Origin of the sequence: Amycolatopsis sp. NPDC059027, from assembly GCF_042739735.1 — a bacterium.
Classification (GTDB): Bacteria; Actinomycetota; Actinomycetes; order Mycobacteriales; family Pseudonocardiaceae; genus Amycolatopsis.
On sequence record NZ_JBHYIK010000037.1, the window covers coordinates 9,662 to 62,386 of the forward strand.

Annotated in this window: 48 protein-coding genes and 1 pseudogene; 23 read left to right on the top strand and 26 right to left on the bottom strand. The window is 69.6% G+C overall.

Features of this window, described 5'->3' with window-relative positions; genetic code table 11:
• Positions 1-97: 97 nt before the first annotated feature.
• Positions 98-1,660, bottom strand: a complete 1,563-nt coding sequence (locus ACFWY9_RS24915) for an alkaline phosphatase D family protein (RefSeq protein WP_378340047.1) — start codon at positions 1,658-1,660, stop codon at positions 98-100.
• Positions 1,661-1,808: 148 nt separating this feature from the next.
• Between ACFWY9_RS24915 and ACFWY9_RS24920 the strand changes: the two genes are divergently transcribed.
• Positions 1,809-4,181 carry a penicillin acylase family protein gene (locus ACFWY9_RS24920; protein ID WP_378340048.1) on the top strand — a complete coding sequence of 791 codons (2,373 nt, stop codon included), beginning with the start codon at positions 1,809-1,811 and terminating at the stop codon, positions 4,179-4,181.
• Positions 4,182-4,193: 12 nt separating this feature from the next.
• On the opposite strand, the gene ACFWY9_RS24925 is transcribed toward ACFWY9_RS24920, so the two are convergent.
• A complete protein-coding gene (locus ACFWY9_RS24925) occupies positions 4,194-4,949 on the bottom strand; it encodes an SDR family NAD(P)-dependent oxidoreductase (protein ID WP_378331663.1) in 756 nt (251 codons plus the stop codon).
• A 34-nt stretch (positions 4,950-4,983) separates the two neighbouring features.
• The gene (locus tag ACFWY9_RS24930) at positions 4,984-5,727 is read right to left on the bottom strand and encodes an SDR family NAD(P)-dependent oxidoreductase (RefSeq protein WP_378340049.1); all 744 of its coding nucleotides are present in this window, start codon (positions 5,725-5,727) and stop codon (positions 4,984-4,986) included.
• 144 nt (positions 5,728-5,871) lie between these two features.
• Here ACFWY9_RS24930 and ACFWY9_RS24935 point away from each other — a divergent pair, with 144 nt between their 5' ends.
• Positions 5,872-6,702, top strand: a complete 831-nt coding sequence (locus tag ACFWY9_RS24935) for a helix-turn-helix transcriptional regulator (protein ID WP_378340050.1) — start codon at positions 5,872-5,874, stop codon at positions 6,700-6,702.
• Between the two features lie 26 nt (positions 6,703-6,728).
• Here ACFWY9_RS24935 and ACFWY9_RS24940 read toward each other — a convergent pair whose 3' ends face one another.
• On the bottom strand, positions 6,729-7,139 hold the full coding sequence (locus ACFWY9_RS24940) for a DUF4233 domain-containing protein (protein ID WP_378340051.1): 411 nt from the start codon (positions 7,137-7,139) through the stop codon (positions 6,729-6,731).
• A complete protein-coding gene (locus ACFWY9_RS24945; RefSeq protein ID WP_378340052.1) occupies positions 7,136-8,830 on the bottom strand; it encodes a bifunctional folylpolyglutamate synthase/dihydrofolate synthase in 1,695 nt (564 codons plus the stop codon). The genes ACFWY9_RS24940 and ACFWY9_RS24945 overlap by 4 nt, the downstream gene beginning before the upstream one ends.
• A gap of 71 nt (positions 8,831-8,901) precedes the next feature.
• On the opposite strand from ACFWY9_RS24945, the gene ACFWY9_RS24950 reads away from it, so the two are divergent.
• Together ACFWY9_RS24950 and ACFWY9_RS24955 are read left to right on the top strand one after the other, a co-directional pair.
• On the top strand, positions 8,902-9,531 hold the full coding sequence (locus ACFWY9_RS24950) for a class I SAM-dependent methyltransferase (protein ID WP_378340053.1): 630 nt from the start codon (positions 8,902-8,904) through the stop codon (positions 9,529-9,531).
• 82 nt (positions 9,532-9,613) lie between these two features.
• A complete protein-coding gene (locus ACFWY9_RS24955) occupies positions 9,614-10,498 on the top strand; it encodes an SGNH/GDSL hydrolase family protein (protein ID WP_378331666.1) in 885 nt (294 codons plus the stop codon).
• Between the two features lie 79 nt (positions 10,499-10,577).
• On the opposite strand, the gene ACFWY9_RS24960 is transcribed toward ACFWY9_RS24955, so the two are convergent.
• Complete coding sequence (locus tag ACFWY9_RS24960; RefSeq protein WP_378331025.1) at positions 10,578-13,211, bottom strand: valine--tRNA ligase; 2,634 nt, start codon at positions 13,209-13,211, stop codon at positions 10,578-10,580.
• Positions 13,212-13,321: 110 nt separating this feature from the next.
• Between ACFWY9_RS24960 and ACFWY9_RS24965 the strand changes: the two genes are divergently transcribed.
• The 5 genes from ACFWY9_RS24965 to ACFWY9_RS24985 all read left to right on the top strand — a co-directional run bounded on the left by ACFWY9_RS24965 (position 13,322) and on the right by ACFWY9_RS24985 (position 19,323).
• Positions 13,322-13,657 (top strand): hypothetical protein, encoded by a 336-nt coding sequence (locus ACFWY9_RS24965; protein WP_378331026.1) that lies wholly within the window; start codon positions 13,322-13,324, stop codon positions 13,655-13,657.
• Positions 13,658-14,111: 454 nt separating this feature from the next.
• Entirely contained in the window at positions 14,112-14,549 is a 438-nt protein-coding gene (locus tag ACFWY9_RS24970; protein ID WP_378331027.1) for a MarR family winged helix-turn-helix transcriptional regulator, read from the top strand.
• Positions 14,550-14,623: 74 nt separating this feature from the next.
• Entirely contained in the window at positions 14,624-15,952 is a 1,329-nt protein-coding gene (locus ACFWY9_RS24975; protein ID WP_378331054.1) for an MFS transporter, read from the top strand.
• 44 nt (positions 15,953-15,996) lie between these two features.
• The gene (locus ACFWY9_RS24980) at positions 15,997-18,306 is read left to right on the top strand and encodes an FdhF/YdeP family oxidoreductase (protein WP_378340054.1); all 2,310 of its coding nucleotides are present in this window, start codon (positions 15,997-15,999) and stop codon (positions 18,304-18,306) included.
• A gap of 123 nt (positions 18,307-18,429) precedes the next feature.
• On the top strand, positions 18,430-19,323 hold the full coding sequence (locus ACFWY9_RS24985; RefSeq protein ID WP_378340055.1) for a hypothetical protein: 894 nt from the start codon (positions 18,430-18,432) through the stop codon (positions 19,321-19,323).
• Between the two features lies 1 nt (position 19,324).
• Here ACFWY9_RS24985 and ACFWY9_RS24990 read toward each other — a convergent pair whose 3' ends face one another.
• From ACFWY9_RS24990 to ACFWY9_RS25000, 3 genes are read right to left on the bottom strand one after another with little or no spacing between them, the layout of a single operon-like run.
• A complete protein-coding gene (locus tag ACFWY9_RS24990) occupies positions 19,325-20,746 on the bottom strand; it encodes an LCP family protein (protein WP_378340056.1) in 1,422 nt (473 codons plus the stop codon).
• Positions 20,747-20,802: 56 nt separating this feature from the next.
• Entirely contained in the window at positions 20,803-21,564 is a 762-nt protein-coding gene (locus ACFWY9_RS24995; protein WP_378340057.1) for an SDR family NAD(P)-dependent oxidoreductase, read from the bottom strand.
• Positions 21,561-21,983, bottom strand: coding sequence for a VOC family protein (locus tag ACFWY9_RS25000; protein ID WP_378331032.1), 423 nt, complete (start codon positions 21,981-21,983; stop codon positions 21,561-21,563). Before ACFWY9_RS25000 ends, ACFWY9_RS24995 begins: the two co-directional genes overlap by 4 nt.
• A 65-nt stretch (positions 21,984-22,048) precedes the next feature.
• Here ACFWY9_RS25000 and ACFWY9_RS25005 point away from each other — a divergent pair, with 65 nt between their 5' ends.
• Entirely contained in the window at positions 22,049-22,720 is a 672-nt protein-coding gene (locus tag ACFWY9_RS25005) for a GntR family transcriptional regulator (protein WP_378331033.1), read from the top strand.
• 69 nt (positions 22,721-22,789) lie between these two features.
• Here ACFWY9_RS25005 and ACFWY9_RS25010 read toward each other — a convergent pair whose 3' ends face one another.
• The 3 genes from ACFWY9_RS25010 to ACFWY9_RS25020 form a co-directional block, all read right to left on the bottom strand.
• Complete coding sequence (locus tag ACFWY9_RS25010) at positions 22,790-24,028, bottom strand: MFS transporter (protein ID WP_378340058.1); 1,239 nt, start codon at positions 24,026-24,028, stop codon at positions 22,790-22,792.
• On the bottom strand, positions 24,025-24,567 hold the full coding sequence (locus tag ACFWY9_RS25015; RefSeq protein ID WP_378340059.1) for an ArsR/SmtB family transcription factor: 543 nt from the start codon (positions 24,565-24,567) through the stop codon (positions 24,025-24,027). Before ACFWY9_RS25015 ends, ACFWY9_RS25010 begins: the two co-directional genes overlap by 4 nt.
• Before the next feature lie 157 nt (positions 24,568-24,724).
• A complete protein-coding gene (locus tag ACFWY9_RS25020; RefSeq protein WP_378340060.1) occupies positions 24,725-26,095 on the bottom strand; it encodes an OFA family MFS transporter in 1,371 nt (456 codons plus the stop codon).
• 110 nt (positions 26,096-26,205) lie between these two features.
• Between ACFWY9_RS25020 and fdhD the strand changes: the two genes are divergently transcribed.
• A complete protein-coding gene (gene fdhD, locus ACFWY9_RS25025) occupies positions 26,206-27,030 on the top strand; it encodes a formate dehydrogenase accessory sulfurtransferase FdhD (RefSeq protein WP_378331037.1) in 825 nt (274 codons plus the stop codon).
• Between the two features lie 57 nt (positions 27,031-27,087).
• On the opposite strand, the gene ACFWY9_RS25030 is transcribed toward fdhD, so the two are convergent.
• Positions 27,088-27,534, bottom strand: coding sequence for a nuclear transport factor 2 family protein (locus tag ACFWY9_RS25030; RefSeq protein WP_378331038.1), 447 nt, complete (start codon positions 27,532-27,534; stop codon positions 27,088-27,090).
• A gap of 165 nt (positions 27,535-27,699) precedes the next feature.
• On the opposite strand from ACFWY9_RS25030, the gene ACFWY9_RS25035 reads away from it, so the two are divergent.
• On the top strand, positions 27,700-28,095 hold the full coding sequence (locus ACFWY9_RS25035) for an NUDIX domain-containing protein (protein ID WP_378340082.1): 396 nt from the start codon (positions 27,700-27,702) through the stop codon (positions 28,093-28,095).
• Here the strand turns inward: ACFWY9_RS25035 and ACFWY9_RS25040 are convergent.
• Entirely contained in the window at positions 28,085-29,527 is a 1,443-nt protein-coding gene (locus ACFWY9_RS25040) for a carotenoid oxygenase family protein (RefSeq protein ID WP_378331039.1), read from the bottom strand. The two genes, ACFWY9_RS25035 and ACFWY9_RS25040, sit on opposite strands and share 11 nt — an antisense overlap.
• 74 nt (positions 29,528-29,601) lie before the next feature.
• Here ACFWY9_RS25040 and ACFWY9_RS25045 point away from each other — a divergent pair, with 74 nt between their 5' ends.
• Complete coding sequence (locus ACFWY9_RS25045) at positions 29,602-30,342, top strand: TetR/AcrR family transcriptional regulator (RefSeq protein ID WP_378331040.1); 741 nt, start codon at positions 29,602-29,604, stop codon at positions 30,340-30,342.
• Between the two features lie 105 nt (positions 30,343-30,447).
• Complete coding sequence (locus tag ACFWY9_RS25050; RefSeq protein ID WP_378331056.1) at positions 30,448-31,311, top strand: alpha/beta hydrolase-fold protein; 864 nt, start codon at positions 30,448-30,450, stop codon at positions 31,309-31,311.
• Positions 31,312-31,329: 18 nt separating this feature from the next.
• On the opposite strand, the gene ACFWY9_RS25055 is transcribed toward ACFWY9_RS25050, so the two are convergent.
• The 5 genes from ACFWY9_RS25055 to tig form a co-directional block, all read right to left on the bottom strand.
• Positions 31,330-31,752 (bottom strand): hypothetical protein, encoded by a 423-nt coding sequence (locus tag ACFWY9_RS25055; protein ID WP_378331041.1) that lies wholly within the window; start codon positions 31,750-31,752, stop codon positions 31,330-31,332.
• Between the two features lie 40 nt (positions 31,753-31,792).
• On the bottom strand, positions 31,793-33,088 hold the full coding sequence (gene clpX, locus ACFWY9_RS25060) for an ATP-dependent Clp protease ATP-binding subunit ClpX (protein WP_378331042.1): 1,296 nt from the start codon (positions 33,086-33,088) through the stop codon (positions 31,793-31,795).
• 223 nt (positions 33,089-33,311) lie between these two features.
• Entirely contained in the window at positions 33,312-33,965 is a 654-nt protein-coding gene (locus ACFWY9_RS25065) for an ATP-dependent Clp protease proteolytic subunit (RefSeq protein ID WP_378331043.1), read from the bottom strand.
• A 26-nt stretch (positions 33,966-33,991) separates the two neighbouring features.
• Complete coding sequence (locus ACFWY9_RS25070) at positions 33,992-34,597, bottom strand: ClpP family protease (protein WP_378331044.1); 606 nt, start codon at positions 34,595-34,597, stop codon at positions 33,992-33,994.
• Positions 34,598-34,748: 151 nt separating this feature from the next.
• On the bottom strand, positions 34,749-36,143 hold the full coding sequence (gene tig, locus ACFWY9_RS25075) for a trigger factor (protein WP_378331045.1): 1,395 nt from the start codon (positions 36,141-36,143) through the stop codon (positions 34,749-34,751).
• A 259-nt stretch (positions 36,144-36,402) separates the two neighbouring features.
• Between tig and ACFWY9_RS25080 the strand changes: the two genes are divergently transcribed.
• On the top strand, positions 36,403-37,938 hold the full coding sequence (locus ACFWY9_RS25080; protein ID WP_378331046.1) for a molybdopterin-dependent oxidoreductase: 1,536 nt from the start codon (positions 36,403-36,405) through the stop codon (positions 37,936-37,938).
• 78 nt (positions 37,939-38,016) lie between these two features.
• Positions 38,017-39,525 carry a sensor histidine kinase gene (locus ACFWY9_RS25085; RefSeq protein WP_378331047.1) on the top strand — a complete coding sequence of 503 codons (1,509 nt, stop codon included), beginning with the start codon at positions 38,017-38,019 and terminating at the stop codon, positions 39,523-39,525.
• Here the strand turns inward: ACFWY9_RS25085 and ACFWY9_RS25090 are convergent.
• Positions 39,513-40,106, bottom strand: coding sequence for a hypothetical protein (locus tag ACFWY9_RS25090; RefSeq protein ID WP_378331048.1), 594 nt, complete (start codon positions 40,104-40,106; stop codon positions 39,513-39,515). The genes ACFWY9_RS25085 and ACFWY9_RS25090 overlap by 13 nt on opposite strands.
• 287 nt (positions 40,107-40,393) lie before the next feature.
• On the opposite strand from ACFWY9_RS25090, the gene ACFWY9_RS25095 reads away from it, so the two are divergent.
• On the top strand, positions 40,394-41,131 hold the full coding sequence (locus tag ACFWY9_RS25095; protein WP_378331049.1) for a PP2C family protein-serine/threonine phosphatase: 738 nt from the start codon (positions 40,394-40,396) through the stop codon (positions 41,129-41,131).
• 23 nt (positions 41,132-41,154) lie between these two features.
• Here the strand turns inward: ACFWY9_RS25095 and ACFWY9_RS25100 are convergent, their stop codons facing one another.
• On the bottom strand, positions 41,155-41,646 hold the full coding sequence (locus ACFWY9_RS25100; RefSeq protein WP_378331050.1) for a DUF2127 domain-containing protein: 492 nt from the start codon (positions 41,644-41,646) through the stop codon (positions 41,155-41,157).
• Positions 41,647-41,879: 233 nt separating this feature from the next.
• A pseudogene (locus tag ACFWY9_RS25105) lies at positions 41,880-42,050 on the bottom strand (zinc finger protein); the annotation flags it as partial.
• Between ACFWY9_RS25105 and ACFWY9_RS25110 the strand changes: the two are divergent.
• The 4 genes from ACFWY9_RS25110 to ACFWY9_RS25125 all read left to right on the top strand — a co-directional run bounded on the left by ACFWY9_RS25110 (position 41,995) and on the right by ACFWY9_RS25125 (position 43,729).
• Entirely contained in the window at positions 41,995-42,216 is a 222-nt protein-coding gene (locus tag ACFWY9_RS25110; RefSeq protein WP_378340083.1) for a Scr1 family TA system antitoxin-like transcriptional regulator, read from the top strand. The pseudogene ACFWY9_RS25105 and the gene ACFWY9_RS25110 overlap by 56 nt on opposite strands.
• Positions 42,216-42,335: a DUF397 domain-containing protein gene (locus ACFWY9_RS25115; RefSeq protein ID WP_378331051.1), complete on the top strand. Its 120-nt coding sequence runs from the start codon at positions 42,216-42,218 to the stop codon at positions 42,333-42,335. Before ACFWY9_RS25110 ends, ACFWY9_RS25115 begins: the two co-directional genes overlap by 1 nt.
• Positions 42,328-42,858 (top strand): GNAT family N-acetyltransferase, encoded by a 531-nt coding sequence (locus ACFWY9_RS25120; RefSeq protein ID WP_378340061.1) that lies wholly within the window; start codon positions 42,328-42,330, stop codon positions 42,856-42,858. The genes ACFWY9_RS25115 and ACFWY9_RS25120 overlap by 8 nt, the downstream gene beginning before the upstream one ends.
• A gap of 163 nt (positions 42,859-43,021) precedes the next feature.
• A complete protein-coding gene (locus ACFWY9_RS25125) occupies positions 43,022-43,729 on the top strand; it encodes an RraA family protein (protein WP_378340062.1) in 708 nt (235 codons plus the stop codon).
• Between the two features lie 60 nt (positions 43,730-43,789).
• Here the strand turns inward: ACFWY9_RS25125 and ACFWY9_RS25130 are convergent, their stop codons facing one another.
• Positions 43,790-46,153: a GH92 family glycosyl hydrolase gene (locus tag ACFWY9_RS25130; RefSeq protein WP_378340063.1), complete on the bottom strand. Its 2,364-nt coding sequence runs from the start codon at positions 46,151-46,153 to the stop codon at positions 43,790-43,792.
• Between the two features lie 114 nt (positions 46,154-46,267).
• Here ACFWY9_RS25130 and ACFWY9_RS25135 point away from each other — a divergent pair, with 114 nt between their 5' ends.
• Positions 46,268-47,785, top strand: a complete 1,518-nt coding sequence (locus tag ACFWY9_RS25135) for a pentapeptide repeat-containing protein (RefSeq protein ID WP_378340064.1) — start codon at positions 46,268-46,270, stop codon at positions 47,783-47,785.
• Here the strand turns inward: ACFWY9_RS25135 and ACFWY9_RS25140 are convergent.
• Positions 47,775-49,232: an amidohydrolase gene (locus tag ACFWY9_RS25140; RefSeq protein WP_378340065.1), complete on the bottom strand. Its 1,458-nt coding sequence runs from the start codon at positions 49,230-49,232 to the stop codon at positions 47,775-47,777. The genes ACFWY9_RS25135 and ACFWY9_RS25140 overlap by 11 nt on opposite strands.
• A gap of 329 nt (positions 49,233-49,561) precedes the next feature.
• A complete protein-coding gene (locus ACFWY9_RS25145; protein ID WP_378330693.1) occupies positions 49,562-50,722 on the bottom strand; it encodes an ROK family protein in 1,161 nt (386 codons plus the stop codon).
• A gap of 99 nt (positions 50,723-50,821) precedes the next feature.
• Between ACFWY9_RS25145 and xylA the strand changes: the two genes are divergently transcribed.
• On the top strand, positions 50,822-51,970 hold the full coding sequence (xylA, locus tag ACFWY9_RS25150; RefSeq protein WP_378330692.1) for a xylose isomerase: 1,149 nt from the start codon (positions 50,822-50,824) through the stop codon (positions 51,968-51,970).
• A 9-nt stretch (positions 51,971-51,979) separates the two neighbouring features.
• Here the strand turns inward: xylA and ACFWY9_RS25155 are convergent, their stop codons facing one another.
• Positions 51,980-52,288, bottom strand: a complete 309-nt coding sequence (locus ACFWY9_RS25155) for an NIPSNAP family protein (RefSeq protein ID WP_378330691.1) — start codon at positions 52,286-52,288, stop codon at positions 51,980-51,982.
• Positions 52,289-52,725 lie beyond the last annotated feature (437 nt).

Consider the following 52,725-nt stretch of genomic DNA (forward strand, 5'->3'; position numbering starts at 1 on the left):
CCCCGCGCTGGCGCCATCCGCGGCGCCCCGACAACGCAGGGCCGGAGTATCCCACCCCGCGGGACTCGGTGGCCCTCGATGTGGCATTCACGGAGCGTCAGTGTCGTTGGGGTTGCAGGGTTTTCGACCAGAGGGACGTGCCGGTGGCGTCGCGCAGGTCGACGGTCAAAGCGCCCGAAGCGCCGTCGATGTTCAGCTCGCCGAAGTGCTGGTAGCCGTCGGCGGGTGAGGTGTTCGCCGCGAGCGGGGCGTGCACGAACACCGCCTCCGGGCCGAACGTCGGGTCGAGCTTGTTCGGCCCGAACGCGCCCGCGTTGAGCGGCCCGGAGACGAACTCCCAGAACGGCTCGAAGTCCCCGACCGTCGCGCGGTCCGGCGAGTAGTGGTGGGCCGCGGTGTAGTGCACGTCCGCGGTCAGCCACACGACGTTGCGGACGCGGCGGCGCGCGATTTCGCGCAGCACCCAGTGCAGTTCCGTCTCGCGTCCGCCGGGCGCGCCGGGCAGGCCGTTCGCCACCGCCTCGATCCCGCCGGGGCTGTCGGGCACGACCAGCCCGATCGGCATGTCCGCTTGGACGAGCTTCCACGTCGCGGTACTGCGGCCGAGCGCGTCGACGAGCCAGCGTGCCTGCTTGTCACCGAGGATGTGACCGGGTTTCGTCTGGTCCGAGGTGTTCGCGTCGCGGTAGGTCCGCATGTCGAGCACGAAGATCTCGGCGCGGCTGCCGTACCGGAAGTTGCGGTACACCCGCCCGTCGACGGCCTGGCGCGCGTCGATCGGATGCCATTCGTGGAACGCCTGGAACGCGCGGGGCGCCAGGACGTCGACGCGCTTTTCGGTGTATTCGGGGCGGTCGTTGAGAATCTCGCCCGGGTACCAGTTGTTGACGACCTCGTGGTCGTCCCACTGTGCATAGACCGGAACTTCGGCGGCGAAGCGGCGGAAATGCTCGTCGAGCCGGTTGTAGGCGTGCTGGCCGCGATACTCGTCGAGCGTCTCGGCCACCTTCGCCTTCTCGGGCGTCATGACGTTGCGCCAGGTGCGACCGCCGGGCAGCGTCACGGTCTCGGTCAGCGGCCCGTCGGCGTACACCGTGTCGCCGCTGTGCAGGAAGAGATCCGGCCGCCGGTCGGCCATCGCGGCGAAGATCCTCATACCGCCCCGCGAGGTGTCGATCCCCCAGTTCTGGCCGACGACGTCGCCGCTCCAGACGATCCGGGTGTCCCGGCGCCCGACCGGCGCGGTGGCGAACCGGCCGGTCAGCGGCTCGCTGCACGTCCGGCCGTCGAGCGCCTCCGCGGTGACGCGGTAGTGGATCTCGGTACCCGGCGGCAGCCCCGCGACGCGCACCTTGCCGGTGCCGCCGGTATCGGGCGAGACCACCGGGCCGACGACGCGGCGCGTGTGCCGGAACGACTCGTCCCGCGCGATCTCGACGAGCAGTCGCGACGGACGGTCCGCGCGCGACCAGACGATGCCGGAGCCGGTGGTGACGTCGCCGGACTGGACGCCGTGGGTGAGGATCGGGCGGTCGCGGCGGACGAGCGCGGGCGCGGCGCCCGCGACGTCGGGCAGGAGCAGGCCGGCGGCGAGCGCGCCCGCGCCGGTGAGCCCGGCCTTGAACAGGACACGGCGGGAGGGTGGGGACAGTTCGGTCATGCGCGGTTTCTATCCCGCGTTCCGGGCGGGCGGGCCAACTGCGCATGTCCCGGTGATGAACGGACACCGGTGTGGTCCGTTCGCCCATTGTCCCGTCGCGCGGCGCCTGGCTAGCTTGATCACGAAATTCCACGACACGGGAGTGACCATGCGCCGCTTACTGGCGTTCCTGACCGTCTTACTGTCGGCGTCCGCGCTGCTCACCCCGGCCGCCACGGCGGCGGAGACCGGGCACGCGGTGATCCGCTACACCGAGCACGGCATACCGCACATCCTCGCGAAGGACTTCGACGGGCTCGGCTACGGCTATGGTTTCGCCGCCGCGCGGGACAACATCTGCGAACTGGCGAACACCTATCTGACCGTCGAGGCGCGGCGCTCGGCGTTCCTCGGGCCGGGCGGCTCGGGCGACGCCGCGCTGAGCAGTGCGCGGACGAACCTGGAAAGCGATCTCCATTTCCAGGCGATCAACGACTCCGGGGTGGTGGAACGGCTCGCCGGGGCGCCCGCGCCGCAGGGCCCGCGCCCCGAGGTGCGCGAGATCATCGCCGGCTACGCCCACGGTTTCAACGCCTATCTGGCGAAAACCGGCCGTGCCGGGATCACCGACCCGGCCTGCCACGACGCCCCGTGGCTGCGCCCGATCACCGAACTCGACGTCTACCGCCACCTCTACGCCATCACGACGATCGCGGGTGGCGGCGCGCTGGTAAGCGGGACGGTGAACGCCGAACAGCCGTCGGCCGCGGCGGCTCCCGCCGCGCCGGCGCCGGACGCCGCGCCGCGGATCGCCGCCGCGGTCCGGACGGCGCTGGGCAGTGGCGAGCTCGGCAGCAACGGGATCGCCGTCGGCAAGGACGGCACCGCATCCGGATCGAGCGTGCTGCTGGGGAATCCGCACTATCCGTGGCAGGGCGGGCGCCGGTTCTGGCAGGCACAGCTGACGATCCCGGGCCGTTTCGACGTCTCTGGCGGGAGCATGCTCGGGATCCCGCTGATCCAGATCGGGCACACCGCCGACGCCGCGTGGACGCACACGGTCGCGACACCGATCACGTTCGGCCTCTTCGAGCTCCCGCTGACGCCCGGCGATCCGACGAGTTACGTCGTGGACGGCAAGGCGGAGAAGATGTCGGCGCGGACGGTGCGCGTCGAGGTCCGGGAGGCGGACGGCACCCGCCACCAGGTGGAGCGCACGATCCACGGCACACGCTACGGCCCGGTCATCACCTCGGTCGGCGGCACTTCGCTGCCGTGGACGGCCAAGTCGGTGTACGCGCTGCGCGACGCCAACGCCACCAACCTGCGCGCGCTGAACACGTGGTTCGAGCTCGACCAGGCCCGCAGCACCGGCGCCATCGTCGACGCGCTTTCGCGCACCCAGGGCGTCCCGTGGGTCAACACCGTCGCGACCGACCGCGCGGGCAACGCGCTGTACGCGGACATCCAGGTCGTGCCGCATGTCACCGACCAGCAGGCCGCCGACTGCGGGACCCCGCTGGGACGCCTGTTGTTCCCCGCCTCTGGAGTGTCCATTCTGGACGGTTCACGATCCTCGTGCGGCTGGGGATCCGACCCCGGCGCCATCGAGCCCGGCCTGTTCGCCCCGTCCCGGCTGCCGCAGTTGCAGCGCCGCGACTACGCGCTCAACACCAACGACAGCGCCTGGCTCGCCAACGCGCACGCCCCGATCACCGGCTACCCGCGCATTGTCGGTGACCTCGGCACCCAGCGGTCCGATCGGACGCGAGAGGCGCTGATCACCACCGAGGAAACCTTGGCACACGGCGGTTTCACCACCGAGTCGATGCGGGCGACGCTGTTCGCCGACCGCAGCCGCACCGCCGAGCTGGCCGCCGCGGACACCGCGAAGATGTGCGCGGCCTTCCCCGGCGGGCAGGCGCCGTCCTCGCAGGGCCCGGTGCCGGTCGGCCCGGCCTGCGCGGCGCTCGCGAACTGGGACCACCATTACACGCTGGACTCTCGTGGTTCCCTGCTGTTCCAGCGATTCGCGCAGCGGCTGGGCGGCCCGGCCGGGTCGCCGTGGCGGGTCCCGTTCGACCCGGCGCACCCGCTCACCACCCCGAACACCCTGGACACCGCCAGTGCCGCGGTCCAGCAGGCGTTCGGCGACGCGGTGGCCGAGCTGCGTGCCGCGGGCATCCCGGCGGACGCGCCGCTGGGCGAGCACCAGGGCGTCACGCGCGACGGCGAGCGCATCCCGCTCCACGGCGCGCTGGGGACGGTGGGCGTGCTCAACGTGCTCACCCCCGTGTGGCAGGGGGCGGCGGGCAACGCCGAGGTCGTGCACGGGTCGAGCTTCATCCAGGTCGTCGGGTTCGGGCCGGGGCCGTGCCCGGACGCCTCGACGCTGCTGACCTACTCACAGTCCCAGGATCCGACCTCGCCGTACTTCTCGGACCAGACCAAGCTGTTCTCGAAGGGACAGTGGGTGCGGGAGCGCTTCTGCACGGCCGACATCCTGAGTTCCCCCGCGCTGCGGACCGTCATCCTGCGTTAGGTGCGGGGGACGTCAGTACGCCGTGAGCCCGCCGTCGACCACGAACTCCGCGCCGGTGACGAACGAGGATTCGTCACTCGCCAGGAACAGCATCACCGGCGCGACCTCGGCCGCCCTGCCCGCACGGCGCATCGGGGTGCGCGCGATGTCCGGCTGCCGGTCCCCCTGCTCGTCGAGCAGGTCCTGGATCATCGGGGTCGCGATGACCCCGGGGTGCACCGAATTGACCCGGACACCCCGGGTGGCGTACTCCACCGCGGCGGTCTTGGTCAGCAGGCGCACCGCGCCCTTGGACGCCTGGTACGCGGCCGCCGCCCCGCTGCCGACGAGCCCGAGGACCGACGACGTGTTGATCACCGAGGCGCCGCCGGACGCGCGCAGCATCGGCATCGCGGCCTTCATGCCCAGCCAGGTGCCGGTCTGGTTGACCGCGATGACCCGGTCCCACGCCTCCTGGCCGGTCTCCTCGATGCCGGGCCAGTCCACGATCCCGGCGACGTTGACCAGGATGTCCAGCCTGCCGAAACGCCGTCGCACCAGGTCGATGACCGCATTCCAGCGCTGGGACGACGAGACATCGAGCGGTGCGGCGAGGACTTCGGCGCCGCCGCCTGCCAGCCGTGCCGCGAGGGCTTCCACGTCGTCACCGGCGATGTCGGTGACGACGAGCTGGGCCCCTTCACGAGCGAACAGCTCCGCGGTGGCCTGACCGATGCCACCGGTCGCCCCGGTGATCAGTGCGACCTTGCCGGTCAGTCTTCCTGTCATGGTTCTTTCCTCTTCTCCGTGAACTTGAGCGTGCTCAGGCGGCCGTGTAGCCGCCGTCGGCCGCGACGACGGCACCGGTGACGAAGCCGGCGCGCGGGGAGGCGAGGAAGCCGATCACTTCGGCGATCTCCTCGGGGCTCGCGACCCGTTTCAGCGGGTGTGCTTCGCCGAACGAGCGCAGGTATTCCCTGCTGTCAGGGCGGAAGCTGTCGAGCAGGTCGGTCTCGATGACGCCGGGCGCCACGACGTTGGCGCGGATCCCGTGCGGACCGCCTTCCAGCGCGAGCACCTTGGTCAGCTGGGCCAGCGCTCCCTTGGACGCGCTGTAGGCCGAGCCCCCGGTGAAACCGACGCTGCAGGCGAACGATCCCACGGTGACGATCGCCCCGCCGCCACGCTCCCGCATGACCCGGAAGGCTTCCCGGGAGTGCAGGAACGCCGCACGGGCGTTGACGGCCAGCAAGGTGTCCCAGTCGTCCGCCGTGGTTTCGGTGATCGGCTTGTTCACCGACCGGCCCGCGTTGCTGACCAGGATGTCGAGACCGCCGAACCGCTCTACCGCGGTGGCCACGGACCGTATCGCCGTCTCCTCGTCCGCCACGTCACCGACCAGTGCCGTCACACCGTCGAGCCCGGCCGTCCACTCGTGGACGCTCGGCCGGATGTCGGTGGCGACCACCTGCGCGCCCCTGGCGTGCAGCCAGGCGACGGTCGCCGCACCGACGCCGCGCGCCGCACCGGTGACGAGCGCGACCTTGCCGTCCAGTTCGCCTGCCATTGTCATGTCTCCTTCGCGGTTGTCCCGCCACCGAGTCTGGGACGCGGCGACGGCCGGTGGGAGGGCACGCTTTGCCTGGGTCCGGCAGACCCAGGCAAAGCCCCTTGGTCCGGCCTAGCCTGGAGTCATGAGCGAGTCGAGCGCATGAGCGGCGGAGCACTGGGTGAGTTCCTGCGCGCGCACCGCGCGCGGCGATCCCCGGAGGAGGCAGGCCTGCCCTACTCCGGGCGGCGGAAGGTGCCGGGGCTGCGGCGGGAGGAGGTCGCCGTGCTCGCCGGGGTCAACGCCGACTACTACACGCGCCTCGAACAGGGCCGCGAAACCCATCCCTCGCCGCAGGTGCTCGACGCGCTGTGCCGGGCACTCGATCTCGGCCCGGACGCCCGCGAGCACCTGCACCGGCTGGCGGGGACGGTGCCGGGCACCGGTCCGGAACCCGTGCGGCGGACCGTGAGCCCGCAGTTACGCGGGCTGATGGACGGCTACCGCGACACCCCGGCGTTCGTCCTCGACCGCACGCTGGACGTGCTGGCCACCAACGCGCTGGCCGACGCGTTGTTCTCGCCGTTCCGCGTGACGGACAACCTCGCCCGCATGACGTTCCTCGATCCCGCCGGACGGCATTTCTACGCGCAGTGGAACCGGACGGCGCAGGCCACCGTGGCGAACCTGCGGCTGGCCACGGGATTCGACCCAGCGGACCCCGCCCTGCTGCGCCTGGTGGCCGAACTCGGCGACGGCAGCGAGGAGTTCCGCGCCCTGTGGGACTCCCATCAGGTGCGCGGCAAGACCCTCGAACCCAAGCAGCTGGTCCATCCCGGCGTCGGCCCGCTGACCCTGACCTACCAGGCCTTCGACGTGCGCGACGCACCCGGCCAGCAGCTGGTCGTCTACCACGCGGAACCGGCGACGCCCAGTGCCCGTGCGCTGGCGCTGCTGGGCAGCCTGCACGCCACCATGCGCAGCGCGACCTGACAGTCCATTGTGGACCAAACGGTCCGTCAGGACTGCGGCTGCTGCTGGCTGGGCAGGGTGCCCGCGGCCATCCGGCGCGCGACGTCGCGGCGCAGCAACAGCACCCACAGCCAGAAGGCGAGGAAGATCACGCCGAGGATCGCGACCGCGGGCAGCAGGAACGCCATCGCGATCAGCACCACCTGCAGCGCCAGCACCACCGGGACGGCCCACGGGCGCTTGAGCACGCCGCAGCACAGCAGCAGTACGACCGCGATGGCGATCACGGCCCAGCCGGTGCCGGTGCCCACCCCGCCGCCGAGCTTCGCGACCACCGGGATCGCGAGCGCGACGGTGATGGCCTCCATGATCAGCGAACCCGCCATGACCCCGCGGAAGCTCTTCATCGGGTCCTTCGCGGGTTTCGGGACGCTCCCCGCGGCGTTCTCCTCGCTCATGCGGGCTCCTTCCCGAACAGCGTGCGTGCCTCGCCCACCGTGACGACCGACCCGGTGACCAGCACTCCGCCACCGGCGAGGGGTTCCTCCGGGTCGTCACTCTGCTCCACGAGGCCGATCGCGGTCTCGATCGCCGTCTCCAGGCTCGGTTCGGCCACGACCCGTTCCTCGCCGAAGATCGAGATCGCCAGCTCGTTCAGCTCCTCCAGCGGCATCGACCGCGGCGACGAGTTCCGGGTGACCACGACGTCGGACACCACGGGTTCGAGCGCGTCGAGGATGCCCCGCGCGTCCTTCTCCGCCATCACCGCGACCACGGCGGCGAGCCTGCGGAACGCGAACTCCCCCGACACGGCGGTGGCGAGCGCACGGGCGCCCATCGGATTGTGCGCGGCGTCGAGCAGCACGGTCGGGGCCGCGCGGACACGCTCCAGCCGTCCGGGGTTCTCGACCTCGGCGAACGCTTCGCGCACGGCTTCGAGCACGAGCTGCTTGTCCTTGCCCGCGCCGAAGAACGCCTCGACGGCGGCCAGCGCGAGCGCGGCGTTCGCGGCCTGGTGTTCCCCGTGCAGCGGAAGGAAGATCTCGTCGTAGACGCCGCCGAGGCCCTGCAGCTTCAGCAGCTGGCCGCCGACCGCGACCTCGCGTTCGAGCACCCCGAACTCGCTGCCCGCGCGCGCCACCGCGGCGTCCACCTCAATGGCGCGCTCCAGCAGGACCTTGAGCACGTCCTCGGACTGCTCGGCGATGACCGCGACCGAGCCGGGCTTGATGATCCCGGCCTTCTCCTTCGCCGCCGAAACCGGCTCGGGGCCGAGGTATTCGACGTGGTCGAGGCCGATCGGGGTGAGCACCGCGACGTCGGCGTCGGCGACGTTGGTCGCGTCCCACGCGCCGCCCATGCCCGCCTCGATCACCGCGGCCTCGACCGGCGCGTCGGCGAAGGCGGCGAACGCCATCCCGGTGAGGATCTCGAACTTGCTCATCGCGACGCCGTCCGGATCGGCACCGTCCACCATGGACACATAGGGCGCGACGTCGCGGAAGAGGTCGACGTACTTCGCGGCCGGGATCGGGCGCCCGTCGAGCGCGATCCGCTCGGTGACCAGCTGCAGGTGCGGGCTGGTGTAGCGGCCGACGCGCAGGCCCATCCTGGTCAGCAGCGCGTCGATCATGCGGCTCACCGAGCCCTTGCCGTTGGTCCCGGCCACGTGCAGCACCGGGTAGCCCTTGTTCGGCTCGCCGAGCAGCGTCATCAGCGCGGAGATGCGGGCGAGCGAGGGCTCGAGCTTAGTCTCCGGCCAGCGCTGGTTCAGCTCGGCCTCGACGGCCAACAGCTCGCGACGTGCCTGCGGACCATCCGGATCGCCGTGTTCGGCCTGCTCGCCCTCGTCGTCGAGCTCGTGCGGCGGCTCGTCGCCGGTGTGCGTGAGGTCGGGCACCGGGCCGAGCGCGAGGTTGTCGCCGAGCTGCCCGACGCCGCCGATGCCCGCGCGCGAACCACCGCCCGCGGCGAACGCCTCGTCGGGGCCGTCCAGCTCGGGATCGTGATCGTCGGTGCCCTCGTGTGCCCGCGCGCCCAGCTCGTCGACCCCGGCGAAGCTGTCCGGATCGGCCAGCTCCGGCCTGCGAGGCTCACGCTGCGCGGACTCTGAAGACTCCTCGAACGGTTCGTCCGCCTCTCGCGGCACTGACAACTCCCTAGACCCTGTGTCACCTGTCCAGACGAGTCTACGTGCGGCCGTCCTGGCACTCTCGACGCATGCCGTTCAACCACAACGACCACTACCACCCGTTGCTGCTCGGCCTGCTGCCGCCCGGTCCGGGTACCGCACTCGACGTCGGCTGCGGGACCGGCCGGTTCGCGCGGCGGCTGGCCGCGGCGGGGATGACCGTGGACGCGCTGGACACCTCGGGGCCGATGATCGAGAAGGCCGAGGCGCTGGGCTCGCCGGGTCCCGGCAAGATCGCCTACCGGCACGCGGACGTCACCACCGAATCGCTGCCGGAGGGGCACTACGACTTCATCTCGTGCCTTGCGTCGCTGCATCACGTCCCGTTCGAGACGGTGACCGCGCTGCGCCGCGCGCTGGCGCCCGGCGGCGTCCTGGCCGTACTGGGGCTGGGCAGTCCGAGTGCGGCGGTGGACTGGGGGATGTGGGTGACGGCCGCGCCGGTCAACGTGCTCGCCCGGCTCGTCGTGGCCGCCGGTGAACGACTCAACGGCGGCACCGATTTCGTGCCGCCACCACCGATCAAGGACGAGACGCCGTCGATGACGAAAATCCGGCGCGAGTCGGCCCGGCTGTTGCCCGGGAGCACGGTCCGGACGCTGCTGTTCTGGCGTTATCTGCTCACCTACCGTGAACCGGGTGGGGTTCACCCGATCTGACACCACGGCCGGGTGAACCCTGGCCTCGACCACCCGATTGGCGGCAGGCAGCGGGATCGGCGCTGATTAGACGTGAATCATGATGCGCATCGCTCGGATTCTGCTCACCGCCGCCGCTTCAGCCGTGCTCCTCACGACGTCGGCCGCCGCCGTTTCCGCCACTCCCCGGGAAGCCGGTGTTCACCATTACGTCGCGCTCGGCGACTCGTACACGTCCGGCCCGCTGATTCCCGCGCAACGCTGGGATCCGCTCGGCTGCGGGAGATCGACGAACAACTATCCGTCCTTCGTGGCCAGGGCGCTGCACCCGGACCGCTTCACCGACGTCAGCTGCGGCGGCGCCAAGACCACGCACATGGTGACGCCGCAGGCGGTCCAGTTCGGCGGGGTGAACCCGCCGCAGTTCTCCGCGCTGCGGGAGAGCACGGATCTGGTCACCCTCGGCATCGGCGGCAACGACTCCGACGTGTTCGGCACTCTCATCGGCACCTGCCCCGGGCTGCGGGCCACCGATCCGCACGGGAACCCGTGCCAGCGGCGGTTCTCCCCCGGCGGCGCCGACACGATGAAGGCCGCCGTCGCACGGACCGGCCAGGACGTCGTCACCGTGCTCAAGGGCATCCACCAGCGCTCGCCGCACGCGAAGGTGCTCGTGGTCGGGTACCCGCGCATCGCACCGCCCAGCGGGACCTGCCCGGCGATACTGCCCTTCGCCGACGGTGACTACCGGTGGCTCGACAGCGTCGAACAGGCCCTGAACACCGCGCTCGCGAAGGCGGTCGCTGCCGACGGCAAGGCGGTTTACGTCGACACCTACGGCCCGTCGCTCGGCCACGACGCGTGCGCGCGTGGCGGTGCGGCGTGGATCAACGGCCAGTACACGCAGCTGTTCGCCGCGCTGTCCTACCACCCGTTCCGCAGCGGCATGCTCGGCGTCGCGAACGTCGTCCTTGAGCACCTGACGTAGCGCGGCCGAGCGCCCCAATGTGGCATTGGGTGCGTTGGACGCACCGAACGCCACATTGGGGCGCATGAGCCCCGCTGGGTCAGGCCGACGGCAGGGCGGCGAGGCGGGCGGTGATGCGGTCGATGTCGGCGACCGCGGTTTCCTTGCGCGCCTTGATCTTCTCGATCACGTGCTCGGGCGCCTTGGCGATGAAAGCCTCGTTGGCGAGCTTGCCCTCGGTCTGCGCGAGTTCCTTCTGCGCGGCGCCGAGGTCCTTCTGCAGCCGCTTGCGCTCGGCCGCGACGTCGACCGTGCCGGACAGGTCCAGCTCGACCGTGACGGTCCCGCCGGTGATCGCGACCTCGAGCGACGCGCTCGCGGAGAACCCGTCCTCCGGCGCGGTGAGCCGGACCAGCGAACGGATCGCGTCCTCGTGCCCGGCGACGTCGCCGAACCCGGCACCCGCGAGCCGCGAGGAGACCTTCTGGCCCGGTTTGAGTCCCTGGTCGGCCCGGAACCGGCGGATCTCGGTGACGAGCTTCTGGACGTCGGCGATGCGCGTGTCGGCCTGCGCGTCGGCGTAGCCGGAGGCTGGCGACGGCCAGGACGCGATCACCAGCGATTCGCCACCGGTCAGCGCCTTCCACAGCTTCTCGGTGATGAACGGGATGAACGGGTGCAGCAGCCGGAGCACGGTGTCGAGCACGTGCCCGAGCACCGCGCGGGTCGCCTCGACCCTGGCGGAATCGCCTTGGTACAGCTGGACCTTCGCCAGTTCCAGGTACCAGTCGCACAGCTCGTTCCAGGTGAACTGATAAAGCGCGCTGGAGACCTTGGCGAACTGGAAGTCCTCGAACAGACCGTCCACTTCGGACACGAGCGCTTCGAGCCTGCCGAGGATCCAGCGGTCGGACTCGGTCAGCTCCGAAGCCGCCGGGAGCGAACCCGCCGCGGTGGCGCCGTTCATCATCGCGAACTTGCTGGCGTTCCACAGCTTCGTGCAGAAGTTGCGGGAGCCGGCCGCCCACTCGTCGGCGAGTGCCATGTCCGCGCCGGGGTTGGCGCCGCGGGCGAGGGTGAAGCGGGTGGCGTCGGCGCCGTAGGCGTCCATCCACTCCAGCGGGTCGATGACGTTGCCGCGCGACTTCGACATCTTCTTGCCCTGCGCGTCGCGGATCAGGCCGTGCAGGTAGACGTGGTCGAACGGCTGGGCGCCGGCCATCTCGTGGACGCCGATCATCATCATCCGCACGACCCAGAAGAACAGGATGTCGTAACCGGTGGACAGCACGCTGGTCGGATAGAACTTCGCCAGGTCCGCGGTCTGCTCCGGCCAGCCCATGGTCGACATCGGCCACAGGCCGGAGGAGAACCAGGTGTCGAGGACGTCCGGGTCCTGCGTCCAGCCCTCGCCGCTCGGCGGCTGCTCGTCGGGCCCGACGCAGACGACCTCGCCGTCGGGGCCGTACCAGACCGGGATCCGGTGGCCCCACCACAGCTGGCGCGAAATCGTCCAGTCGTGCATGTTGTCGACCCAGTCGAAGTAGCGCTTCGCCAGCTCCGGCGGGTGAATCTCGGTGCGGCCGTCGCGCACCGCCTCACCCGCCTTACGGGCCAGCTCCTCGACCTTGACCCACCACTGCAGCGAAAGCCGCGGCTCGACCACGGTGTCGCACCGGGAACAGTGCCCGACGGCGTGCACGTACGGGCGCTTCTCGGCGACGATCCGGCCCGCCTCGCGCAGCGCGGCGACGACCGCGGGCCGCGCCTCGAACCGGTCCAGGCCCTCGAACGGCCCGGCCGCGGTGATCTCGGCGCGCTCGTTCATGATCGTGAGCATCGGCAGGTCGTGGCGGCGGCCGATCTCGAAGTCGTTGGGGTCATGCGCCGGGGTCACCTTGACCGCGCCGGTGCCGAACTCGGGGTCGACGTGCTTGTCGGCCACGATCGGGATGCGGCGGCCGGTGAGCGGCAGCTCGACCTCGGTGCCGACCAGGTGGGCGTAGCGCTCGTCGTCCGGGTGGACGGCGACCGCGGTGTCGCCGAGCATCGTCTCGGCGCGGGTCGTGGCCACGACGATGGCGTCGTCACCGTCGCCGTAGCGGATCGAGACGAGCTCGCCGTCGTCGTCACTGTGGTCGACCTCGATGTCCGACAGCGCCGTCTGGCAACGCGGGCACCAGTTGATGATCCGCTCGGCGCGGTAGATCAGACCGGCCTCGAAGAAGTTCTTGAACACCGTCTGGACGGCCTTGGACAGGTTCTCGTCCATGGTGAACCGCTCGCGGCTCCAGTCGACGCCGTCGCCGAGGCGGCGCATCTGGTCGAGGATCTTGCCGCCGTACTCGGCCTTCCACTCCCACACGCGCTCGACGAACTTCTCACGGCCGAGGTCGTGCCGCGAGAGACCTTCCCCGGCCAGCTGGCGCTCGACGACGTTCTGCGTGGCGATGCCGGCGTGGTCCATGCCCGGCAGCCACAGCACCTCGTAGCCCTGCATGCGGCGGCGACGGCTCATCGCGTCCATCAGGGTGTGGTTGAGGGCGTGGCCCATGTGCAGGCTGCCGGTGACGTTCGGCGGCGGAAGTACGATCGAGAACGGCGGCTTGCCCGACCCGGCGTCGGCGGTGAAGTACCCGGCGGCTACCCAGCCCTCGTACAGGGGGGCTTCTTCGGCGGCCGGGTTCCAGGCACCCGGGAGGTCGGTCTGCTGCTGCGGAGCGTTCTCGGTCACAATGGACCAGTCTACGAACCCGCCGCGGCGGGTTTCACTCGCCTTGCTCACCGGCCGTGACGATCATGAGGTAGGCGCCGGTGAGCGGCGCGTGCGAGAGAGGGGAAGCCGTGGAGGAGCCGGAAGACCGGCGCATCGAGACGCATCCGGACCTGGTCGACCCGGAATGGCGCAAGCACGCCGAACTGGACGCCTGGCTGGGTGCGAAGAAGGAACTCAAGAAGCGCCGCAAGCGGGAACGCCGCGCGCAGGGTTTCGGCGGCTACGGCAGCACCAGCCGGTGGCCGGGGGTCGTCGCGATCACGCTCCTGATCGCGCTGGTGGCGACGACGGTAATCCTGCGCCAGGCCAACGGCCCCGGCGTGAACGACCCCGCGCGCCTGACCGACATCCTGTACGGCGCGGCCGCCGCCCCGGTCCGGCCCGATCTCCCCATCGCGCGCTGACCTCCTCCCCGCCGAGCCGAAAGGCGCCTTCGGTGCGTCCAGTGAGCTGAAGGCGCCCTTCAGCTCACCCAACGCACTGAAAGCGCCCTTCAGCACCCCGCCGCCCCGCCGTACCCCCGTTTCGTCGTCCCCTCCGGCTACCGTGTCGGGTAGGGGGCCTCGGGGTGTCCTGAATCTTCCGTTCATTCCTTCGGCGAGTCCGTGAATGCCACATTCACGGACTCTGAGTCCCTCGATGTGACATTCACGGACCCGCTCGACCCGCGTACGAGCCCCGGTGCGACGAGAGCGTCCCTGAGTGCGCTGGATGCACCGGGGGCGTCCCTCGGCGCGCCCAACGCACTGAAAGCGTCCTTCAGCACAAGGGCGTCCCTCGGTACACCGACCGACCGCGCCCAGCCAGGTACCATCGGTAATACCCACAGGCCAAACTGCACAGGCTAGGCTGTGCACTATGGCTACCGTTCCCGCTCATGTCGCCGAGTCGGCGGGCTGGATCCGCGGCGTCGTCGGGCAGCTGCACCGCAGGCTGCGTCAGGTCGACAACGCCGAGATCCTCACGCCTTCGCAGTCCGCCGTGCTCAACCGGCTCTACCGCGAAGGCCCGGCCACCCAGGGGGAACTGGCCGCGGCGGAGCACGTCCGCCAGCAGTCGATGGCCGCGACGCTCGGCGTCCTCGACGGCCTCGATTACCTGACCCGCACGCCCGATCCCGCCGACGGCAGGCGCACCGTGATCGACCTGTCCGACCTCGGCCGCAAGACCGTCCGCGGTGTCTTCCAGCACCGCGACGAGTGGCTGGCGCAGGCGCTCGCGAACGAGCTGACCGCAGAGGAACTCGAAACCGTCACCCGCGCGCTGCCCCTGCTGCAGCGCGTCGCGCAACTGTGAAGGAGCACGCCACGACCACGCAGAGCGCAGCCGCGAAGACCGCCCGATTCGGCCCGAAACTGGTCACCCCACTGGTGGCCGGGGCGGTGCTCAACCCGATCAACTCGACCCTCATCGCCGTCGCGCTCGTCCCGATCGGACAGGCCTTCGGCGCCGGGCCCGGCCAGACGGCCTGGCTCATCTCCGCGCTCTACCTCGCGACCGCCGTCGGACAGCCGGTGGTCGGTCTCCTCGTGGACCGTTACGGAGCCCGCCGCGTGCTCATCGGCGGCGCGGCCGTGGTCATCGTCGCCGGCGTCGCCGGGATGCTCCCGATCTCGGTCGGCTGGCTGACCGGCGTCCGCGCGCTGCTCGGCGTCGGCACCTGTGCCGGTTTCCCCGCCGCGATGGCGGTCCTGCGCCAACGCGCCGAGGCGTCCGGGCAGGGAGTCCCGGCGCGGGTGCTGTCGGTGCTGGCCATGTCCTCGCAGACGATCATGGTGATCGGCCCGACGCTGGGTGGCGTGCTGATCGCCCTGTTCGGCTGGCCCGCGATCTTCGCGGTCAACATCCCGCTCGCCGGCGCCTCGCTGCTGCTCGCGCTGTTCTGGGTGCCGAAGGACGACCTTCGCGACAAGGGCGAGCAGCGGGCGCCGATCGACGTCACCGGGATCGTGCTGTTCGCCGCGACCCTGCTCGCGCTGCTGTTGTACCTGATGGACCCCGGCGTCGACGACCTCTACCTGCTGGCCGCCGCGGTGGCCGCGGGGGCGATGCTGGTCTTCGTCGAACTCCGTGCCCAGCAGCCGTTTCTGGACCTGCGGATGCTCGCCGCGAACCGCGCCATCCTGCGCACCTACCTGCGGCAGGGCCTGAGCTTCCTGGCCATCTACGCGATCATGTTCGGCTACGCGCAGTGGCTGGAGACCGCGCGGCACCTGAGCGAGGAGGCCGCCGGGGCGATGCTGCTGCCGATGTCGGGGGTCGCGGTCGGCGCGGCCGCGTTCTCCGGGCGCGCCACCGGTGTCCGGGCCCGGCTCGTCATTACCGTCGTCGCGCTGACCGCCGGGTCGGTCCTGCTGCTGTTCGTGGGCGAGCACACCTGGCTCGGGGTGCTGCTGGCGCTGACCGCGATGTTCGGCCTCGCCCAGGGGCTGACCAGCGTGGCCAACCAGAACCGGCTCTACCGCGAGGCACCCGCCGACCAGATGGGCACCGCGAGCGGGCTGTTCCGCTCGGCGCAGTACCTCGGCGCGATCGTGGCGTCGACACTCATCGCCCAGTGCTTCGGCGCGCACGCCGGGGACGAGGGCCTGCACCGGCTGGCGATCGCGCTCGTCGTCGTCAGCGTGATCCTGCTCGCGGTGACCGTCTTCGACCGGGGCCTGCGCGAGCGCGGCCGAACCGGTGACCACCGGGAATAGGACCCCCGGTTTACCGCCGGGCGGTGAAGGCGCACGATGAGCGGGTGACGCGTGAAGCACCGACCGACGACATCGACGAAGCCCGGCTCGAAACCGGCAAGCCCAAGGGATACGCGGCGGGGATACCCGGCGTGGCCGTTTCGCTTGTCCGCGGTGTCGAGCAGATGGGTGCCGGACGGACGGTCCGCACCCTGCGCCTGCTGAACCAGCGCGAGGGCTTCGACTGCCCAGGCTGCGCGTGGCCCGAGCCGCGCGAGGCCGACGGCGAACACCGCAAGCTGGCCGAGTTCTGCGAGAACGGCGCGAAGGCCGTCGCGGAGGAAGCCACGAAGCGGCGCGTCGGGCGGGAGTTCTTCGCGACGCACTCGGTCGAGGAACTGAACACCCGGACCGATTTCTGGCTCGGCCAACAGGGACGGCTCACCGAACCGTTCGTGTTGCGCGAAGGCGCGACGCACTACGAGCCGATCTCCTGGGACGACGCGTTCACGCTCGTCGCGGACAAGCTGCGCGAGCTGCACGACCCGAACGAGGCGGTCTTCTACACCTCCGGCCGCACCAGCAACGAGGCCGCGTTTCTCTATCAGCTGCTAGTGCGGTCCTACGGGACGAACAACCTGCCGGACTGCTCGAACATGTGTCACGAGTCCTCCGGCGCGGCGCTGTCGGCGGCCATCGGCATCGGCAAGGGATCGGTGACGCTGGCCGACGTGCACCACGCGGACCTGATCGTGGTGGTCGGCCAGAACCCGGGCACGAACCACCCGCGGATGCTCTCGGCACTGGAGACGGCGAAGGGGCACGGCGCCAAGGTCATCGCCGTCAACCCGCTGCCCGAGGCCGGGCTGATGCGGTTCAAGAACCCGCAGAACGTCCGGGGCATGATCGGCAAGGGCACCGCGCTCGCCGACGAGTTCGCGCAGATCCGGCTCGGCGGTGACCTCGCGTTGTTCCAGGCGATCGGGCATCTGCTGCTGGCGTGGGAGGAGGAGGCGCCCGGCTCGATCGTCGACCACGCCTTCGTCACGGACACGACCACCGGGTTCGACGACTACGCGAAGCACCTGCGCGAGATCGACTGGGCAGACGTCGAAACCGCGACCGGCCTGGAGCGCGAGCAGATCGAGCGGATCGCCAGGATGATCGCGACGTCCGAGCGCACGATCTACTGCTGGGCGATGGGGCTCACCCAGCACAAGCACGCCGTGCCGACGATCTCCGAGGTCACGAACCTGGCGCTGCTGCGCGGGATGATCGGCAAGCCCGGCGCCGGGCTGTGCCCGGTCCGCGGGCACTCGAACGTCCAGGGCGACCGCACGATGGGTGTCTGGGAGAAGATGCCGGACGCCTTCATGGACGCGCTGGACGCCGAGTTCGGCATCCACGTACCCCGCGAGCACGGCTGGGACGTCGTCGACTCGATCCGCGCGATGCGCGACGGCCGGGGCAAGGTGTTCTTCGCGATGGGCGGCAATTTCGCCGCCGCCACCCCGGATTCGGAGCGGACCGAGCAGGCACTGCGGTCCTGCGCGCTGACCGTCCAGGTGTCGACGAAGCTCAACCGTTCGCACGTGGTGCCCGGCAAGACCGCGCTCATCCTGCCGACACTCGGGCGCACCGAACGGGACGTGCAGGCCGTGGGCGAGCAGTTCGTCACGGTCGAGGACTCGATGTCGCAGGTGCACATGTCGCGCGGCAGGCTGGCGCCGGCGGACAAGGAGCTGCGCTCGGAGGTCGCGATCATCTGCGGTGTCGCGGAGAAACTGCTCGGCACCGGGCACGCGGTGCCGTGGCGGGACTTCGTCGGCGACTACGACCTGATCCGGGACCGGATCAGCCGAGTCGTGCCCGGCTGCGAGGACTACAACAGGCGGGTCCGCGAGCCGGACGGCTTCGTCCTGCCGCATCCGCCGCGCGATTCGCGGCAGTTCACCGGAACGTCCACCGGTAAGGGCAATTTCACCGTGTCGGAGCTGGAATTCCCGCAGGTGCCCGCCGGACGGCTGCTGTTGCAGACCATGCGCAGCCACGACCAGTACAACACCACGATCTACGGTCTGTCCGACCGCTATCGTGGCGTCGAGAACGCGCGCCGCGTGGTCCTGGTCAACCCGGACGACCTCGCCGCGCTCGACGTCGCCGACGGGTCGATGGTCGACCTGGTGTCGGAGTGGAATGACGGCGACCGTCGCGCGCCGCGCTTCCGCGTGGTGGCCTACCCGACCGCGCGCGGCTGCGCGGCGGCGTACTTCCCCGAGGCGAACGCGTTGGTACCGCTGGATTCCGTGGCCGAGAAGTCGAACACGCCGGTGTCGAAGGCGATCGTGATCCGGCTGGAGCCCGCGCTCGCGTGACCCCTTGGGGCCGCCGATCGGGCGGCCTCGGGGGCATACCTCCGCTTGGCGGTGGTGGCAGGGCCTCACCGGGGTGACGGTGAAAGCGTTCCGCTTTTCCCGGACAAACCGGAAGGCCTTGCCATGTCACGAAGATCGGCCCCGCGCGCGTTCGCCGCCACAGCCGCCGCGCTCCTGTTCGCCGTCCTGCCGGGGCTCGGGCCGACGGCCACCGCCGCCGTCCCTGCCCCGCCGCCGCTCCCGTTCGTCTCCCAGCTCGATCTCTTCTGCCAGGCCACGGACCCCTACACCCCGCCACCGGTTTCGGTGTCGTTCAAGCGCCTCAACCCGGTGCTGGCGAACCTGGGCGGGGACACGGTCCGGCTCGGCACCCGCGACCAGCTCTGCGTGCCGGTCGCGAAGAACGGCAACATCCCGCCCGCGGGCATCGTCGACTTCGTACGGTGGGTCGACCTTTCGTGCTACCGGGTCCAGGGCCGGACCGTCGAATTCCCGCTCCGGTTGAGCCAGCTCAACCCCGTGGTCCGGAAACTCGGCGCACGGGACACCGAGGGCGTCATCGGCACGCCGGAGCAGTTGTGTGTCCCCGTCGCGAAGAACGGCAAGATCCCACCGCCGGACGTCCTGCGCTTCGTCCAGCACATCGACCTCGTCTGCTATTCGCTGAAGCCGCAGGATCCCCTGGGGATTCCGTTGACACTGAGCCATCTCAACCCGCTGCTGGCGGGCCTGCCGAAGTTCGACGTCCGGGTGACCGAGGCCCGTGACCTCTGCGTCCCGGTGCTCAAGAGCGGCGACGAGGTACCCGGCGACGTCCTGAACACCGTGCGCTGGGTGGATCTGGAGAAGTTCGACGTCGTCGGCGGCCCGAACCCCGGCCCCGCCGTGCTGACGCTGAAACTGACGCACCTGAACCCGGTGCTGGCCAAGCTCCCTGTCGAAACCGCGAAGGTCGCCGGACGAGGACAGCTGGCGCTGCCGGTCGCCAAGAACGGCCTTGTGCCACCGGAGAAGTGAGTCAGTCCACGCAGACCACGCCGCCGGAGGTGATCGGCGCGTCGGGGTCGGGCGCGCCCGGCGCTCCACCGCCGCCGTTCACCCCCGGCCCGGAGTAGACCTGCCCGAGCACGACCTCGATGTGCCCCGCCGTGACCGAAGTGGACTGTTCCGTCGCCAAGCCGCCGAGCTGGTTCGCGATGTCCATGGCGCGGTCGGCCAACCCTGCCGGGAACCGCACCACCGACGTCTTCCGCGCCGGCGCGTTACTGGTCTCGCCCGGCTTGAAACCCTTGTCCCGCAACACATCCGCGACACGCCCGGCGAGCCCGGCCTTGCCTCCGGCGTTCGCGACGTCGACGGTCGGGCCGGTGGGCGTCTGCGAGGACGGCGGTGCGCCGCCCGGCTTCGCGATGAGCCCGGCCGCGAAAGCCTTGACCTGTGCGGGATCCACCTGCACCGCGGTCCACGAAGGATGCTGCGGGTTGTAGCGGTAGTCCGGGTTCACCACCGGAACCGTGCCGAACTGGATACCACCGCCGGTGACCCCGCGCATCTGGGCCACGAAGTCGAGCAGGTTCCACCCCTCGTCGAGTACCACCGACCGCTTCACCGCGTCGATGAGGTCGGACAGTTTGACAGGATTCGCCAGCGTGCCACCGGAAAGCACTTTCTTGGCGAGCGAGGCGAGGAAGACCTGCTGGCGGCGCACGCGGTCCAGGTCGCTGCGCGGCAGGTTTTCCCGCTGCCGCACGAAGGCGAGCGCGTCGGCGCCGGAGATCGTCTGCTCGCCCTTGCGGAAGTTCGCGCCGGAGTTCTCGTCCTTGGTGGCCTTGTTCAGGCAGACGTCGACGCCGCCGATCGCCTTGCTGATCTCGTAGAAGCTCAGCAGGTTGACCTCGGCGAAATGGTCGATCTTGACGCCGGTGAGGTCCTCGACCACCTGCCGCGTCGCCCGGCGGCCCGCGGTCAGCGCGGCCTGGGCGGCCTTCGCCTTGTCGGTTTCCCCGGCCCGCTGCTGCCGCTCGGCCTCGGCGAGTTTCGCGGTCCCGAACGCCGAGTTGATCTTGTCCTTGCCACCCGGCATCGAGACATAGCTGTCACGCGGGATCGAGAACGCGTGGACGTCGTGTGTGCCGTTCGGGATGCGCAGCACGATGAGCGTGTCGGTCAGGTCGTCGCCGTTGGCGCCCGCTCGCAGCTCTCGCAGCATGTCCGCGGACAGCGGGTTGCCCTGCCCGTCGGTCCGCGAGTCCCGGCCGACGAGCAGGATGTCCAGCGAGCCGTCGGCGGGTTGTTCCCCGGGCTTGGCCTCGCCCTCCTCGCCGATGACGTCGCTTCTCGTGACCCCGTCGAGCGATTTGAGCGTCGAGTAGCCATAGGCCGTCCCGGCGAAGACGACCAACGCGAGACCCGCGACCACGGCTTTTGCGGCACTGTGCACGTACCTACAGACGCGCGGCCTCGCCTTTCAGCTGCAAAAGTGGCCCGGATCACAGCTCAGGTTCGCAGGTGGGAGGCGCCGTTCAGGTCGAGAATCGCCCCGGAAGCCCAGGTCGCAGCCGGTGAGGCGAGATAGACGACAGCCGCGGCGATCTCCGCCGGTGTCCCGACTCGGCCGAACGGGCTCTGTCCACGGAGGACATCTCCGGACTCCCCCGCCAGCCGATCCGCGACGCGCTCGGTCGCGGTGAAGCCGGGCGCCACCGAGGTGACCGCGATCCCGTGCGGGGCAAGGGATACGGCGAGCGACTGACCGAACGCGTGCAGCGCCGCCTTGCTCGCGCCGTACGCGGGATGATCGGGCTCGCCGCGGAACGCGCCCCGCGAGCCGATGTTGACGATCCGGCCGGACACGCCGCGGTCGATCATGTGCCGGGCCACGCAATAGGTGACGTTCGCCGCGCCAAGGAGGTTGACGTCGACCATGCGCCGCCAGATCCGCTGCCAGTCCACATAGGACACGTCGGCCACGGCGTGCGCGGTGGCCTCGGAGGTCGCGACGGCGGCATTGTTGACGAGCACGTCGACACCGTCGAGAGCTTCCTCCGCGGTGTCGGCGATACCTTGCGCCACAACGGGATCACCGAGATCGCCCGAGACGAGGACGTGTCCTTCCCCTGGCAGCGAGGCACAGGTTTCCTCGGCATCCTCGACACGGGAGCCGTAGTGGACCGCGATCCGGTGGCCCTGTTCGGCGAACGCCCGCGCGACGGCGCGTCCGATACCGCGTGACGCGCCGGTGACGAGAACGCCGGTCATCGGGCGAACAACTGCGACTCGTCACGGAAAGCCTTGAATTCCAAGGCGTTCCCGGCCGGATCGTGCAGGAACATCGTCCACTGCTCGCCCGGCTCCCGGGCGAACCGCCGGTACGGCTCGATGACGAACCGGGTGTCCGCGTCCTTCAGCCGCCCGGCCAGCACGTGGAACGCGTCGACGTCCAGCACGAGGCCGAAGTGCGGCACCGGCACCTCATGGCCGTCGACGGGGTTGCGCCCGGCCTCGGCCCGCGCACCCGGCACGACGTGTGTGACCACCTGGTGGCCGTGGAAATCCCAGTCCACCCACTGGTCGGCGGACCGGCCCTCGGTTAGGCCAAGCACACCCCCGTAGAACTCACGGGCGCGGCCGAGGTCGTCGACGGGGATGGCGAGATGGAAGGCGGGACGGCTGCTCATGGCACTCCTTCGAGTCGGGATGCCCTCACCTTGACTCGTTCATGTTCGAATGTCAACATTAGGACATGAACGCCACACCGCTGCGGCCCGCGGCTCGTCGCGGGCTCGCCGACGAGGCAGCCGACCGGGTCCGCGAAGCGATCTTCGGCGGCCATTTCCCGCCCGGCTCCCCGCTGCGCGAGGTCGAACTGGCCGCGTCGCTGGGGATCAGCCGCGGATCGGTACGTGAAGGCTTAGCGGTGCTGGAGCGCGAAGGGCTGGTCCGCGGCGGCTGGCATCGCCCGACGACGGTGACCGAGGTGACCGCGGCCGACGTCGAGGAGGTGTACTCGGTCCGCGCCGCGCTGGACCGGCTGGCCGCGCTCACCGCACGGACGAAAGCCACCGCCGAGGATTTCGCCGAGCTGGACGAGCTGGTCGCCGCGATGGCAGGCGAGGCGGGCGCGGACGCCGACGGTCCCCGTCTGCTCGCGCTGGACATCGCCTTCCACGACCGGATCTACGCGGCCGCGGGCAACCGCAGGCTCACCGAGGCGTGGCAGGCCGTGCGCTCGCAGGTGTTCCTGTTCCAGCTCCAGCGGATCTCGCTCGGTCACGCGCACTACCAGAGCCGCGTCGTCGCCGAACATCGCGAACTGGCGGCGCTGTTGCGGGACGGCGACCCGGACGAACTCGCCCGCGTCGCCGAGGAACACGTCGATTCCGCGCGCCGCAACCTGCTCACCGGCCTGAGCTGAAGGGGACTTTCCTCTCGTTAGCCGCACTGAAGGGCGCTTTCCTCGCGTCTTATGCGACGAAAGTCCCCTTCAGCCCACCGGCGTTTCGGCACCGCGGGCGGCGGCGAGCGCGGCCTCGATCTTGCGGTTGCTGGTCATGCTCGCGGTCACGATCGTCATCGTCGCGAGCACGGCCGCACCCGCGATGTAGGGCGCCCGGACCCCGGCGTTGCTCGCCAGCCAACCGCCGAGCAGCGCGCCGACCGGTCCCGCCGAGACCGACACCAGCCGCGACGCCGCTATGACGCGGCCCAGCAGCCGTTCGGGGACGATCGCCTGACGCACCGACGGCCCGAGCACCATGGTGGCCGCCATCCCGCAGCCGCACACCGCGTACGCGACTCCGGCCAGCACAGCATTGGGCGCCAGGCCCATCCCGAGCACCGCCGAGGCCTCGATCGCCGCCGTCGCGGTCAGCGCTCCCCCGGTGCCCAGCAGCCGTTCCAGCGGACCGGCGAGGAACGCGCCGAGCAGTCCGCCGACCGCCTCCGTCGTCAGCAGCACGCCGTATCCGGTGGCATCCAGACGCAGCGCGTCCCTGGCATACAGCACCATCACCGCGGCCGCGGCGGCGAAGGCGAAGTTGCCGACAGCGGGCCGCAGCGCGAGCCCGAGCAGGATCCGGTCCCGCACGAGATAACGCGCCCCTTCGCGCGCCGCCGTCCACAGTGGACGCCGAGCCTCGTCACCCGCCGGGGCGGGCGGGAGTGTCCGGATCAGCACCGCGCTCAGCACGAACGACACCGCGTCGACGGCGAACGGCACCATCCGGCCCAGCGCGAACAACGCACTGCCCGCTGGCGGACCGACAAAGCTCTCGCCCGTCGTCTGCGCACCACGCAACCAGGCATTCGCACGCCGCAACGAAGGCTGGTCGCGGCCGAGCAGCGTCGGCAGGTACGCCTGGGCCGCGGTGTCGAAGAAAACCTGCCCGAGGCCGAGGAGGAACGCGAGCCCCATCAGCGCCGGGATCCCGAGTACGCCGGAAACCCCTGCCACGACGGCGATTCCCAGCAGCACGGCCCGCGCGAGGTCGGCGATCCACATCGTGCGCCTGCGGTCCCAGCGGTCGACCAGCGCCCCGCAGAACAACCCGCACAGCGGCCACGGCAGCATGACCGCGAAGGTCACCAGGCTGACCACCATCGGATCGCCGGAGATCCCGACCGCCAGCAGCGGCGCCGCCGCGAAGAGGACACCATCGCCCACAGTGGACACCGCGGACGCCGCCCACAACCGGCCAAAAGATCTCGGCAGCTTCGCGCTCATTTAGTGTCCACCGAACCGGGATCCCGCGGCCGGAAGAACATGACGGCGACGCTCGCGGCGTCCTCCTCGCTGTCCCGTGCTTCGCCGATCTCGTCCAGCAGAGCACGCAATCGTTCGCTGAATTCCTCGAACTTCGCCTCGCTGATGCGGGTGTGCTGCATGCGCACCAACCGGGGCGAGTTCTCCGGCGCCTCGGCGAGATCCGCCAAAGCGTGCCCCATCACGACGTCGGACTGGCCCGGTGCCGGTTCGGGCAGCACGATCCGCCGGGCCGCGTGGGCGTAGTAGCGCTCGACGACCCCGCGGACCTTGTTGGTCCGGACCACCTTGATCAGGCCGGCCCGCTCCAGCGTCCGCACGTGGTGGCTGGAGCTGCCCTTGGCCAGCCCCAGCCGCTCGGCGATCTGCGTGATCGTCGCCGGCCCGTCCCGCAGCACGGCCAGGATCCGGTGCCGCACGAGATTGCTCACGGCACGAAGTTGCTCGGTGGTCTCGACGCGCACGACGTCGGCTTCGGATTCTCCGGACTCCCCAGTCACGAGGATGAATGGTCAAGGGTTCTTGACCATTTGTCAAGCGGTCAGCCGAAGAGCTGGACGACCTTGCGGATCAGCTCGTAGACGCCGTAGGCGAAGGGCAGCACGACCCAGGCCCAGGCGAGCACGATGAGCCAGGCTTTCGGTGGGGTGTGCTCACTCATGCCGCCTCACTCCTCGCCTCGATGGCATCCGCCGCAGCGGGCTCGTGGAACTTCGGATTGACCGGCCGGACCAGCTCGTTGGCGACGAAGCCCACCACGAGCAGGCCGATCATGATGAAGAACGACAACGTGTAGAGCGCGGGCCCGGACTTCCCCGCCGACTTCTCGCCGTCCGCGATCGCGTTGACGATCAGCGGGCCCAGCACGCCCGCCATCGACCACGCGGTGAGCAGCCTGCCGTGGATCGCGCCGACCTGGTAGGTGCCGAAGAGGTCCTTCAGGTACGCCGGGATGGTCGAGAAACCGCCGCCGTAGAAGGACAGGATCACCATCGCGCACAGCACGAACAGCAGCTTGGAGGTGTTCGTCGTCAGCGCGATGACGAGGTACAGCAGCGCGCCGAGGCCGAGGTAGAGCCGGTAGATGTTCTTGCGCCCCACCAGGTCCGAAGTGGACGACCAGACGAACCGGCCGAGCATGTTCGTCAGTGAGAGCAACGCCACGAACCCGGCGGCCGCCGCCGCGCCGACCGGCGTCGAGGTCGCCTTGAAGAAGTCGGTGATCATCGGTGCGGCCTTCTCGAGGATGCCGATGCCCGCGGTGACGTTGAAGCACAGGATCACCCACAGGAGCCAGAACTGCGGGGTCTTGATCGCGTTGGCCGCGGACACGTTCGCGGTGGTGATCATCGCGGTGCCGTGATCGGTCTTCGGCTCCCAGCCCTTCGGCCGCCAGTCGTCGGCGGGCACCCGGACGAGCAGCACCCCGAACGCCATGAACACCGCGTAGACCAGGCCGTGCACCAGGAATGCCGTCGCCACCACGCCGACGGACCAGGACGCGGGATTCGTGCCGAGCATCGAGGACGACCACGGCGAGGCGATGAGCGCGCCGCCACCGAAGCCCATGATCGCGATGCCGGTGGCCATCCCCGGCCGGTCCGGGAACCACTTGATCAGCGTCGAGACCGGGGAGATGTAGCCGATACCGAGCCCGATCCCGCCGATCCCGCCGTAGCCGAGCACCACCAGCCAGTACTGCTTCGTGGCCACACCGAGCGCCGCGAGCAGGAACCCCGAGCTGAAGCAGGAGGCGGAGACGAACATCGCCCAGCGCGGCCCGTTGCGCTCGACCAGTGTGCCGCCGAACGCGGCGGACAGCCCGAGCATGACGATGCCCAGCTGGAACGGCAGGGCGCTCTGCGTGCCGGTGAGCCCGAGGGTCTTCTCCAGCGGGGGTTTGAACACGCTCCACGCGTAGGCCTGGCCGATCGAAAGGTGGACCGACAGCGCCGCGGGCGGAACCAGCCAGCGGGTCCAGCCGGGCGGTGCGACGATGCGGGAGCGGCCCAAGAAGCCAAGGCCCATCGGATGCCTCCGTACTCTGGGGTGGTGCAGGGAATGTATTACCCGAATCGGCGTGTTGCACCCTCAGCGGGCCGAAAGGTTCGGCAAGTCGGGCGAAAGGTATGGACCGGATGGGCAGGGTGACGGTACGCAGGCCGGTGCGGCGGCTGACCGCGACCGGGCTGCGGCAACGGCCGGACACGCTGGCGGCGGAGGAACCGCTGGAACTGCGTGTCGGCGGCAAGGCGCTCGCCGTGACCATGCGCACACCCGGCAACGACGTCGAGCTCGCCCACGGCTTCCTGCTGTCGGAGGGCGTGCTCGGCTCCCGTGAGGACATCGCCACCGCCCGCTACTGCGACGGCGTCGACGATCAGGGCCGCAACACCTACAACGTGCTCGACCTGGCGCTGGCCCCCGGGGTCCCGGCACCCGAGACGGGCGTGGAACGCAACTTCTACACGACGTCCTCCTGCGGTGTCTGCGGCAAGGCGGCCCTCGACGCCGTTAAGCTGCGGAGCCGCTTCTCCCCCGCCACCGCCCCCCTCGCCGTCAAGAGCGACGTCCTCGCCACCCTTCCGGATGCCTTGCGCGCCAAGCAAAAGGTCTTCTCCAGCACCGGCGGGCTGCACGCGGCCGCCCTGTTCACCGCCGACGGCACGCTGGTGGCCGTCCGCGAGGACGTCGGCAGGCACAACGCCGTCGACAAGGTGCTGGGCTGGGCCCTGCTCGAAGACCGGATCCCGGCGGGCGACCTCGGCCTGCTGGTGTCCGGCCGGGCCTCGTTCGAACTCGTGCAGAAGGCGGCGATGGCCGGTGTCGGCCTGCTGGCCGCGGTGTCGGCGCCCTCCTCGCTGGCGGTGGAACTGGCCGAGGAGAACGGCATCACGCTGGTCGGATTCCTGCGCGGGGAAAGCATGAACCTGTACACCGGCGACCACCGCGTCCTCGTCTGACGAGACACGGCCCCGGAGAAGTCCACAGAGGACAGACGCGCGGAAAGCCCGCGGCGGCTACCGAGGACCCTTCGGATCGAAGGCTTGCGCCACGGCGAGGCTGTCCTCGTAGACGTGATGCCGGGTGACCAGGCCGTCTTCGACGGTGAGGTGCAGGGCGAACCGTGCGCGGTAGGCGCGTCCGGTGGACCGGGCGGTCTGGCGGATCTCGCCGAGCACGACCGCCTCGTCCCCGTCGACGAGGATGCGCTCGACCTCGGTGGCCACGGCCTCCGGCACGTGGTTTTCGGCGAGTTCGCGGTAGTGCGCGGCGGCGTCGGCGCGGGTCGAACGGTGGCGGATCCACGGGGTCGCCGCCCGGCCGTGTTCGTGGTCCGGCCAGTCCAGTTTCCAATCGCCGTGCTCGGCGTACAGTTCCGCGATGCGCTCGGGGTCGCCTTCGCCGATCCGGCGCAGCAGTTCGTCCACCACGGCACGCGTGGTCGTGGGCACGGACACGGTCATCCTCGGTTCCTCCAGTCCGGAAGCTCGCACCTCCCGACACGAGGCGCGCAGCGCGAAGAGCACCATGATCACCGGCACCGGCGACCCCGGCAATTACCTCCGGGGTAAAGCCCGCGGCTACGCTCGGCGAGGAACGGAATCCCTTCCCCAGAGGACATCGTGAAGATCATCGACAAGATCGCGTGGCTCCGCCTCGACGACGGCAAGATCCTCAGCACGCGCTCGCGAGGCAAGGACGTCTACTACTTTCCCGGCGGCAAACGGGAAACCGGCGAGTCCGATCTGGACACTCTCGTCCGGGAGATCGACGAGGAGCTGGCGGTCACCATCGACCGCGCCACCGCACGCCACGTGGGCACCTTCGAGGCCCAGGCACACGGTCACGACACCGGGATCACGGTCCGGATGACCTGCTACACCGCCGAATACGACGGCGTCCTCGTGCCCAGCAGCGAAATCGAGGAGATCGTCTGGCTCACCTACGCCGACCGCGACCGCGTGTCCCCGGTCGACCAGGTGATCTTCGACCACCTCAGCGCGGCCGGGCTGCTCACTCGGTAGGCGCCCAGTTGCCGTGGAAGCCGTGCGGCACGCGGTCCGGCAGGTGGATCGCGCCGACGGTTTCCAAGGTCGCCGCGTCGAGCAGCGTCAGGTCACTGCGCTGCGTCGCCGCGTCGAACACGAAGCCCATCAGCACCCCGTCGTCCTCCGCGGCGCCGGCCGAGGCGGGCACGAACACGAACTCTCCCGGCTGCCGCCCTCGCCCGAAAGACCGCACGGCGGAAGAACCCGCCTCGAAATCGTGCTTGTACAGCGCGTCCGACGGCGTCGCGCCGTCCTCAGCGGCCACCGAGTAGCCGTAGCGGTGACGACGGCCCACGAGGCGTTCGTCGACGCGCGGGAATTCCTGGCCGCGGTCGTCGAGCCGCTCTTCGAGGACCTTGCCCGCGGTCAGGTCCACGGTCCAGCGGTCCAGGGTCGGCGCGCCCTCGCCAGGGCCGTGCAGCTGGCTGTCGAACATCTTCGGATGCCGCACGACGTCCAGGACGATGCCGTCGCCCTCGTCGTAGGCGTTGAGCGGGTGGAAGACGTAGCACGGCTCGACCTCGAACCAGCGAACGTCGGCGTTGCCGCCTTCGCGCGGCATGACCCCGATCCTCGCGGGGTATCGCGGGTTCCAGCGGTACGGCAGATCGCCGTTCGACGCGATCTTCCCGGCGGCGCGCGCCGAGATCGGGTCCGGGATCCGCACACGCCCGAGCATTGCCGAGACGACCAGCTTCGCCGGCGTACGCAGGATCGGCGGCACCGTCAGGTTGACCGCGGCCTCGGCGTTGAATGTCACCGGCAGGTCGTAGAAGACGACATGGTTTTCGGTCAGGGAGAAGTCGTGCATCATCGGTGAGCCGGTCACCTCGATGTCGACCGTGCGGCGCGCGTGTCCGTGCACGTCGATCACCGAGTACTGCACGCGGTTGCCGTTCCCGAAGAAGTACGAGACGGCGTGGAGCTCGCCGGTTTCCGGATCGCGCTTCGGGTGCGCCGTGTAGCCGCCGGGCAGGGTGCCGTCGAAATCGCACTGGCCCACGGTGTCCAGCTCGTCGGTCAGCTCATAAGCGGCGACGCCCGCCTCGATCAGCGCGAGGGTCTTGCCTGCGTGGCTGATCACGTTCGTGTTGGCGCCGATCGCGCTGAACCCGCACTCCGGTCCCGGTGTCCGCCTGCCGTCGAGGAGTTCGGCGACATACGGATTGCGGACCCACCGGTTGCGGTACCACTCGGCCCGCCCGTCCCGCAGCCGGACGCCGTGCACCATGCCGTCGCCCATGAACCAGTGGTAGGTGGCCGGGTCCACCTCCGAGAGCGGGTTCGGCCCGTTGCGCAGGTAACGGCCGTCCAGATACTCGGGGATCCGCCCGGTCACCTCGAGTTCGGTGATCGTGTGCTCCTGGCTGACCGGAGCGAAGTTGCCTTCGAGGAACTGGTTGCCCATGACGATCCTTCTTCCCGCACGCCCATAACCCTGTTATGCCCCAGGTATAACAGGGTTATGGGATACTGGCAAGCATGAGCGACAAGCCCCGCGCCGCTGAGACCAAGGCCCGGCTGATCGACGCGGCCATCCGGCTGCTGTCCGACGGCGGCCCCGAAGCGCTCCAGGCCCGCAAGCTCGCCGCCGAAGTGGGCGCGTCGACGATGGCCGTCTACACCCACTTCGGCGGGATGGGCGCGCTGGTCGACGCGGTCGCCAGGGAGGGCTTCCTCCGGCTGTCGGCGCATATGGCGCGGGTCGCCGAGACCGACGACCCGGTGGCGGACCTGTTCAGGCTCGCCCTCGCCTACCGGCGCGCCGCGGCCGAGAACCCCCAGCTGTTCGCGGTCACCTTCGGCCAGTCCGCTCCCAGCGGGCAACGGGCCCAGCTCACCGACCTGACCAGCGAAGCGGGCCGGTCCGAACCCCATGAGGGCATCGAGGCCTTCGGCTACCTCCTGCGCGGCGCCGAGCGCGCCATCGAAGCCGGCCGCTTCAAGGCAACCGATCCGCTCGCCGCCGCGTTTCAGTTGTGGAGCGCATTACACGGTTTCGTCACTTTGGAGACATCGGGTCACTTCGGCACCACGGACCACGGGGTTGATCACGTTCTGTTACCGCTCAGCGTCACGCTGGCAGTGGGTCTCGGGGACAGCCCCGAGGCGGCGAAGGCCTCGAGTGAGGTGGCTATCACCGGATGGCGGGAAGCCATCGGAAACGTCGGTGGGTCGTGCGACGATGTCCAGGTCAAGGGGCAATCGGAGGGACAGGGCTAGGTGAAGGAAGACGACGGTGCCCGGCAGGGCACCGCCGGGGACGGCGAGCACGCGACGGCTCGCCGGGTTCGTGGTGCCCGCACCTGGCTCAGCCGCCGCTCGGTACTGATCGCGGGAGCTTCGGGACTCGCTGTAACCGGCCTCGCGGCGGGCACGGCCACCGGCCAGATGCCGTTCGGCAACGCGCTGCAGCGCGCGATCGGCGTCGCGTCGTCCAACCCCGCGACCCAGCTCGGCGCCCCTCGGGTGGAGCGGGTCTATTCCCACGCGCGTGGCCGCGAGGTCGACCTGGTGCTCATGCTGCCGACCAAGGTGCACCAGCCCGGCCTGCCGATGTCGCTCCTGTTGCACGGCCTGCACGGCAACGCCCGTAGCGCGGCCCCGACCGGCCTGCTCAAGCAGCTCAGCAGCGAGGTCGCCCGCAAGGCGGTGCCCGCGTACGGCTTCGTCGCCGTCGACGGCGGTGACAACTACTGGCACGAGGTGCGCCGCGGCGACGACCCGATGGCGATGCTGCTCGAAGAGGTCCCGCAGTGGCTGAAGGCCCGTGGCCTCGCCGGCCGGGACGGGTTGCCGTTCGCCTGCACCGGCCTGTCGATGGGCGGGTTCGGCGCGCTGCTCTACACGCGGCGCCGGGTGGAACGCCGCCAGCCGCCCGCCGCGGTCGCGGCACTGGCGCCCGCGTTGATGACGTCGTGGACCGAGATGAACAAGCGGCACGCGTTCCGGGACGCGGCCGACTGGGGTTCGATGGATCCGCTGCGCTTCGTCAACCAGATCAAGAGCGTGCCCGCCGGGATCTGGTGCGGTACCGAGGATTCCTTCATCACCGGCGTCCGCCGCTACATCGCCGAGTCCCAGCCGATGGTCGCCTACACCGCGCGAGGCAAGCACGGCGACTCGTTCAACCGCACCGTGGTGCCGAGCGTGGTGGGCTTCCTCGGGAAGCACGTGCCGCGGACGGCGTGACGCGCGGCGGTCAGCAGGTCAGGAGACCCAGCGCGCGATCACGGACATCAGCCAGAACCCGAGGGCCGTGGCCACCACGAAGAACAGCGACCAGGTGAGCAACGGGCCGCGGCTGTCCCGCACGTCCCGGATGCGCCACAGCGTGTAGCCCGAAACCGCGAACAACGGGAGCGGGAGCAGCGGCAGCGGCGACAGCCGGGTGACGACGGCGACCAGGCAGGTGCCGGTGAACACGACGAGCATGCCCAGCAGTGCCTTGTGCAGCCACGGGAACCGCCGGTACATCGAGAAGACCACGCGCTCGCTGAGCTCGCGGATACCGCCCACCTCACCGTCGGACTCGACGGCTCTGGCGGGTTCGGCGGCCTGGTTCTCCCCGCCGGGTGCGGTCAGCGGCACGGTGTCTTCCTGGGCTGTGTCATCCCGAAAGAGGGCGGTCATCCTGAAATTCTCTCAGAGCCCCCGAACGGGGCAGCCGGCACTAGGCCGACTTCTCCCCGCGCTCGCTGCGGGCCCGCCGCGACGGCTGCCGCGCGACGATCGTCGGGTTCACGTTCTCACGCACGGTCTGCTCGGTGATCACGACCTTCGCCACGTCGTCGCGGCTCGGGATGTCGTACATGACCGGCTGCAGCACCTCTTCCATGATGGCGCGCAGACCACGGGCACCGGTACCGCGCAGCACCGCCTGGTCGGCGATCGCCTCGAGCGCGGTCTTGGTGAACTCGAGCTCGACGTTGTCCATCTCGAAGAGCTTCTTGTACTGCTTGACCAGCGCGTTGCGCGGCTGGGTCAGGATCGAGACCAGCGAGTCCTTGTCCAGGTGGTTGACCGTGGCGACCACCGGCAATCGGCCGATGAACTCCGGGATCAGCCCGAACTTGATCAGGTCCTCCGGCATGGTCTCGGAGAAGATGTCGCTCTCCTCGATCTCGGCCTTGGTGCGGATCTCCGCGCCGAAGCCGAGGCCGCGCTTGCCGACCCGCTCGTTGATGATCTTCTCCAGCCCGGCGAACGCGCCGGCCACGATGAACAGCACGTTCGTCGTGTCGATCTGGATGAACTCCTGGTGCGGGTGCTTGCGGCCGCCCTGCGGCGGCACCGAGGCGGTGGTGCCCTCGAGGATCTTCAGCAGCGCCTGCTGCACACCCTCGCCGGACACGTCGCGGGTGATCGACGGGTTCTCCGACTTGCGGGCGATCTTGTCGACCTCGTCGATGTAGATGATGCCGGTCTCGGCGCGCTTGACGTCGTAGTCGGCGGCCTGGATCAGCTTGAGGAGGATGTTCTCGACGTCCTCGCCGACGTACCCGGCCTCGGTGAGCGCGGTGGCGTCCGCGATGGCGAACGGCACGTTCAGCAGCTTGGCCAGCGTCTGCGCGAGGTAGGTCTTGCCGCAGCCGGTGGGGCCGAGCATCAGGATGTTCGACTTCGCCAGCTCGACGGACTCCTCCTTGGAGTCCTTCGGCCCGGCCTTGTCGTCGGCCTGGATGCGCTTGTAGTGGTTGTAGACCGCCACCGCGAGGGTCCGCTTGGCGTCGTCCTGGCCGATGATGTACTGCTCGAGGAACTCGTGGATGTCCGCGGGCTTGGGCAGCTCGTCGAGTTTGACGTCACCCGCCTCGGCCAGCTCCTCCTCGATGATCTCGTTGCAGAGGTCGATGCACTCATCGCAGATGTAGACGCCGGGCCCGGCAATGAGCTTCTTCACCTGCTTCTGGCTCTTCCCGCAAAAAGAGCATTTCAGCAGGTCTCCGCCGTCACCGATCCGTGCCATGGCCGTTGACCTCGTCCCCTCCGGCGCGGGGGTCCGCGCCTGACTGTGTTGCCGCCCACCCGGTCACCCGCGACCAGGTGGAGCCTCACGCATTGCCACTGACGGTACCCGTCCGACACCGCGAGCGGGAACACCCGCGGCCCCAACCGAGCAAGCCAGAGAACGACACTAAACCAGGAAGCCGGTGCATGTCGTCTTCTCGACACGCACCGGCCCGGCGGATCTAGTTGGCCGACCCCTTACGGTACGGCAGCACCTCGTCGATGATGCCGTACGCGAGCGACTCTTCGGCGGTGAGGATCTTGTCCCGCTCGATGTCGGCCTTGATCTGCTCGACGTCCTTGCCCGTGTGCTTGGCCAGGATAACCTCCATCTGGCGCCGCACCCGCTGGATCTCGTTGGCCTGGATCTCCAGGTCGGAAACCTGGCCGTAGGTGCCCTCGGTGGCGGGCTGGTGGATCAGCACGCGGGCGTTGGGCAGCGCGAGGCGCTTGCCCTTGGTGCCGGCGGCCAGCAGCACCGCGGCGGCCGAGGCGGCCTGGCCGAGGCAGACGGTCTGGATGTCCGGGCGGACGAACTGCATGGTGTCGTAGATCGCCATCAGCGAGGTGAACGAACCACCCGGCGAGTTGATGTACATGCTGATGTCGCGGTCCGGGTCCTCGTGCTCGAGGTGCAGCAGCTGGGCCATCACGTCGTTGGCCGACGCGTCGTCCACCTGCACGCCGAGGAAGATCGTCCGCTCCTCGTACAGCTTGTTGTACGGGTTGGACTCCTTGACGCCGTAGCTCGTGCGCTCCACGTAGGACGGGAGGATGTACCGCGACTGGGGGACGTTGCCGGCCGGGAAGTCACCCGGGAGCCGGAAGTTGCTCATGAGAGGTCTCCTGTGTGCCTTCGCGCTCAGTTGGTCGAGTTCGGACGGTTGCCCGCGGTCAGCACGTGGTCGACGAAGCCGTAGTCCTTCGCCTCCTGCGCGGTGAACCAGCGGTCGCGGTCGCCGTCCTTGATGATCTGCTCGACGGTCTGCCCGGTCTGCTCGGCCGTGATCTTGGCCAGCTCCTGCTTCCACTTGTTGAACACCTCGGCCTGGATGGCGATGTCGGAGGCGGTACCGCCGACACCGGCCGAGGGCTGGTGCATGAGGATGCGGGCGTGCGGCAGCGCGTACCGCTTGCCCGGGGTCCCCGAGGAGAGCAGGAACTGCCCCATGGAAGCCGCCATGCCCATCGCGTAGGTCGCGACGTCCGGGCGGATCAGCTGCATGGTGTCGTAGATGGCGAACCCGGCGGTCACCGAGCCACCCGGCGAGTTGATGTAGAAGGTGATGTCGGACTCGGAGTCGTCCGCGTCGAGCAGCAACAGCTGCGCGGTGATCCGGTTGGCGACCTCGTCGTTCACCTCGGAACCGAGGACCACGATGCGCTCGGAGAGCAACCGCTCGAACACCGAGTCGGTCAGGGTGAGCCCCGCGGTGCCGGTCCGGGCCTCGGGCTTGTGCTGCGTCACGTCTGCCTGCCTTTTCGCCGCCGACGGCCCTCTGTGTCCCAGCGGGCCGCCTCGTTTCCAGATGCTCAAGATCTTGCAATCGACCCTAACGAACTCGGGCGGTGCAGAATGCCTGACACCGCCCGAGTTCGCTCAGAGCTTCATGAGGAGATCACTCCGCCGGAGTCTTCGCCGTCTCCTCGGTGACCTGCGTCTCCTCGGTTGCCCCGGCATCCGCCTCGGGGGTCTCCTCACCGAACAGCTCGGTGAGGTCGACCTCGGCGCCGGAGGCGTCGGTCACGGTGGCCTTGCGGACGACCGAGGCGAGCGCCTTGCCGCGGCGGACGTCGGCGAAGATCGCGCTCAGCTGACCGGACTGCTGGGCCCGCTGGACGTACTCGTCGGGGCTGATGCCGAAGCGCTGGGCCTGGTAGATGATCCGCTCGGTGAGCTCGCCGTCGTTGACCGAGGTCTTCTCCTCGTCGGCGATGGTGTCGAGCAGCAGCTGCGTGCGGACGGCCTTCTCGGACTCGGTGCGGACCTCGTCGTTGAACTCGTCCAGCGTGCGGCCCTCGGCTTCCAGGGCCTTGGCGAACTGCGCCTCGTCGTGGTCGAACGGGTGGACCGCGTCGTGCTTGCGGTTCTCGATCTCGGACTCGAGGACCTTCTCCGGGATCGGGACCTCGGTGCGCTCGAGCAGCTCGTCGAGGACCTTGTCACGGGCCTGGACGCCCTGCTGCATCTTCTTGACGCGGCCCAGCCGCTCGCGCAGATCGGCCTTCAGCTCGTCCAGCGTGTCGAACTCGCTGGCGAGCTGGGCGAACTCGTCGTCGGCCTCGGGCAGCTCGCGCTGCTTGACGGTCTGGACGGTCACCGTGACCTCGGCGTCCTTGCCGGCGTGCTCACCGGCGACGAGCTGGGTGGTGAACGACTTGGTCTCGCCGGCGTTCGCGCCGATGATCGCGTCGTCGATGCCGTCGACCAGCTGACCGGAGCCGATCTCGTAGGACAGCCCCGTGGTGGAGGCCTCCTCGACGGCCTGGCCGTCCACGGTGGCGGCGAGGTCGATCGAGACGAAGTCGCCGTTCTCGGCCGGGCGCTCGACACCGGTCAGGGTGCCGAAGCGGGCACGCAGCTCGTCGAGCTGCTCGTCGACCTCGGCGTCGGTCAGCTCGACATCGTCGACGCTGATCGTGAGGCCTTCGAGGTCGGGCAGGGTGATCGCCGGGCGGACGTCGACCTCCGCGGTGAACTCCAGGACCTCGCGGTCCTCGAGCTTGGTCACCTCGAACTCGGGCTGGCCCAGCGTGCGGACCTCGCCGGCGCGGACGGCCTCGATGTACTTGGCCGGGATGGCCTCGTTGACGACCTCGTCGAGCACCGGGGCGCGCCCGATCCGGCTTTCCAGGACGCGAGCGGGTGCCTTTCCGGGCCGGAAACCGGGGATGCGCACCTGCTGGGCGATCTTGCGGTACGCGGCGTCGAAGTTCGGCTTGAGCTCGTCGAACGGCACCTCGACATTGATCTTGACTCGCGTCGGGCTGAGCTGCTCGACGGTGCTCTTCAAGGTCTTCTCCTCGAGCGGTAAACGATGTGAGTGGTCAATCCATGCGAATTGCCCCGGTCACCTGCTACGGACCGGGAGAACCGAGTCTAGGCCAGCCGCCTGCCGCCACCCGGTCCGGGGGCGCCGGATCGTCCGCGGGGCGTGTCCCGTCGCGCGAGCGGGGGTGCCGGGGCCTAAGGTCGGCCTCCCGGACCGCGTTCCTGGACACTCCGTGTCACTGCCTTTACGCTGTGTCAATAGCCCTCTCCGAGGAGGTCGGATGGCTGTGCCGGATCCGTTGCGGTACCCGATGCGCCGACGGGCGGACGGGCAGTTCGAGCGGGTCTCGTGGCGGGTCGCGCTCGCCGAGATCGGCGGGCGGCTGCGGCGGCTGGTGCGCGCCCACGGCGGCGGCGCGGTGGGCTGGTACTTCGGCGACCCGCTCGCCTTCTCCCGCACGGAACCGGCGGAACCGCCGTGGCACGAGGACTTTCTGCGCGCGCTCGGCACCGGGCACGTCTACTCGGCCGGGGCGCAGGACATCACCAACCGGTTCGTCGCGAGTCACCTCCTCTATGGGCCGACGCACCGGGTGCCGGTCCCCGACCTCGCCCGCACGGACCTCGTCCTCGCGCTCGGCGCGGGCCCGGCGGACGGCCCGGAAGCGCCGAGGATCCGGAAGCAGCTGCGGGCGGTGACCGGCTGCGGCGGACGGGTCGTGGTGCTGGATCCGGTGCGGTCGGAGACGGCACGGGCGTTCGAGCACGTCCCGCTGCTGCCCGACGGCGACCCCTGGCTGCTGCTGGCACTGCTGAACGTGATCTTCGCCGAGGGCAGGGAACACGTCAGGACACTGCACCGGACCGTCGGCGCCGAAACGCTGCGCCGCATCGTGACCCCGCACACCCCGGAAGCCACCGAATGGCACACCGGCGTCCCCGCCGACCGCGTGCGCGGGCTCGCGCGGGAGATCGCCCGCGCCGAACGTGCCGTCGTCTACGGCCGCGCCGGGACGTGCGCCGGGCCGTTCGGCCCGCTCGTCGCCTTCCTGCTCGACGCCGTCACGATCGTCACCGGCCACCTCGACAGCGAGGGCGGCCTGGTGGCCGATCGCGAGGCGTTCCCGCTGGAGACGATCGCCGAACGCGCCGGGCTGCTCGGCGCCCCGGCGGGCGGCACGCTCGACGTGCTGGGCACACTCCCCGCGGCCATGCTCGCCGTGAAGTCCACCTCACCCGGCCCGGACCGGCTGCGGGCGCTGTTCGGCTCCGACGGCAACCCCGCGCTGGCGGCACCCGACGCCGCCGAACTGGAGTCCGCGATGCGGGGGCTCGACCTGTTCGTGTCGATGGGCCGGTACCTCGACGACACCAGCAGGCTCGCCCACTACCTGCTGCCGACCACTCCCTGTCCGGACGCGGACGGCGAGGCACGCACGGAACAACGGATCGTCGAGGATCTCGCGCTGCGGGCCGGAATCGTGCCGGTACTCCCCGCCGTGCTGCACCGGATCGGCCGTCCGCTGGCGGATTTCCGGCACCGCCGGGGCACTTCCGTCGTGACGCGAGCCGAACCGGCCGACGGCGGCTACCTGTTCGGCGAACCGCCCGGCCCGCGGATTCCGGTGCCCGCGCGACGAGTCCGGCTGGCACCGCCGGTGATCGTGGCCGAGGTCACCCGCCTCTCCGAACGCTCCGACACCGTGCCCGCCGTGCCGCTGAAGGAGATCGCGGTCCACGCCGAGAACGCCTGGCTGTACGACGAAACCCTGATGCGGCGCGCGCGGCGGCTGGCCCCGCGTGCCGCGTCGACGTGACCGGGCCGAAATCGGCCACACAGCCGCTTCACAGGCAGTACACATCGGACGCACACGGCGCCCGCGCACGCTCGAACCATGGCAGCACCGGCGAGGACGGAGACGCGCCGGTGGCACCGGCTCGCCCGGCTTCCGCTGCGCACGAAGCTCATCGCGTCGATGCTGCTCCTGCTCACCGTGGTCTGCCTGATCATCGGTGTCGTCAGCGAATTCGCGCTGAGTGCCTTCCTCACCCGGCAGACCGACAGCCAGCTCTACGCCGCCGCGGGCCGGGCGCGGGAGTTCGCCGCACGCGTGCCGTCCGGTGGCCCGCCGAGCGGACGCAGCCCGCTCAACGCGCCCGGACAGGCGGCGGGGACGGTGACCGCCCAGGTCTCCGACGGCGAAGTCGTCGACGCGGCAACACTTTCCGCACACGGCCAGCGACAGGAACTCACCGACGATCAGGAGGACGTGCTGCTGGCCGTCCCGGTCGACGGCAAGCCGTACACCCGGTCGCTGGGTGATCTCGGGGAGTACCGGCTGGCGGCGTTCGCCGTCCCCAGGGGCGTCGTCGTCACGGGCGTCCCGTTGAAGCCGATGCACGACACGCTGCTGACCGTCGGCCTGATCCTGTTCGGGGTCGCCGCGGCCGGGCTCGTCGGCGCGGGCTTCCTCGGCGCGTTCGCCGTCCGCCGCACACTGCGCCCGCTCGACCGCGTCGCCGCGACGGCGAGCCGGGTTTCCGAACTCCGGCTCGATCGCGGGCACGTGGCTCTCGAAATCCGGGTCCCGGCGGCGGACACCGATCCGCGGACCGAGGTCGGCCAGGTCGGCGCGGCGCTGAACCTCATGCTGGGCAACGTCTCGCAGGCGCTGGAAGCCCGTCATGCCAACGAAACCCGCGTACGCCGGTTCGTCGCGGACGCCAGCCATGAACTCCGGACTCCCCTGGCCGCGATCCGCGGTTACGCCGAACTCGCCGAACGGGGAAGCGCTCTCGTGCCCCCGGACGTCGCCCATTCGATGACCCGGATCCGGTCCGAAGCCGACCGGATGACCACGCTCGTCGAGGATCTGCTGCTGCTCGCCCGGCTCGACGCCGGCCGCCCGCTCGACGCCGGCGAGGTCGACCTGACCCGGCTGGTGGCCGACGCCGTCGGCGACGCGCACGTCGCCGGACCGGCGCACCACTGGCAGCTGCGGCTGCCGCCGCATCCGGTGCCGGTCTTCGGCGATGTCCAGCGGCTGCACCAGGTACTGGCGAACCTGCTCGCCAACGCCCGCACGCACACCCCGCCGGGCACGACCGTGGTCACCGCGCTGACGCTTTCACCGGAAGGAAGCCCAAACGGAAGCGCTGTCCTGACCGTCACCGACGACGGCCCCGGCATCGCGCCGGAGCTGCTGCCGAGCGTGTTCGAACGGTTCGCGCGCGGGGATTCCTCGCGCTCGCGGGCGGCGGGCAGCACCGGGCTCGGGATGGCGATCGCGGCCGCCGTCGTCACCGCGCACCACGGAACCATCGGAGTCCACAGTGGACCGGGCCGCACCGAGTTCACGGTGCGGTTACCGGTGGGCCCCCGCGGCGGTTTTCACCGTGGCTGACCGGACCGCCCGACGTACGCCTCGCCGCGCGGGGAAAGGCGATAGCCGACTTCGAGACTGAGCGTGAGGCCCAGATCCTTGAGCTTGCGGACATTCCGCTTGAACACCAGCAGATCGTCCCAGCCGAGTTCCGCGGCCAGCTCCGCCGCGCGACGTCCCGGGTGCGCGGCGATCGCGGCGAGTGTCTCGGCGGTCCACGCGCCACGCGGATTCGCTGCGTCGAACCGGGTCAGCCGCGCCTCGATGTCGGTGACGTCTTTTTCGGTCAGCTCGGCACTTTCGGCCAATCGCGTGCGCGGATCGGGCTCGTCGACGCGGTGGAAGCGGACGCGGTACAGCGGCGTCTCGGGGTTGCCCCGCAGATCGGCGATCAGGGCGGCACGATCTTCGTACCCGGCCTGGGCGGCGTCGGCGTCAGTGAGGTCGTCCTCGGTGACGTGCTCGACCGCGTCGACCTCGATCATGCCCGTACCGGTGCGGTAGCGGTGGCCCGCGATCGCCTTGTTGCGCGCCCAGCGGCGCACCATCAGCGTCACCGTGCCGGCCTCGATCCCGGCCCGCAGCCGCTGCTCGAACAACATGCGCCCATCGTACGGCCCGCGTCCGCCGGTCTCGCAGGTCCTTTGTGGACGGCGAGGTGCCGAAGGACGCCTTGCGTGCGTTCAGTGCACTGAAGGCGTCCTTCAGCACCGCCAACGCACTGAAGGCGTCCTTCAGCCCGGTCGGCCACGTCCGGGTGAAACCGGGCGAATGTGGGCTGCGCGACATCGGGAAGATCGTCAGGAATGCCTCACGAACGCCTCAGCCTTAGCACAGGAAAGAAGCGGATCCTGATCTCAAGGGGGTTCGCTCGGGCGAGGAGGACGCCATGATCGGGGTACGCCGGGGGCAGTACTGGCACACCGCCAGCGCGCGGGGTCCGCGCGCGAACAATGCCGACGCCGTCGGCGCGTACGCCGTGAAGGGCGGCCCGGGGCTCGTTTTCGCGCTCGCGGACGGCGTCGGCGATTCGCCCGACGCCGCCCGCGCGGCCCGCACCGCGGCGGCGACGGCGGCCCGCGCGAACATCGCGGACGGTCCGGTCGCGGCGATCCTGGCCGCCCAGCGCGCGGTGCACGCGCTCGGCGGAGACGGTGACGCGGTGCTCGTCGTCGCGATGCCGACGGCCACCGGCTACCGCATCGCCTGGGTCGGCGACGTGCGGGCGTACGCCTGGGACGGCGTCCTGCTCAGCCAGCTCACCACGGACCACACGCTCGCCCAGTACTTCCGCGCCCGGCACCAGCCGACCACGCCGCGCATGGAGCACATGGTCACCACCAGCGTCCGCACCACGCACCCGCACGAGATCGGCACCGCCGAGCTCACCGGGTCCGGCGGTCTGCTGCTCAGCAGCGACGGCGTGCACAAGACGGTGCCGCTGGCGACGATGCAGCACATCCTGGCCGACCCGGCGGGCAGCGCGCAGGGCCTCGTCGACAGGGCGATGGCGCTGGGTGGCACCGACAACGCGACGGCACTCTTCGTCGAACCGCTCGCGGACGCCGTCACCGGCCGCATCGACACCGGTGACGCGGTCACCGCCCGATTTCCCCTCGCCGCGTGAGCCAGGCCCGTGACCGGGCTTGATCACTTGATCGAACGCTCGCGTTTGAGCTGCCGGTACTCCCTGAGCACCAGCACGATGATCACCACGTCGAGTGCGGCGAAGAACGGCAGCGCGATCGAATGCGTGTGGATCGCGCGGATGACCTCGTAGACGACGAACGCGGCCAGCACCAGCGCGGCCACCGGGTAGGCCCGGACGATCTTGCGGGCCAGCGCCCACACCAGGCCGAGCTTGATCAGGCCGTGCGCGAAGAGGTAGGCGACCGCGAACGTCTTCGTACCGCCGTTCACGAAGTCCTCGGCAGCCTGCTGGAAGTGGTGGGACAGCGTGCCGCCGGGGTCGCCGAGCAGGTCGCGGGCGAGCACGGCGTGGGTGAACCCGGTGACCACGGAGCCGGGGACGAACGCCAGGATGACCGCGCCCACGACCTGGAGCAGGCCGTCCAGGCCCTTCAGCGCGATCGCGATCCGGAAGAGCTTCTCGGTGGTGCTTGTCGACGTCCCATCGGCCATACGGGCCAGCTTGCCCCAAACGGCCGACGGCTGCATCAGGAGGAATCAGGAGGTCGAGGTGCGTTCCGGGCGCTTCGGGCACTTCGCGTGGCGGGCGGCGCGGCCGGTGGGATCGGTGCCGTAGAAGGGAAAGCAGGCAGCGTCGCCAGGACGGCGGCGTTGAGCGGCGAGAGAGCCCCGAAAGTCGCGAAGGCGGTCGAGAAGGCGGTCGAGAAGGCGTACGTCGCTCTCAATCACCGATGCTGCAGCCATGCCTTCTCGCACGATGTACACGTCGGATCGAACCAATTCCCTCCGAGCGCGAGAACGTCTTCGCGCATTACGACGACTTCGACGCCGCAGAGGGTTGTGAAATATTCTCGCGGCCGAGGAACAAAAGCGCCGTCGAAGGCGTGGCGCTTCCCTTCAGCCTGCTCGCAGCCTGTCGTATACCTGGAGCACTACCGCGGGAGCGGCTTCCTGTCTGATGAAAGGGATGTCGCGGACTACCGAGAACTCGCTAAGGTCCTAGGCAAGAAGGCACTGGGCGAGGAAGCCTCGCGGGAGCTACTCGTGGAGGCATCGGGATAGTGGAGGTCGCGATCGAGGCGGTAGTGGGCATCCGCGACACCAAGGACCGTCCTGGCGGTCAGCTGACCGTCTCCCATCAGGCCTGGTCAGCAGCCCTCGACAGCCTCCGGCATGGCTGATCCGGCGGTCCGGCTGCGCCCGGTCGGCGTGGCTGATCTGGAGATGTTCCGCCGCTTCGCCACAGAACCAGGGCTGATCGGTCTCGACTGGTCCGGTTTCCGCGACGCCCAGGCCCCAGCACGACGTTTCGCGGAGGACGGCTACCTCGGCACCGAGGACAGCCGCCTCATCGTCGAAGTCGACGAGCAGGACGTCGCGGGCTTCGTGAGCTGGAGCGCGGGCAGCTACACCCGCGACGCGAAATACTGGGAGATCGGCATCGCCCTGCTCCCCGAGTGGCGCGGCAAGGGCATCGGCTGGCGCGCCCAGGCCATGCTGTGCGACTACCTTTTCGCGCACACGCCCGTCCAGCGTATCCAGGCCGCCACCCACCCCGAGAACCTCGCCGAGCAAAAATCCCTCGAAAAGGCCGGTTTCCACCTCGAAGGCGTCGTCCGCGCCTGCGAGTTCCGCGCGGGCCACTGGCGCGACGGTCACCTCTACAGCCGCCTCCGCACCGACCCCGCCCCTCCCACCTCCTGAGATCTCCCCCCAATCACGCGAGTTCCGCCTCCCATCACGCGACTTCCGCGCCTGATCACGCGAACCGACCCTCCAAGCACGCGAACCGACCCTCCAGGCACGCGAGTTTCCGCGCTGTGCCAAGGGAGTGTACGGTCCTCGGCTTCCTGACTAGAGTCGCGGAATGGACCTCGAGAAGCTGAGACAGCGGTTCGCGGCACTGACCTGCGCCCATCTCACGGACGCGTGCGTCCGCGCTCATGTCCCGGTGCGGTGCGCACCTTCGTCCGTGCAGGCCGCGGTGGCGGGCACCCGGCTGATCGGCCGGGCCGCACCCGCCCGGCACGTCGGCAGCGTGGACGTCTTCCTCGAGGCGTTCACGAACGCGGAGCCCGGCGGCGTGCTGGTGGTCGACAACGGCGGCCGGACGGACGAGAGCTGCGTCGGCGACCTGGTCGTCCTCGAGGCGCAGGCGGCCGGGCTGAGCGGCGTCGTGATCTGGGGCCTGCACCGCGACAACGCCGACATCCGGGCGATCGGGCTGCCGGTGTTCAGCATGGGGTCGATCCCGACCGGGCCGCTGCTCCTGCAGAGCCGTCCGGCCAACGCGCTGGAATCCGCCATCGTCGGCGAATGGACCGTGACCCGCGACGATCTCGTGCTCGGCGACGACGACGGCGTCCTGTTCGTCCCGGCCGACCGCGCCGACGAGCTGTTCACGCTCGCGGAGACGATCCGCGACACCGAACGCCGTCAGGCCGAGCAGATCCGCTCCGGCGACACGCTGCGCAAGCAGCTCCACTTCGACGCTTTTCTCACCGCGCGCCGGAAAAACCCCGCCCACACCTTCCGCGAACACTTGCGTTCCATCGGCGGCGCCATCGAGGAGTAGCAATGCCGTTAAGGCCACCTTACGGGCGTCTGACGCCCGTAAGGTGGCCTTAACGGAACTTCAGCGCGCGTCCAGCAGGGCCGGGGGCGCGGCCTGGGCGGACGTGCCCCACGAGGTGGGCTTGCCACTCAGGGTGAAGCGGATCTTCCCGGCGCCGAGCAGATCCTCGTGGCTCAGCCAGCTCTTCGCGAGCGAGCGATTGTGAACGTCCACAGAGGACACATACTGCAGCTTCGACGCACTCGCGCCCGGCGCGTCGATCTTCAGCTTCTTGCCGCCGTCCGGCCGGATCTCGACCTTCTCGAACATCGGCGCGCTCAGCAGGTACGTCCCCGAGCCGGGCTGCGCCTCGAACACGCCCGCCATCGCGAACACGAGCCACGACGAGATCGTGCCGAGGTCGTCGTTGCCGGGCATGCCGTACGGCGTGTCGGTGAACAACGTCCGCGCCGCGCGCATCACGGCCGACGTCTTCCACGGCGCGCCCGTCCACGCGTACATCCACGGCGCGTGCAGGTCCGGCTCGTTGTTGGGGTTGAACGCGAAGTTGTTGTGATAGTCGTACGCGCCGTGGACCCACGAGTCCTTGGCGGCCTTCGCCGGGTTCTGCAGGAGCAGCGGCATGTCGAAGAACGTGTCGAGCCGCTTCTCCGCCTGCGCCGCGCCACCCATCAGGCCGAACAGCTTCGTGGTGTCCTGCTGCGCCAGCCACTGGTACTGCCACGGCGTGCCCTCGTGGAAGCCGGTCGACTTGGCCGGATCGGGGTCGCCGACGCCGGTGCCGTCCGCCGCCTTGGTCCGCGGAAATCCGGTGTAGCCCTTGGACTGCACGCCGTTGTCCCACAGCTTCGTGAAGTTGTCACAGCGCGCGGCGAGCGTCTTCGCCTTGTCCTTCTCACCGAGTCCGGTGGCCATTGTGGACAGTGCGCAGTCGGCCAGCGCGTACTCCAAAGTGGCCGAACCCGCCTGACGCGTGTCGCCGAACTTGTAGCCGGGGACGTCCTGGTAGCCGATCCAGCCGTTCTTGACGTACGTCGGGTTGCCGTCACGTCCACGGAAGCTCGACTGGTCCTGCGGAACCTCGTTGACGTTCTTCCACAGCGCGTCGAACAGCTGGCGCGCGGTCTTGTTGTCGAGCAGTCCCCGGCGGTAGTTGTCGACCACCCACGGCGTCACCGGATCGCCGCTCATCACGTTCGTCTCGCCCTGACCGAGCGCCCAGCGCGGCACCCAGCCACCGTCTTGGTAGATCTTGAGCACGGACTTCGTCATGTCCGCGGCCCTGTCCGGATGCAGCAGCGCGACGAGCTGGTTCTGCGAGCGGTAGGTGTCCCACAGCGAGAACATCTGGTAGTACGGCGAATCGCTCTTGTGGACCTTGTCGTCGAAGCCGCGGTACTTGTTGTCCACATCGGACCCGAGCGACGGGTGGAGCAGCGAGCGATAGAGCGCGCTGTAGTACGTCCGCTGGTCGGCGGTGGTGCCGCCCGCGACGCGCATACGGTCCAGTTCCTCGCGCCAGGTCTTGTTCGCGGCCTTGTGGGCCTTGTCGAACGACCTCGGCTGCTCGGCGACGCGGTTGCCGCGCGCACCGTCGATCGAGGTGTACGAAATCCCGACCGAGGCGCCGACCTGCTTACCCGCCTTCGGGTCAAAGCTCAGCCACGCACCCGTGCGCCCCGCGCCGAACTGGGCGTCGCGCTGGCTCGGCGTCAGTTTGCCGTCGACCCAGGTGCCGAACGAGGCGAACTTCCGGTCGAATTTGGCGCTGAAGAAGATCTTGTAGCGCTCCTTCTGGGTCTCCCAGCAGAAGTTGCCGCCCTGGAGCCAGCCTTCGACGGTGTCGTCGCCGACGACGTGCACCTCGCCCGCGTAGCTGTAGCCGTTGCTCTCGGTGGCCTCGATGAAAACGTTGTCAGTGGTGGCGCCGGCGGGGAAGGTGTAGCGGTGCTGGCCGGTGCGTTCGGTGGTGGTCAGCTCGGCGTTGATGCCGTTGTCCAGTTTCACACCGTAATAGCCGGGTTCCCGTGATTCGTTGGCATGGTTGAACTTCGCGCCGTACTGCGCTGGGTCGGAGGAGGTGACCGCGCCGGTCGTCGGCATGAAGCGGAAGTTGCCCATGGTCTGGCAGCCGACGCCGGAGAGATGGGTGTGGCTGAAGCCGAGGATCTTGTCCTGCGCGTAGTCGTAGGAGGCGTACTTTTTGAGCTGGGTGTCCGGGGACAGCTGCACCATCCCGAACGGCGAGGCGGCGCCCGGGAACGTCGTCCCGTCGCCGTTGTTGCCGATCGACGTGTCTACCAGCTTCGTCGGATCGTCCGCGAACTTCGGGCCACTCTCGGCCGACGCCGCGGGCGCCGCCACCGTGGCGGCCCCGAGCGTGCAGGCGAGCACGGCGGCGAAGACCCGGTTTCGCGCTCTCATCGCGATGGTTCCTCTCTGACAACGTTGTCATGACGCGTATCCATCGATCCTCACCGATGGGCACGATTCCGTCAATCCCGCCGTTGGTCGTGACGGATGGGCTACAAAGAGTCCATGGAGCGACCGGAGCCGGACTGGCCGACCTGCGATCAGGTGGACGAGCAGGGCGAGCCCTGCGTCGGCTTCCGCGCCGAAGACATCGGCCGATGCCTGAACCACCTGACGCCGGAGCAACTCGACCGATTCCTCTCTCGGCTGTCTCCGGGCGCACCCCTCGCGGCACCAGGTACCCGCCTGCTCCCCGAGTGGTGGGACCGAATCCTCGCCGTCACACAGTTTTCGCTCGGCGATGTCGACGTGCGGTGGGCCAGGTTCCCGGGCTGGGTGTCGTTCGTCGATGCGAAGTTCACGGGAGAGGCGAAATTCTCTCACGCGACGTTCGAACAGAGCCCGTCATTCGACCGCGCCGAATTCTCCCGGGAAGCCAGATTCGACGGTGTGGATTTTCGCGTAGGAGCGTCGTTCGCGAAGGCCAAATTCAACGAGAAAGCCGAATTCCAGGCAGGCAGCTTCGGTGGCCACGGCGTGTTCACCGAGGCAAGCTTCGACGGAGAGGTCATCTTCGATCAAGCGCGGGCATTCAATTCTTTGGTGTTCGACAAGGCGACATTCGACCTCGGCGAACGGCAAAGACTACTGCTCGACGCGGCAGATCTGAGCTTTGATCTGGCGACCTTCAAGAACCCTGTCGTGCTCGAGATCAAGGCCGGTACGGTGTCGTGCGTAGCCACCCGATTCGAGGGCTCGACCACCGTGCAATTGCGGAATACGGCCGCGACCATGGATCGCGCGGTGTTCACTGCCCCGTCATCGATCACCGCGGCACCCGCCACGCCGGCGGTCGACAGGTACGAGCCGGGATTGTTTTCGTTGCGTGACGTAGATGTGAGCAATCTGACGATCATCGATGTCGATCTGCGGGTCTGCGCATTCGGCGGCGCCCTTCATCTCGACAAACTCCGTTTGGAAGGCGACTGCCGATTCGGCGAACCGCCCCCGGGTATCCACGTCGGACGGGCATGGTTTCCGGTCTGGCGCTGGACATGGCGAGCGGTCATCGCCGAGGAGGCCGTCTGGCGTGCCACGACAGCCAAAGGAATCGGATGGGCCGACTACGGGCCCGCATTGAACGCCAAGCGGATCGCGAATCTGTACCGGCAGCTCCGCAAAGCGCGGGAGGACAGCAAGGACGAGCCCGGAGCGGCCGACTTCTACTACGGCGAAATGGAAATGCGGCGCAACGACCGCCTCGCGTCACTGGCCGAACGTGCCATCCTTACCCTCTACTGGGCCACGTCCGGTTACGGGCTTCGCGCGAGCAGGGCGTTCGTCTTTCTCGTCGTTCTCCTTCTGCTGTCCGGGTTCTTCTTCCAGCACTTCGGGATCATCGGCGTGTCACTGTCCTATGGGGACGGTTTGCTCGACGTCATCGGCTCCGCGATGGGGCTGGACGTCGTCAAGCCCGAGACGCTCAGCCGGCCGGGCCACATCCTGCGGATGCTCGTACGGATCGGGTCTCCGCTCTTCCTCGGGCTCGCGTTGCTGGCCGTGCGCAACCGCGTCAAGCGCTGACGTGGGTGAGGCGCCCCGCGAGCAGGGTCGCCGTGATCGGCATCGCGCGCAGGTCGGCCGGGGACAGGTGCGACGGGTCGGCCGCGGTGATCATGAGGTCGGCGACGTCGCCGACCGCGATCCCCCGGCGCCCGCCGGACGCGGCGGCGAGCGCGTCGGCCAAGGGGATGGCTTGTTCGGGGTGCCAGGCGGGGCGGTCGTCGTCGGTGCGGCCGACGGCGGAGGCGATGCCGTCCCACGGGTCGAGCGGGGAGACCGGCGCGTCCGAGCCGATTTCCAGGCGTGCGCCCGATTCCAGCAGCGCGCGGTACGGAAAGGCGCGGTCGGTGCGGCCGTGCCAGTGGCGGTCGGCGACGTCGCGGTCGTCGGGCTGGTGAGCGGGCTGCACGCTCGCCACGACGCCGAGTCGCGCGAACCGCGGCACATCGCGGGGGCTGAGCAGCTGCGCGTGCTCGATACGTCCCGTGCAGCCGAGTTCGGCGAACGCGTCGAGCGCGATCGTGTTGGCCTGGTCCCCGATCGCGTGCACCGCGGGCGCGAGGCCGTTTTCCGCGGCCTTGCGCATGAGCGGCACGAGTTCCTCCGGCGGAAGCTCCAGTAACCCCACCGTATCCCCTTCCGGATAGGGATCGTGGCAGTAGGCCGTTCGGGTGTTGAGGGAGCCGTCGACGAACAACTTGAACGGGCCCACCCTGAGCAGGCCGTCCGAACCCGGGAGGACGTCGCCGGTCCGGTGCCCGCGTTCGATGGCGGTGTCGAGCAGATGCCGTGCGATCACGCAGCCGATGCGCGCGTTCAGCGGGCCGTCCCCGAGTCGTCTGGTCCAGTCCGTGACCGTGTCGGCGTATTCGTAGTCGACGATCCCGGTCACACCGCGCGCGTTGGCCGCGGCGACGGCCTCGGCGACCCAAGCGTCCTGGACGTCCACCGGAGCCGACGGCAGTTCGGCCGTCGCGCTCATGCAGTCGTTCTCCAGCAGGACCCCGGTCGGATGATCCCGCCCGATCAGGCGCAACGCCGCCGGGCTGAGCCACAGCGTGTGCAGATCCGCGCTGAACAACGCGACCGGGCGCCCCGGCAGCGCGTGCTGCAGCAGATCCTTGTGTGGTTTGTCCGGCCACAGGCCGTCCCGGAATCCGGCGCCCACCACGAGTTCCTCGGGACGCCCCGGCGTCGCGAGCAGATGCGCGAGCAGCAGCTCGACCGCCTCCGCCGCGGATTTCGCGGCGTCGAGGGAAATCCGGCGGCGGAACGTCGACCACTGCACGACGTGTACATGGGCATCCACCAGGCCGGGCAGCAGCGTTCCGCCGTGCCCGTCGATCACCCGCGTCGCCGAACCCTCGCCGGGGCCGGTGATCGCGGCGATCCGGCCGTCCGAAATCAGCACGTCCGCCGGCTCACCGCCGAGTCCCGGCCGCACCCGGCGCAGCAGAAGATCGTCCATGGCCACAGCCTGCCAGTCCGATCGGGTGAACACGAGCGGCAATCCGTGGGATTCCGGAATTTTCCGGGTATCCCATGCATTGAAGTACATGAAGAACATGGCAGCCGTCGCCCGCCGAAGGGTCAGGGCCGGTTAGGAGCGCCGCCTTCACAAGCCGCGCAGGGTTCGACTCCCTCGGTTGCCGCTCGAGTTTTGTTCGGAGGCCTGGCGGCCTCCTCCCAGTGCTCTGTTTCCTTGTGGGGGGCGCGCCCCCCCCCCCCCCCCGTGCGGGGGGGTGCGGGAACACCGGGGGGTCGGGTACTGGGTGCCCGGGGGCCCCCTCCGGTGCGTCAGCGTGTGCGGGACAGAAACCTGGTGGGAGTGGCGAGGACTTGGTGCACGATGAGGCCTGCGGCGCCCAGGGTCGCGGCCTGGCCGCCGAGCTGGGAAGGGATCAGAGTGGGCGGCGTGGTGCGCAGCTTGACCAGGCGGTCGGCGAGAATGCGTTCGATCGGCGGAGCCAGCCAGTCGAACAACGGCGCGTAGATCCCGCCGAGCACGACACGGTCGAAATCCAGCAGGTTGACCGTCGAGGTCAGGGCGATGCCGAGCGCCCGCGCCGCCTCCCCGCACGCCTTCACGGCCAGGTCTTCCCCGCGCTCCAACCGGGTCAGCAGCTCCGCGACCGTCTCGACGTCGCCCGCCGCGGTGAGGATCGCCTCTTGACCGGCGGCGGTTTCCAGGCACCCCGCTCCCCCGCACCGGCACCTCGGCCCGCCGGGCGAGACGACGACGTGACCGAGTTCGCCGGCCAGCCCGCGTGCCCCGTGGAACAGCTCGCCGCCGACGACCAGTCCGGCGCCGATGCCGATTTCCCCTGATACATAAAGGAAATCCCGTTCACCGGCGCCGAACCACAGCTCACCGAGCGCGGCGAGGTTCGCTTCGTTGCCGAGTACCGTCTCCACCGGGAGCCGCAGCATCTCGACGGCGTGGACGTCGTGCCAGCCGAGGTTCGGCGCGTTGAGCAGCACTCCGCCGGCGACCGGCCCGGACATCGCCAGGCCCGCTCCGGCGACGTCGAGGCCGAGGCGACGGGCCTCCGCCATCGCCTCGATCGCCAGCGTCCGCAACTGGGCGATGACGCGCATCGCGGGCTTGCCCCGGTTGTCCTGCCCACGTCGTCTGGTGAACCGGACACGCTGCGCGAGGTCGAGCAGGCACACGGCGATGTAGTCGACGTTGATCTCGCACCCGAGCGCCGCGACCCTGTCACCGCTCAGCACGACCTCGACGCCGGGGCGCCCGCGTTCCCCGGCGCGGGCGGGGCCGGACTCGGCGAGGATTCCCGCCTCGATCAGATCACCGACCATTTTGGACACTGTGGACTTGGTCAGCCCGGTGCGTTCGGCGAGCGCGGCGCGCGTCTGCGGCCCGCCTCGCTGGACGGCGTCGAGCACCACGCCCAGGTTGCGGGCACGCATCGAATCGTGACGGACCGGCTGCGTCATGACGGAGTTCCTCCCGTCCCGCACTCTAGCCGCCCTTGACGAGCGGTGGCCCGTGCCAGCATATTTAGTCTACAACGCGAACTAAATGGAGGAGCCGTCATGAGCGCGTTCGTCCCGGTGCCGGGCGACAAGTTCTCCTTCGGACTCTGGACCGTCGGGTGGCAGGCGAACGACCCCTTCGGGGCCGCCACGCGGGCACCCGTCGATCCCGTGGAAAGCGTGCACCGGCTGGCCGAGCTGGGCGCCTACGGTGTGACCTTCCACGACGACGACCTGCTGGCGACCGAGCCGGACCGGGACAAGGCGGTGGTGCGCTTCAGGAAGGCGCTGGCCGAGACCGGACTGGAAGTCCCGATGGCGACGACGAACCTGTTCACGCATCCGGTGTTCAAGGACGGCGGGTTCACCAGCAACGACCGCGACGTGCGCCGGTTCGCTCTACGGAAGGTGCGGCGCAACCTCGACCTCGCGGCCGAACTCGGCGCGCGGGTGTATGTCCTGTGGGGCGGCCGGGAGGGTTCGGAATCCGATGCCGCCAAGGACGTCCGCGCGGCGTTGTCGCGCTACCAAGAGGCGTTGGACGTGCTGGCGGAGTACGTCGTCTCGCAGGGCTACGACGTCCGGTTCGCGTTGGAGCCCAAGCCGAACGAGCCGCGCGGGGACATCCTGCTGCCGACGATCGGGCACGCGCTGGCTTTCATTTCGCGGCTGGCGCGGCCGGAACTGTTCGGGGTGAACCCGGAGGTCGGGCACGAGCAGATGGCCGGGCTGAACTTCGTGCACGGGGTCGCGCAGGCGCTGTGGCACGGGAAGCTGTTCCACATCGACCTCAACGGCCAGCGGGGCCCGAAGTTCGATCAGGACCTGATCTTCGGCCACGGCGATCTGGCGAGCGCGTTCTTCCTTGTGGACCTGCTGGAGCACGGCGGCTATCACGGCCCGCGCCATTTCGACTACAAACCCGCGCGGACCGAGGACCCGGACGATGTCTGGACCACGGCGGCGGCCAACATGCGGATGTACCTGATCTTGAAGGCGAAATCCCAGGCGTTCCGGGAAGACCGCGAAGTCGCCGAACTACTGGACGCCGCGCGTGTTCCGTCGCTCGGCGTGCCGACCTTGGCGCCCGGCGAGAACCTGGACGATCTCGAAGCGGATTCGTTCGACGTCGAGGCCGCCGGGCGGCGCGGGTACCACTTCACGCGGTTGAACCAGCTGGCGCTGGAACATCTTCTCGGTGTCCGGTGAGTTCGGAGGTCAGTCCGGCAGGAGCGGTCGCATGAAGCTGCGTTCGTAGCGCAGGACGCAGCCGCTCTCGTCCCGGATCCTGTCGGCCTCGACGAAGTCGGGATCCTTGCCGAACAGGGTCCGGTACTGCTCGTAGGCGGCGAGACTGGGGAAGGTGAACAACGCCAATGCCTTGTCGCTCGCGCCTTCGGCGGGGAGGAAGTATCCGTGATGGGTTCCGCCGTGCGCGTTCACCAGCTCCATCCAGCGACGGCCGAAGCGCTCGAACGCGTCGATCCTGCGCGGATCGATGACGTACTCGACGACACAAGTGATCATGCCGGAAGCGTAGGCGCCGAGAGGGAGCCCGGGTAGCCCTTGGAGTACGGCGGGAGGTTCCCGTTTACGCGTCCATTGTGGACTTACGTGGAGCAAGACCCCACGGCGCATCGCACCGGCTCGGCGCCCTGCCATCGTATAGGGCTTCCCCCACCCTCTCCGGGGGACGGCCCTGGGCCAGTCTATCGCCCGGGTACGACAAAAGGCGGGGCTCGGGTGGGACGCGGGGCGAGTTGTCCACAATGGCGCCCCAGCACGACTCCCCTGTGGACAACCGCCAACACACACCGGGAAACCGTTCGCAGGCAAGGGAAAGCGATGCCGTCAAGGCCACCTTACGGGCGTCTGAAGCCCGGAATGTGGGCGTTTACGGAGCGGGTGGGGGCGATCGGGGCGGGGGTGGCCGCGGCCCGGGACGGGGTGTGGACACGCCCCCG

Bases quoted from the DNA above. Each gene is read 5' to 3' on its own strand.
- ACFWY9_RS25005 (WP_378331033.1), top strand. From the start codon at position 22,049: ATGAACGCCACACCGCTGCGGCCCGCGGCTCGTCGCGGGCTCGCCGAC.
- ACFWY9_RS24995 (WP_378340057.1), bottom strand. From the start codon at position 21,564: ATGACCGGCGTTCTCGTCACCGGCGCGTCACGCGGTATCGGACGCGCC.
- ACFWY9_RS24930 (WP_378340049.1), bottom strand. From the start codon at position 5,727: ATGGCAGGCGAACTGGACGGCAAGGTCGCGCTCGTCACCGGTGCGGCG.
- ACFWY9_RS24915 (WP_378340047.1), bottom strand. From the start codon at position 1,660: ATGACCGAACTGTCCCCACCCTCCCGCCGTGTCCTGTTCAAGGCCGGG.
- ACFWY9_RS25120 (WP_378340061.1), top strand. From the start codon at position 42,328: ATGGCTGATCCGGCGGTCCGGCTGCGCCCGGTCGGCGTGGCTGATCTG.
- ACFWY9_RS25145 (WP_378330693.1), bottom strand. From the start codon at position 50,722: ATGACGCAGCCGGTCCGTCACGATTCGATGCGTGCCCGCAACCTGGGC.
- ACFWY9_RS25065 (WP_378331043.1), bottom strand. From the start codon at position 33,965: ATGAGCAACTTCCGGCTCCCGGGTGACTTCCCGGCCGGCAACGTCCCC.
- ACFWY9_RS24950 (WP_378340053.1), top strand. From the start codon at position 8,902: ATGCCGTTCAACCACAACGACCACTACCACCCGTTGCTGCTCGGCCTG.
- ACFWY9_RS25045 (WP_378331040.1), top strand. From the start codon at position 29,602: ATGAGCGACAAGCCCCGCGCCGCTGAGACCAAGGCCCGGCTGATCGAC.
- ACFWY9_RS24955 (WP_378331666.1), top strand. From the start codon at position 9,614: ATGCGCATCGCTCGGATTCTGCTCACCGCCGCCGCTTCAGCCGTGCTC.
- ACFWY9_RS25010 (WP_378340058.1), bottom strand. From the start codon at position 24,028: ATGAGCGCGAAGCTGCCGAGATCTTTTGGCCGGTTGTGGGCGGCGTCC.
- ACFWY9_RS24940 (WP_378340051.1), bottom strand. From the start codon at position 7,139: ATGAGCGAGGAGAACGCCGCGGGGAGCGTCCCGAAACCCGCGAAGGAC.
- clpX (WP_378331042.1), bottom strand. From the start codon at position 33,088: ATGGCACGGATCGGTGACGGCGGAGACCTGCTGAAATGCTCTTTTTGC.
- ACFWY9_RS25140 (WP_378340065.1), bottom strand. From the start codon at position 49,232: ATGGACGATCTTCTGCTGCGCCGGGTGCGGCCGGGACTCGGCGGTGAG.
- ACFWY9_RS24920 (WP_378340048.1), top strand. From the start codon at position 1,809: ATGCGCCGCTTACTGGCGTTCCTGACCGTCTTACTGTCGGCGTCCGCG.
- ACFWY9_RS25030 (WP_378331038.1), bottom strand. From the start codon at position 27,534: ATGACCGTGTCCGTGCCCACGACCACGCGTGCCGTGGTGGACGAACTG.
- ACFWY9_RS25040 (WP_378331039.1), bottom strand. From the start codon at position 29,527: ATGGGCAACCAGTTCCTCGAAGGCAACTTCGCTCCGGTCAGCCAGGAG.
- fdhD (WP_378331037.1), top strand. From the start codon at position 26,206: ATGGGCAGGGTGACGGTACGCAGGCCGGTGCGGCGGCTGACCGCGACC.
- ACFWY9_RS25090 (WP_378331048.1), bottom strand. From the start codon at position 40,106: ATGTTGTTCGAGCAGCGGCTGCGGGCCGGGATCGAGGCCGGCACGGTG.
- ACFWY9_RS25085 (WP_378331047.1), top strand. From the start codon at position 38,017: ATGGCAGCACCGGCGAGGACGGAGACGCGCCGGTGGCACCGGCTCGCC.
- ACFWY9_RS25020 (WP_378340060.1), bottom strand. From the start codon at position 26,095: ATGGGCCTTGGCTTCTTGGGCCGCTCCCGCATCGTCGCACCGCCCGGC.
- ACFWY9_RS25100 (WP_378331050.1), bottom strand. From the start codon at position 41,646: ATGGCCGATGGGACGTCGACAAGCACCACCGAGAAGCTCTTCCGGATC.
- ACFWY9_RS25130 (WP_378340063.1), bottom strand. From the start codon at position 46,153: ATGAGAGCGCGAAACCGGGTCTTCGCCGCCGTGCTCGCCTGCACGCTC.
- ACFWY9_RS25000 (WP_378331032.1), bottom strand. From the start codon at position 21,983: ATGAGCAGCCGTCCCGCCTTCCATCTCGCCATCCCCGTCGACGACCTC.
- ACFWY9_RS24985 (WP_378340055.1), top strand. From the start codon at position 18,430: ATGTCACGAAGATCGGCCCCGCGCGCGTTCGCCGCCACAGCCGCCGCG.
- ACFWY9_RS25080 (WP_378331046.1), top strand. From the start codon at position 36,403: ATGGCTGTGCCGGATCCGTTGCGGTACCCGATGCGCCGACGGGCGGAC.
- xylA (WP_378330692.1), top strand. From the start codon at position 50,822: ATGAGCGCGTTCGTCCCGGTGCCGGGCGACAAGTTCTCCTTCGGACTC.
- ACFWY9_RS25095 (WP_378331049.1), top strand. From the start codon at position 40,394: ATGATCGGGGTACGCCGGGGGCAGTACTGGCACACCGCCAGCGCGCGG.
- ACFWY9_RS24935 (WP_378340050.1), top strand. From the start codon at position 5,872: ATGAGCGGCGGAGCACTGGGTGAGTTCCTGCGCGCGCACCGCGCGCGG.
- ACFWY9_RS25125 (WP_378340062.1), top strand. From the start codon at position 43,022: ATGGACCTCGAGAAGCTGAGACAGCGGTTCGCGGCACTGACCTGCGCC.
- ACFWY9_RS25055 (WP_378331041.1), bottom strand. From the start codon at position 31,752: ATGACCGCCCTCTTTCGGGATGACACAGCCCAGGAAGACACCGTGCCG.
- ACFWY9_RS25155 (WP_378330691.1), bottom strand. From the start codon at position 52,288: ATGATCACTTGTGTCGTCGAGTACGTCATCGATCCGCGCAGGATCGAC.
- ACFWY9_RS24970 (WP_378331027.1), top strand. From the start codon at position 14,112: ATGGCTACCGTTCCCGCTCATGTCGCCGAGTCGGCGGGCTGGATCCGC.
- ACFWY9_RS25135 (WP_378340064.1), top strand. From the start codon at position 46,268: ATGGAGCGACCGGAGCCGGACTGGCCGACCTGCGATCAGGTGGACGAG.
- ACFWY9_RS24925 (WP_378331663.1), bottom strand. From the start codon at position 4,949: ATGACAGGAAGACTGACCGGCAAGGTCGCACTGATCACCGGGGCGACC.